The 47918-nt window shown below is 71.4% G+C and carries 40 protein-coding genes, 1 tRNA gene and 1 pseudogene; 15 read left to right on the forward strand and 27 right to left on the reverse strand.

Annotation, left to right across the window (positions count from 1 at the left end; genetic code table 11):
• The 3 genes and pseudogenes from ACFQU3_RS13510 to rpmE form a co-directional block, all read right to left on the reverse strand.
• Positions 1–393 (reverse strand): annotated as a pseudogene (locus ACFQU3_RS13510) (peptide chain release factor N(5)-glutamine methyltransferase); the annotation flags it as partial.
• Positions 390–1481, reverse strand: a complete 1092-nt coding sequence (prfA, locus tag ACFQU3_RS13515; RefSeq protein ID WP_385910579.1) for a peptide chain release factor 1 — start codon at positions 1479–1481, stop codon at positions 390–392. The gene prfA and the pseudogene ACFQU3_RS13510, both read right to left, overlap by 4 nt.
• A gap of 110 nt (positions 1482–1591) precedes the next feature.
• Positions 1592–1807 (reverse strand): 50S ribosomal protein L31, encoded by a 216-nt coding sequence (gene rpmE / locus ACFQU3_RS13520; RefSeq protein ID WP_385910649.1) that lies wholly within the window; start codon positions 1805–1807, stop codon positions 1592–1594.
• 238 nt (positions 1808–2045) lie between these two features.
• On the opposite strand from rpmE, the gene ACFQU3_RS13525 reads away from it, so the two are divergent.
• Positions 2046–3026 carry a hypothetical protein gene (locus ACFQU3_RS13525; RefSeq protein ID WP_385910580.1) on the forward strand — a complete coding sequence of 327 codons (981 nt, stop codon included), beginning with the start codon at positions 2046–2048 and terminating at the stop codon, positions 3024–3026.
• On the opposite strand, the gene ACFQU3_RS13530 is transcribed toward ACFQU3_RS13525, so the two are convergent.
• From ACFQU3_RS13530 to ACFQU3_RS13575, 10 genes are all read right to left on the reverse strand, one after another.
• Complete coding sequence (locus ACFQU3_RS13530; protein ID WP_385910582.1) at positions 3027–5108, reverse strand: sensor histidine kinase; 2082 nt, start codon at positions 5106–5108, stop codon at positions 3027–3029.
• Positions 5105–6553, reverse strand: a complete 1449-nt coding sequence (locus ACFQU3_RS13535) for a glycosyltransferase (protein WP_385910584.1) — start codon at positions 6551–6553, stop codon at positions 5105–5107. Before ACFQU3_RS13535 ends, ACFQU3_RS13530 begins: the two co-directional genes overlap by 4 nt.
• The gene (locus ACFQU3_RS13540) at positions 6550–7608 is read right to left on the reverse strand and encodes a HEAT repeat domain-containing protein (protein WP_385910586.1); all 1059 of its coding nucleotides are present in this window, start codon (positions 7606–7608) and stop codon (positions 6550–6552) included. The genes ACFQU3_RS13535 and ACFQU3_RS13540 overlap by 4 nt, the downstream gene beginning before the upstream one ends.
• 13 nt (positions 7609–7621) lie before the next feature.
• Positions 7622–8023, reverse strand: a complete 402-nt coding sequence (locus ACFQU3_RS13545; RefSeq protein WP_385910588.1) for a response regulator transcription factor — start codon at positions 8021–8023, stop codon at positions 7622–7624.
• Positions 8024–8140: 117 nt separating this feature from the next.
• Positions 8141–10192: a transcription termination factor Rho gene (rho, locus tag ACFQU3_RS13550; protein ID WP_385910651.1), complete on the reverse strand. Its 2052-nt coding sequence runs from the start codon at positions 10190–10192 to the stop codon at positions 8141–8143.
• Positions 10193–10465: 273 nt separating this feature from the next.
• Positions 10466–11437: a homoserine kinase gene (thrB, locus tag ACFQU3_RS13555; RefSeq protein ID WP_385910590.1), complete on the reverse strand. Its 972-nt coding sequence runs from the start codon at positions 11435–11437 to the stop codon at positions 10466–10468.
• Positions 11438–11441: 4 nt separating this feature from the next.
• A complete protein-coding gene (gene thrC / locus ACFQU3_RS13560; protein WP_385910592.1) occupies positions 11442–12536 on the reverse strand; it encodes a threonine synthase in 1095 nt (364 codons plus the stop codon).
• Positions 12536–13852, reverse strand: coding sequence for a homoserine dehydrogenase (locus ACFQU3_RS13565; RefSeq protein WP_385910594.1), 1317 nt, complete (start codon positions 13850–13852; stop codon positions 12536–12538). Before ACFQU3_RS13565 ends, thrC begins: the two co-directional genes overlap by 1 nt.
• A gap of 85 nt (positions 13853–13937) precedes the next feature.
• On the reverse strand, positions 13938–15356 hold the full coding sequence (lysA, locus tag ACFQU3_RS13570; RefSeq protein ID WP_385910596.1) for a diaminopimelate decarboxylase: 1419 nt from the start codon (positions 15354–15356) through the stop codon (positions 13938–13940).
• Positions 15357–15358: 2 nt separating this feature from the next.
• Positions 15359–16153: a DALR anticodon-binding domain-containing protein gene (locus tag ACFQU3_RS13575; RefSeq protein ID WP_385910598.1), complete on the reverse strand. Its 795-nt coding sequence runs from the start codon at positions 16151–16153 to the stop codon at positions 15359–15361.
• 115 nt (positions 16154–16268) lie between these two features.
• Between ACFQU3_RS13575 and ACFQU3_RS13580 the strand changes: the two genes are divergently transcribed.
• The 3 genes from ACFQU3_RS13580 to ACFQU3_RS13590 all read left to right on the forward strand — a co-directional run bounded on the left by ACFQU3_RS13580 (position 16269) and on the right by ACFQU3_RS13590 (position 17989).
• Positions 16269–16340, forward strand: a tRNA-Arg gene (locus ACFQU3_RS13580).
• A gap of 124 nt (positions 16341–16464) precedes the next feature.
• The gene (locus tag ACFQU3_RS13585) at positions 16465–17292 is read left to right on the forward strand and encodes a class I SAM-dependent methyltransferase (RefSeq protein ID WP_385910600.1); all 828 of its coding nucleotides are present in this window, start codon (positions 16465–16467) and stop codon (positions 17290–17292) included.
• A 46-nt stretch (positions 17293–17338) separates the two neighbouring features.
• Positions 17339–17989, forward strand: a complete 651-nt coding sequence (locus tag ACFQU3_RS13590) for an ASCH domain-containing protein (RefSeq protein WP_385910602.1) — start codon at positions 17339–17341, stop codon at positions 17987–17989.
• A gap of 12 nt (positions 17990–18001) precedes the next feature.
• Here the strand turns inward: ACFQU3_RS13590 and ACFQU3_RS13595 are convergent, their stop codons facing one another.
• Positions 18002–19039, reverse strand: a complete 1038-nt coding sequence (locus ACFQU3_RS13595) for a hemolysin family protein (RefSeq protein WP_385910604.1) — start codon at positions 19037–19039, stop codon at positions 18002–18004.
• Positions 19036–20436: a hemolysin family protein gene (locus ACFQU3_RS13600; RefSeq protein WP_385910606.1), complete on the reverse strand. Its 1401-nt coding sequence runs from the start codon at positions 20434–20436 to the stop codon at positions 19036–19038. The genes ACFQU3_RS13595 and ACFQU3_RS13600 overlap by 4 nt, the downstream gene beginning before the upstream one ends.
• Positions 20437–20653: 217 nt before the next feature.
• On the opposite strand from ACFQU3_RS13600, the gene ACFQU3_RS13605 reads away from it, so the two are divergent.
• The 5 genes from ACFQU3_RS13605 to ACFQU3_RS13625 all read left to right on the forward strand — a co-directional run bounded on the left by ACFQU3_RS13605 (position 20654) and on the right by ACFQU3_RS13625 (position 27775).
• Positions 20654–21721 carry an ABC transporter ATP-binding protein gene (locus ACFQU3_RS13605; RefSeq protein WP_385910608.1) on the forward strand — a complete coding sequence of 356 codons (1068 nt, stop codon included), beginning with the start codon at positions 20654–20656 and terminating at the stop codon, positions 21719–21721.
• Positions 21718–22521 (forward strand): ABC transporter permease, encoded by an 804-nt coding sequence (locus tag ACFQU3_RS13610; RefSeq protein WP_385910610.1) that lies wholly within the window; start codon positions 21718–21720, stop codon positions 22519–22521. The genes ACFQU3_RS13605 and ACFQU3_RS13610 overlap by 4 nt, the downstream gene beginning before the upstream one ends.
• A gap of 145 nt (positions 22522–22666) precedes the next feature.
• Complete coding sequence (locus ACFQU3_RS13615; protein ID WP_385910612.1) at positions 22667–26605, forward strand: multifunctional oxoglutarate decarboxylase/oxoglutarate dehydrogenase thiamine pyrophosphate-binding subunit/dihydrolipoyllysine-residue succinyltransferase subunit; 3939 nt, start codon at positions 22667–22669, stop codon at positions 26603–26605.
• Positions 26606–26772: 167 nt separating this feature from the next.
• A complete protein-coding gene (locus tag ACFQU3_RS13620; RefSeq protein WP_142184561.1) occupies positions 26773–26949 on the forward strand; it encodes a DUF6104 family protein in 177 nt (58 codons plus the stop codon).
• Between the two features lie 4 nt (positions 26950–26953).
• Positions 26954–27775, forward strand: a complete 822-nt coding sequence (locus tag ACFQU3_RS13625) for a GDSL-type esterase/lipase family protein (protein WP_385910614.1) — start codon at positions 26954–26956, stop codon at positions 27773–27775.
• On the opposite strand, the gene ACFQU3_RS13630 is transcribed toward ACFQU3_RS13625, so the two are convergent.
• Positions 27768–28184 carry a hypothetical protein gene (locus ACFQU3_RS13630; protein ID WP_385910616.1) on the reverse strand — a complete coding sequence of 139 codons (417 nt, stop codon included), beginning with the start codon at positions 28182–28184 and terminating at the stop codon, positions 27768–27770. The genes ACFQU3_RS13625 and ACFQU3_RS13630 overlap by 8 nt on opposite strands.
• A 347-nt stretch (positions 28185–28531) precedes the next feature.
• On the opposite strand from ACFQU3_RS13630, the gene ACFQU3_RS13635 reads away from it, so the two are divergent.
• Positions 28532–28780, forward strand: coding sequence for a WhiB family transcriptional regulator (locus tag ACFQU3_RS13635; protein WP_013493302.1), 249 nt, complete (start codon positions 28532–28534; stop codon positions 28778–28780).
• A 100-nt stretch (positions 28781–28880) separates the two neighbouring features.
• Here ACFQU3_RS13635 and ACFQU3_RS13640 read toward each other — a convergent pair whose 3' ends face one another.
• Together ACFQU3_RS13640 and ACFQU3_RS13645 are read right to left on the reverse strand one after the other, a co-directional pair.
• Complete coding sequence (locus ACFQU3_RS13640) at positions 28881–30368, reverse strand: sensor histidine kinase (protein WP_385910619.1); 1488 nt, start codon at positions 30366–30368, stop codon at positions 28881–28883.
• Between the two features lie 84 nt (positions 30369–30452).
• On the reverse strand, positions 30453–35786 hold the full coding sequence (locus ACFQU3_RS13645; RefSeq protein ID WP_385910621.1) for an NAD-glutamate dehydrogenase domain-containing protein: 5334 nt from the start codon (positions 35784–35786) through the stop codon (positions 30453–30455).
• Positions 35787–35941: 155 nt separating this feature from the next.
• On the opposite strand from ACFQU3_RS13645, the gene ACFQU3_RS13650 reads away from it, so the two are divergent.
• From ACFQU3_RS13650 to ACFQU3_RS13660, 3 genes are read left to right on the forward strand one after another with little or no spacing between them, the layout of a single operon-like run.
• Positions 35942–36265, forward strand: a complete 324-nt coding sequence (locus ACFQU3_RS13650) for a hypothetical protein (RefSeq protein WP_385910623.1) — start codon at positions 35942–35944, stop codon at positions 36263–36265.
• On the forward strand, positions 36262–36753 hold the full coding sequence (locus tag ACFQU3_RS13655; protein ID WP_385910625.1) for a hypothetical protein: 492 nt from the start codon (positions 36262–36264) through the stop codon (positions 36751–36753). Before ACFQU3_RS13650 ends, ACFQU3_RS13655 begins: the two co-directional genes overlap by 4 nt.
• Before the next feature lie 35 nt (positions 36754–36788).
• Positions 36789–37286: a DUF2505 domain-containing protein gene (locus ACFQU3_RS13660; protein WP_385910627.1), complete on the forward strand. Its 498-nt coding sequence runs from the start codon at positions 36789–36791 to the stop codon at positions 37284–37286.
• Positions 37287–37381: 95 nt separating this feature from the next.
• On the opposite strand, the gene pruA is transcribed toward ACFQU3_RS13660, so the two are convergent.
• The 8 genes from pruA to ACFQU3_RS13700 all read right to left on the reverse strand — a co-directional run bounded on the left by pruA (position 37382) and on the right by ACFQU3_RS13700 (position 44526).
• A complete protein-coding gene (pruA, locus tag ACFQU3_RS13665; protein ID WP_385910629.1) occupies positions 37382–39010 on the reverse strand; it encodes an L-glutamate gamma-semialdehyde dehydrogenase in 1629 nt (542 codons plus the stop codon).
• A gap of 104 nt (positions 39011–39114) precedes the next feature.
• Positions 39115–39513, reverse strand: a complete 399-nt coding sequence (locus tag ACFQU3_RS13670) for a DUF4870 domain-containing protein (protein ID WP_385910631.1) — start codon at positions 39511–39513, stop codon at positions 39115–39117.
• A 107-nt stretch (positions 39514–39620) separates the two neighbouring features.
• The gene (locus ACFQU3_RS13675) at positions 39621–40325 is read right to left on the reverse strand and encodes an SGNH/GDSL hydrolase family protein (RefSeq protein WP_385910633.1); all 705 of its coding nucleotides are present in this window, start codon (positions 40323–40325) and stop codon (positions 39621–39623) included.
• A gap of 60 nt (positions 40326–40385) precedes the next feature.
• On the reverse strand, positions 40386–41396 hold the full coding sequence (locus ACFQU3_RS13680; protein WP_385910635.1) for an alpha/beta hydrolase: 1011 nt from the start codon (positions 41394–41396) through the stop codon (positions 40386–40388).
• A gap of 77 nt (positions 41397–41473) precedes the next feature.
• The gene (locus ACFQU3_RS13685; protein WP_385910636.1) at positions 41474–42076 is read right to left on the reverse strand and encodes a TetR/AcrR family transcriptional regulator; all 603 of its coding nucleotides are present in this window, start codon (positions 42074–42076) and stop codon (positions 41474–41476) included.
• Positions 42077–42139: 63 nt separating this feature from the next.
• Positions 42140–42649, reverse strand: a complete 510-nt coding sequence (locus ACFQU3_RS13690) for an NUDIX domain-containing protein (RefSeq protein WP_385910638.1) — start codon at positions 42647–42649, stop codon at positions 42140–42142.
• A gap of 12 nt (positions 42650–42661) precedes the next feature.
• On the reverse strand, positions 42662–43105 hold the full coding sequence (locus ACFQU3_RS13695; RefSeq protein ID WP_385910639.1) for a DUF6912 family protein: 444 nt from the start codon (positions 43103–43105) through the stop codon (positions 42662–42664).
• Positions 43105–44526, reverse strand: a complete 1422-nt coding sequence (locus ACFQU3_RS13700; RefSeq protein ID WP_385910641.1) for a wax ester/triacylglycerol synthase family O-acyltransferase — start codon at positions 44524–44526, stop codon at positions 43105–43107. Before ACFQU3_RS13700 ends, ACFQU3_RS13695 begins: the two co-directional genes overlap by 1 nt.
• Positions 44527–44566: 40 nt before the next feature.
• Between ACFQU3_RS13700 and ACFQU3_RS13705 the strand changes: the two genes are divergently transcribed.
• Together ACFQU3_RS13705 and ACFQU3_RS13710 are read left to right on the forward strand one after the other, a co-directional pair.
• The gene (locus ACFQU3_RS13705) at positions 44567–44953 is read left to right on the forward strand and encodes a hypothetical protein (protein ID WP_385910643.1); all 387 of its coding nucleotides are present in this window, start codon (positions 44567–44569) and stop codon (positions 44951–44953) included.
• A gap of 1 nt (position 44954) precedes the next feature.
• On the forward strand, positions 44955–46280 hold the full coding sequence (locus ACFQU3_RS13710) for a hypothetical protein (protein WP_385910645.1): 1326 nt from the start codon (positions 44955–44957) through the stop codon (positions 46278–46280).
• A 47-nt stretch (positions 46281–46327) separates the two neighbouring features.
• Here the strand turns inward: ACFQU3_RS13710 and ACFQU3_RS13715 are convergent, their stop codons facing one another.
• Positions 46328–47782, reverse strand: coding sequence for a CpaE family protein (locus ACFQU3_RS13715; RefSeq protein WP_385910647.1), 1455 nt, complete (start codon positions 47780–47782; stop codon positions 46328–46330).
• Positions 47783–47918 lie beyond the last annotated feature (136 nt).

Genomic DNA, 47918 nt, shown 5'->3' on the forward strand with positions numbered 1-47918 from the left:
CGTGGTGGGCGCGGCGGGGGTGGCGGGGGTGGCGGGGGTGGTGGGGGTGGTGGGGGTGATGAGCCGGTCGACCTCGGCGAGGGCGAGGTCGACGAGGACCTCGGTCTCGGGCCGGGGCACGAAGACGCCGGGTCCGACGGCGAGGGTCAGGCGGCGGAAGTGGGCCCGGCCGGTGAGGTGCTGCAGCGGCACCCGGCGCGCCCTCTCCTCGACGAGGACGGCATACGTCTGCGGGAGGCTGTGGCCGCCGAGCACGGCGAGCCGGCGCACCTCGGACGTGTCGACGCCGAGCACGTGCGCGGCGAGCTCGACCGCGTCGACGTCGGCCGACGGGACGCCGCACTCGCGCAGCCGTGCGGTGGCCGCCCGTATGCCGTCGCGCAGGTCGGTCACGCGCCGGACCCGTCGCCCTCGGCGAGCGCCGCGAGCTTGGCCGCCTCGTCGGCGTCGAGCGCGGACTGGACGACCGGGTCGAGGTCGCCGTCGAGGACGGCGTCGAGGTTGTACGACTTGTAGCCGGTGCGGTGGTCGGAGATGCGGTTCTCCGGGAAGTTGTAGGTGCGGATGCGCTCCGAGCGGTCGACCGTGCGCACCTGCGAGCGGCGCGCCGCCGAGGCCTCGGCGTCCGCCTCGTCCTTGGCGATCTGGTGCAGTCGCGCCCTGAGGACGCGCATCGCGGCCTCCTTGTTCTGCAGCTGCGACTTCTCGTTCTGGCACGAGACGACGAGACCGGTCGGCACGTGCGTGATGCGCACGGCCGAGTCGGTCGTGTTGACGCTCTGGCCGCCGGGCCCGCTGCTCCGGTAGACGTCGATGCGCAGGTCGTTGGGGTCGATCGTCACCTCGACCTCCTCGGCCTCGGGCATCACGAGGACACCGGCCGCCGACGTGTGGATGCGGCCCTGGCTCTCGGTGACGGGGACGCGCTGCACGCGGTGGACGCCGCCCTCGTACTTGAGCCGGGCCCACGGCGCCTCGTCAGGACCCGGGCTCCCCTTGGCCTTGATGGAGACCCGGACGTCCTTGTAGCCGCCGAGGTCGCTCTCGGTAGCGTCCTCGATGGTGGTGCGCCAGCCGCGCTGCTCGGCGTAGCGCAGGTACATCCGCAGCAGGTCGCCGGCGAACAGGGCCGACTCGTCCCCGCCCTCGCCAGCCTTGACCTCGAGGATGACGTCGCGGTCGTCGTCGGGGTCCCGGGGCACGAGCAGGCGCCGCAGGTGCTCCTCCGCGTCGGCGAACCTGGCCTCGAGCGACGGCACCTCCTCGGCGAACGACTCGTCCTCCGTGGCGAGCTCACGCGCGGCGGTCAGGTCCTCACCGGCCGCCCTCCACTCCCGGGCGGCAGCGACGGTCGGGGCCAGGGCGGCATACCGCTTGTTCAGCGTGCGCACGAGGTCCTGGTCACCGTGCACCGCCGGGTCGGCGAGGCGCGACTCCAGGTCGGCGTACTCGTCGAGGATCGACTGGACGGAATCGAGCACGGAGAGGCCCTTCGGTCGTGGCGGCGGGGTGCACGGGGTGCACGGGGTGCACGGGTAAACGAACGCCGGCCCCCGACGACCGAAGTCGTGGGAGCCGGCGTGCGGGAGACCTACTTGGCGGCCTTCTTGCCGTAGCGCGCCTCGAACCGGGCCACGCGGCCACCGGTGTCGAGAATCTTCTGCTTGCCCGTGTAGAACGGGTGGCACTGCGAGCACACGTCGGCGGCGATCTTGCCGCTCGTCTCGGTGCTGCGGGTCGTGAACGTGTTGCCACAGGTACAGGTGACCGTGGTCTCCACGTAGTTGGGGTGAAGGTCCTTCTTCAACGTCGTCTCCTCGAGGTAGTCGGCCGGGTCGGTGTCATCGCTGCTCACGCTGGGGAGCCGCTCTCCCGTGAACCGGTCCAAAGGAAGAGTGTGCCAGAAAGGCGCACCTCCCCCAAAACGCGCGGAGGCCGCTTGGCATTCCCCGTGCCCCGGCAGTTCCGGGTCGTGACCTGCAACGATCCACAGCGCTCCGGGTGTCTTCCACCTGTCGGGACCGGACGGCGGTGAGGATGCGCTCATGAGGGACAGCGGACAGGCACGCAGGGGCCGCAGCCGGGCTGCCGCCGGAGTCGCCGCCCTCCTCGCGCTGGCGGCCTGCTCGGGCGGCGAGTGCTCGTTCGACCGGTGCCCCGAGGTCACGCCTGACCGCGCGGGCACGGTCACCGGGACGGACGCGTCGGGGCGGGTGCGATGGACGACGACCATCGCCGACCTCGTGGTCGCCTCCCCCTTCGTCAGCAACGAGCACGTCGTGCTCGAGGGCTGCCACGCCCCGCACGTGCTCGACGTCACCACCGGGTCCGTGTCGACTCCCTCTGGGCTCGAGCACGTGCTGGGCGTGGTCCAGGGGTATGCCGTGGGGATCCCGACGGAGGGCGACGCGATCGTCTCGGCGGACCGCCTCGACGGCACACGGGGCGGCCTGTCGTGGTCGCAGTCGCCCCAGGACTCGGAGGCCGACCGTGGCTACCGCATGTCGGCAGTGGTCACGGAGCGCGGCGTCGTCGGCGTCCACGATCGCCGGCTCGTCGCGTGGTCACGGAGCTCGGGAGTGTGGGCGATGGCAGAGGTGGAGCTGCCGGTCGGAGCCTGGAGAGGCCGTCAGCTGGTCGCCGCGGACGCCGACCACGTCGTGGTGCCCGGATCTGACGGCTCGGTGCTGGGCGTCGACCTCGGGTCGCACGCCGTGGCGTGGCGCTCACTGCCAACCCGTCCGGCACTGCCCGACGACCTCGAGATCCGGCTCGACGCCCGGGCAGTCACGGTGACCGCCTGGTACCGGGAGTCGAGGGCGGCGAGCACCATCGGCACCCCCGTCTGGACCAGTGAGCGCTGGTCGCTTGACGCCCGCACCGGGGAGCCGACCACGCCGCGCTCGACTGCGCGCGGCACTCACCAGAACCCCAGGGCTCAGGTGGCGGCGTCGGTCCACGACGACGCGACCGGCTGGACGGTCACGCAGCAGCTGGACGAGCCGCCGAAGGGCAGCTGCGGCTAGCTAGGCGGGGACGGTGGCCGGCTGCACGACGGGCAGGACGACCTGCATCGTCGTGCCCTCCCCCTCGACCGAGGCGATGACGAGCTCGCCGCCGTGGCCCTCGACGATGGCGCGCACGATCGCGAGCCCGAGCCCCGTGCCGGGGATCGCGGCCGCCGTGGCGTTGCCCGCGCGGAAGAAGCGCTCCGACAGGCGCGCGAGGTCGGCGGCCGGGATGCCGATGCCGGTGTCGTGGACGGAGATGACCGTCGATGCGCCGGAGCGCTCGGCCGAGAGCACGACCTCGCCGCCCTCCGGCGTGAACTTCACGGCGTTGGACCCGAGGTTGATGAGCGCGCGCTCGACCTGGCCGCGGTCGACCTTCACGCGCAGCTCCTCCGGCACGTCGGGGCAGATGAGGCGGACCCCACCGCCGGCCGCAACCGGCTCCATCGTCTCGGTGACGGTGCGGAGCAGGTCGCGCACGGCGACCTCCTCGGACACCGCCTGGAGGCCGCTGATCTCGATCTTGTTGAGCACGAGGAGGTCCTCGATGAGTCCGCGCAGACGGGTGGCGTTGCGCCCGATGATGTCGAGCGCCACGTGCTGCCCATCGGAGACCTCGCCGAAGTCGCCGTCGACGAGCAGCTCGAGGTAGCCGCTGATCGAGGTGAGCGGGGTGCGCAGCTCGTGGCTGACCGTGGCCATGAAGTCGGTCTTCTGACGGTCGAGCTCGGTGAGCCGCCGGACCTGCTCGTCCTGCATCTGGGACAGGCGCAACGACACGATCGACTGGGCGGCGATGGCCGAGCACTGCTGCGCGGCCTGGATCTCGTGCCGGTGCCAGCGTCGCGGCGCGTTGACCATGAGCACCGCGAGGATGCCCAGACCGCGGCCGCCGGTGCCGACCGGCAGCAGGAGCAGCGACCGGGCGCCGGTCGCACGGTGGAAGGCCCGGGCCCGCTCGTCGTCGTAGGCCTCGTGGGCGAGCAGGTCGCCGAGGTCGAAGAAGCCGGCGTCGTGGCGCAGCTGCTCGTTGACCACCCCAACCTGCTGGGCGAGCGACCGCGGCAGCGGCGGCAGGTCGGGCAGGTCGTCGACGTGCCACTGGTGGCGGTCGTCGATGGTCTGGGCGTCCTCGGCGAGGGTGTACAGCAGGACGCGGTCGGCGCCGAGGCCGGCGCCGAGCTTGGAGCAGACCCGCTGGAGCGCCTCTGGCACGTCGACGGCCGCGCGTGCGCCGCGGCCGACGTCGAGGACGAGCTCCTGCATCTCGAGGACGGCGGCCTGCTGGTCGACGAGGCGGGCGTTGGCGCGGGTCAGGTCGTTGAAGTCGCGGGCCAGCATCCGCACCTCGAGAGCGCCCTCCTCCTGGTGGGCCATGGCGATGACGTCGTTCTCGGCCTGCCGCCGCACGACCTCTCGCAGCCGCGCGAGGGGCCGGCCGACGGCATGCTGCATGCCGAAGCCCGCAGCGACGACGACGAGGACGACCAAGAGCGCCACGGCGATGATGACGTCCGAGGTGGTGCCCGTGGCATCGCGCGCCCCGACGCTCGCGGCGTTGCGCTGGGCCTGAATGGTGCGGCTGACCGTGTCGTTGGCCTCGACGAACGTCGCGTAGGCCGTCTCCGTCTGGGTGCGTTCCGCCTCGGGAAGCGGCGCGTTGGCGGGTCGGCCCTTCAGAGCTGCGCGGGCGGAACTGAACCAGGCGGCCACCGCATCGCTTTCCCGATCGAGCAGCACCGCGAACCGCGTGCGGTCGGCCTCGTTGAGCTCGCGACTCTGGGTGCCGGACGCCACGCGGGCGAGGTCGTCCCGGACAGTGCTCTCGAGGCTGAAGGGGTCTACGTGCGCGCGCCTGCCGGACGTCACCTCGTGCCAGGAGCTCTCGGCGCGGGTCATATCCAGCAGAACGGCGTTGTTGGCCTCGGTGGCGGGTCCGAGGGCGAGGGTCAGCGCGCGGACCGCTTTGCTCTGTGACTGGATCGTCGCGACCGAGATGATGGCTCCGATCGGCACCAGGATGACGAGGACGCCGATGAGGAGCCGGATCTGGCTGGCGACGGAGCCCCGCCAGACGGCCGGAAACCCGCCGTTCATGCCGGGTCCTCGTCGAAGCCGGTGCGGGTCATGACACCCCAGACGTGCTTCTTGCGGCGCAGGCTCGCCCACAACCCCTCGAGGCGCCACCACACGGTGGCCTGGCGGTAGCCGATGTTCTCGAGCACCGACGACGCGACGGTCTGCCAGATCGCACGCCACCGGTCGTGCTTGTGGAAGGCCCACTCGTCCACGACCATCGCGGCGAGGGTGACGAGTACGGCATACCCGTAGGCCAGGACGAGGAAGAGAACGGCGAAGGGAACGTTGACGACCCCGAGCAGCAGCCCGAGCGGCACGATGATGATGCCGAGGAGCTCGAGGAGCGGGGCGAGCAGCTCGAAGAGCCAGTAGTACGGCAGCGCGACCCAGCCGATGCGGCCGTACCTGCGGCGGAAGAGCATCGTGCGGTACGCCCAGAGCGTCTCCCAGAGGCCCCGGTGCCAGCGGCGACGCTGGTTGCGCAGCACCTTGGCGGTCACGGGGACCTCGGTCCACGAGACCGGCTCGGGGACGAACTCGATCCGGTAGTCGCGGCCTTCGTCGCGCAGGCGCTTGTGGATGCGCATGACGAGCTCGAAGTCCTCGCCGATGGTGCCCGGGTCGAGGCCTCCGACCTCGACGACGACGTCGCGCCGGAAGAGCCCGAAGGCGCCGCTGATGAGGATGAGGCCGCCGAGCCGCGACCAGCCGGTGCGCCCGAGGAGGAAGGCGCGGAGGTACTCGACGAGCTGGATCCGTGGGAGCCACGTCTGGGGCATCTCGACGCGGACGATGCGCCCGGAGAGGACGCGGCTGCCGTTCACCGGGCGGATGGCTCCCCCGGTGGCGACCATGCGGGTGGGGTCGTCGGCGAACGGGCGGGTCACGTGCAGGAGCCCGTCGGGCTCGAGGATCGAGTCGCCGTCGAGCATCGCGACGAGCGGCTCGCTCGCGGCGTTGATGCCCAGGTTGAGCGCTTCGGTCTTGCCGGAGTTCTCCTTGCGGACGACGACGAGGCGAGTGCGACCGTCTCGTGGCACGAAGACGCCCAGGACACGCGCCCTGACGGGGATCTCGCGCGGCAGCTCGCGCGGCACGGGCACGAGGTCGAAGGCCTCCTCGAGCCGCGCAAAGGTCTCGTCGGTGCTGCCGTCGTCGATGACGACGACCTCGTGCCGGGGGTAGCGGAGCGTGAGGAACGACTTGACCGCCGTGACGATGCCGGCTTCCTCGTTGTAGGCCGGCACGAGCAGGGACACCCCGGGGGCGAGCCCGGCGCCCTGCCACGACAAGGCCGTGGCGCGGCGCCGGTGCTGGGCCCGGAACTCGAGGTAGGCCAGCACGATGAGCGTCAGCAGCGAGGTGTTGATGAGCACGAAGTACACGAGGATCGGCACGCTCAAGACGTCCATGACCCACATGACGAAGGACCGAAGGCCCTCGATGAAGCCGTCCCGGCTCATGCAGCCGACTTCTGCAGGTCGGCGACGAGCCGAGCCGATCTCACCGCGGCGTCGTCCTCGTGGCCGGCGAGCGCGTCGCGGCCGTCGGAACCCATCACGATCAGGGCACTGGCCGCGAGCTCGGCGAGACGGGGATCCGGGTCGCCGAGCAACCCGGCCAGCGTGGGCACCGCCGTGGGCTCTGCGAGCTCTCCGATCGCCGTCACACAGGCCCGGCGCAGCGGCAGGGGCTCGGTGGCGCCGGTGTGACGCGCGAGGACGGCGGCGTCCTCAGCCCGGCCGAGTCGGCCGATGGCAACCGCACACGTCTCACGGACCGTGACGTCGGGGTCGTGCGCCAGCAGGTGCCGCAGCTCGGGCAGGCCTCGCGTGAAGCTGCGCTCGCCACTGAGATGGGCCGCGACCATGCGGGTGCGGGCGTTGGCGTCGTTGAGGCCCTCGCGCAGCACGTCGGCGATGCCGACGCCCATCGACTGGAGCGCCTCCGCGGCAGTGGCCGCCGGAAGTCCTCGGTCTGGCAGGCCGATGGCCGCGAGCACCGGGCCGGCCGCCGAGGCGTCGCCGATGAGGCCGAGGGCGTAGGCAGCACTGTTGCGGACCTCGACGGACTCGTCGCGCAGCGCCTCCACGAGCAGCGGGACGGTGTGGCCCGCACGGGCTAGACCGAGCAGCTGGGCCGCCCGGGCGCGCTTCACGGACGAACGGCTCGACAGGTCTCCCACCGCCGCATCGACGGCCCCGTGCACCTGGAGCACCTGGACGAGCTGCTCCGCGGGCCCCCCGCGGATCTTCGTCAGCATGTCGACGATGTAGCGGTCGAGCACGGTCCGCGACACACCGGTCGCCCACGTCAGCGCCTCCGCGGCGCTGCCGTCGTCGTCCTCGCCGGAGGCGACCGTGATGAGCGGCGGGCGAAGCGGTGCCAGGAGCATCTCGTCACGCTGTTTGCGGCTGTGCCGGCGCGCGCGGACGGCGACGACCCCGAGGATCAGCAGCAGGCAGGCACTGAGCACGGCGATCGTCGCGCCGAGGAGCAGAGCCGTGCCGACGATCACGGGACCACGTCGCTCATCGAGCTCGTGCGAGCATGCCGTTGACCCGGTGGAGCAGCTCGCGTGGGCTGAACGGCTTGATGACGTAGTCGTCGGCGCCGACCGCAAAACCGGTGTCGACGTCGGAGTCGCGGGACTTGGCGCTGAGGAGCAGGACGGGGACGCCGGCGAAGGCGCTCTCACGGATCTTGCGCAGGACGTCGATACCGGACAGGCCCGGCATCATGACGTCGAGGACCGCCAGCTGCGGCGGGTTGGCGGAGAACGCCTCCCAGGCGCTGACGCCGTCGGGGACGGCCTCGACGGCATACCCCGCCTGCGTCAGCTTGAACTCGACGAGGTCGCGGATGTCTGCGTCGTCATCGGCCACGAGGACACGGACGGGGCTGGCATCGGGGTCGCCGGCAGGCGCAGACATGGCTCTCCATCGTGACGTCGGGAGTGGATCTCCATTTTAGGAACAAATCACCCGAATAGCCCAGGAAACGCCGAAAGGGGGCGGTGCCGTGTGGCACCGTCCCCTCTCCGCGATCGGTCAGGACTCGTCGTCGAGCCTGGAGCTGCTCGTCTGCTGGACCTGCGTGAGGAACTCGTAGTTCGTCTTCGTCTTCTTGAGGCGGTCGATCAGCAGCTCGATCGCCTGCTGCGGGTCGAGCGCGGCGAGCACGCGGCGCAGCTTCCACATGATCTTCAGCTCCTCGCTCGCGAGGAGGATCTCCTCGCGGCGCGTGCCGGAGCTGTTGATGTCGACGGCCGGGAAGATCCGGCGGTTCGCGAGATCGCGGTTGAGGCGAAGCTCCATGTTGCCGGTGCCCTTGAACTCCTCGAAGATCACCTCGTCCATCTTCGAGCCGGTCTCGACCAGAGCCGTGGCGAGAATCGTGAGCGAGCCCCCGTTCTCGATGTTGCGCGCCGCGCCGAAGAACTTCTTCGGCGGGTAGAGCGCGGCCGAGTCGACACCTCCCGAGAGGATGCGTCCGCTCGCCGGGGCGGCGAGGTTGTACGCGCGACCGAGCTTGGTGATCGAGTCGAGGAGGACCACGACGTCGTGGCCGAGCTCGACGAGACGCTTGGCGCGCTCGATCGCGAGCTCCGCGACGGTCGTGTGGTCCTCAGCCGGCCGGTCGAAGGTCGAGGAGATGACCTCGCCCTTCACGGCGCGCTGCATGTCGGTGACCTCTTCGGGACGCTCGTCCACGAGGACGACCATGAGGTGGCACTCGGGGTTGTTCGTCGTGATGGCGTTGGCCAACGTCTGCATGATCATCGTCTTGCCGGCCTTGGCCGGGGCGACGATCAGGCCGCGCTGGCCCTTGCCGATCGGGGCGACGAGGTCGATGATCCGCGTCGTCAGGACGTTCGACTCGGTCTCGAGCCGCAGACGCTGCTGCGGGTAGAGCGGCGTCAGCTTGCCGAACTCGACGCGCTTGGCGGCCTCCTCCGGCGTCATGCCGTTGACCGTGTCGAGACGCACGAGGGCGTTGAACTTCTGGCGGCCGACGTTGCCCGACGGCTGCTCGCCCTCGCGCAGCGCCTTGACCGCACCGGTGACGGCGTCGCCCTTGCGCAGCCCGTTCTTCTTGACGATGCCGAGCGGCACGTAGACGTCGTTCGGGCCGGCGAGGTAGCCGGACGTACGGACGAACGCGTAGTTGTCGAGGACGTCGAGGATGCCGCCGACGGGCACGAGAACGTCGTCGTCACCGACCTGGACCTCGGACTCGTTCCAGTCCTGACCGCCCTCCCGACCGCGGCCGCGCTTGCGGTCCCGGCTGCGCTGGCGGTTGCGGCTGCGGCGGCTTCCACTACGGTCGTCGTCGTCGAAGCGCGACTGCTGCCCGCGGTTCTGGTCGCCGGCATCGCCCGCCTGACGGTCCAGCTGACGGTCCAGGCGGTCCAGCTGACGGTCCTGCTGACGGTCCTGCTGACGGTCCTGCTGACGGTCCTGCTGACCGCGGTCGTACTGGCGGTCGTTCTGGCGCTCACCCTGCTGGCGGCCGTCACGGGTGCCCTGCTGCTGACGATCCTGCTGACGGTCCTGCTGGGCACGCTCGGCCTGGCGGTCGCCCTGCTGACGGCGCTCGGAGCGGTCGGCCTGCCGGACGCGCTGGCGACCCTCGCGGTCGTCACCGCCCTCGGCACGGTCGTCGGAGCGCTCCTGCCGCTCCGTGCGCTCCGTGCGCTCCGTGCGCTCCGCGCGCTCCGTGGGCTCGGTGCGCTCGGTGCGCTCCGTGGGCTCGGTGCGCTCGACCCGCTCGGTGACGGGTCCGGCCGGCCGACCGTCGCCCTCGGCGCGGCGTGCACGCTCCCGCACGTCGACGGACGGCGTTTCGACGGCCGCCGCAGAGACCGGCACGGAGTCCGGCGTGGACGCCGGCGCCTCGGCCGGCGTCTCGGTCGCCGCGGCGGAGCCGGCCGGGCGGCTGGCTCGGCGTGACGCACGAGCGGGGGCCGCATCGGAGACGGGAGCGGACGAGCCGCCCGCCTGACGGGCCTTGATGGCCTCGACGAGGTCGCTCTTGCGCATCTTGGTCGTCCCGGTGATGCCCATCGACGACGCGACACCCTTGAGCTCGTCCAGCTTCATGGCGGACAGGCCAGAGAGCGGACGGGTGGTTGTTTCTGACACGAAGGATCCTTCCCCCTCGTTTGCGGCCCGGGAGATTCCTGCGGGCCGGACTTGGACCAGATGACCTGGCCGTGTGAGATCCACGTCGGCGCAGAACGCGCCCAGAGGCAGATGTCTGCGCCTCAGTGTGGGGGTGGGTGCGCCGGCCTGCGATGACGCGGCATGTGGCGCGCGCTCAGGATACCACCCGGCGGCTCGCGGACCTGCGTCGCACACCCCCGGTGTCGAGATTCAGCGGACCTGCACCGTGGCTCCGTGCGCCGGGACCCCGGGCACGAGGCGCTCCCAGTGTGCCGCAAGGTGCCCCGCCTGCACGTCGGCCTGGGCCGCACGCGTCGTGAGGACGAGGACGCTGGGACCGGCTCCGGAGACGACCGCGGCATGGCCCTGCGAGCGGAGGTGGTCGACGAGCGCCATCGTCTCCGGGTAGGACGGCCGGCGGGCCTCCTGGTGCAACCAGTCCCGCGTCGCGGCGTGCAGGTGGCTCGGGTCGGCGGTGAGGGCGTGGACGAGCAGTGCCGCGCGGCCGGCGCCGGCTGCCGCGGCGGCGAGCGGGACGGTCGCGGGCAGGACCGCGCGAGCCGTCCGCGTCGCGAGCTGGGTCTCGGGAACGAAGACGACGACGTCGACGTCGACGTGCGGGTCGATGCGCGCCGTGACGGTGCGTTCGCCGTGGTCGAGCCCGGTCCCGTCGGGCATCCAGCTCACCGTCAGGCCCCCGAGGACGCTGGCCGAGGCGTTGTCGGGATGCCCTTCCAGCTCACTCGCGACGTGGGTCGCCAGCCCGAGGTCGACCGGCACGTCCTCGCCGGGAGCCGGCCATCCGGCATTCGGCTCGATGGCGTGCGAGAGCGCTTGCGCGGCAACGACACCCGCCACGATGGCCGTCGCGGACGAGCCGAGGCCGCGGCTGTGCGGCACGCCGTTGGTGGCCGCGATCTGCAGTCCTGCCGGCGGGTCGACGCCGAGGCTGCGCCACGTGTGCTGGATCGTCGCGTGGACGAGGTGGCCCTCGTCGGTGGGCACGTCGGTGGCACCCTCGCCGGTCACCTCGATGAGCAGCCCCACGGTGTCCGACGTCGTCACGACGTAGTCGTCCCAGAGGCCGAGTGCCAGGCCGATCGAGTCGAAGCCGGGGCCGAGGTTCGCGCTGCTCGCCGGCACGCGCACGTGGACGGACCGGCCCGCGGGCACCCGGCTCACGCGCTCAGCCCTCGAGGCCGAGGGCCTGGGCGGCAGAGAAGGCGTCGACCGAGACGCGGGTCGGCACGACCTCTGATCCGTCGGCAGTGCGCAGCGCCCACTGGGGGTCCTTGAGCCCGTGACCCGTGACGGTGCAGACGATGCGCGCACCCGACGGCACGAGGCCTGCAGCGTGGCTCGCGAGCAGGCCGGCCACGGAGGCCGCCGAACCGGGCTCGACGAAGACGCCCTCCTCCGAGGAGAGGTAGCGGTGCGCGTCGAGGATCTGCTCGTCGGTGACGGCATCGATGCGGCCGCCGGACTCGTCGCGTGCCGCGATCGCCTGCTCCCAGGATGCGGGGTTGCCGATCCGGATGGCCGTGGCGATGGTCTCGGGGTGGTCGACGGGGTGGCCGAGCACGATCGGTGCGGCTCCGGCAGCCTGGAAGCCCCACATGACGGGCAGGTGCGTCGCCGGGCCCGGCAGGTCGCTGACCGAGGGGTCGGAGGAGTACTCGCGGTAGCCACGCCAGTACGCCGTGATGTTGCCGGCGTTGCCGACCGGGAGACAGTGGATGTCGGGCGCGTCGCCGAGGGCGTCGACGACCTCGAACGACGCGGTCTTCTGGCCCTCGATGCGGGCCGGGTTGACCGAGTTGACGAGCTCGACGGGATAGGCCTCGGCGAGCTTGCGCGCGAGCGTGAGGCAGTCGTCGAAGTTGCCGTCCACCTGGAGCAGGGTCGCCCCGTGCGCGATCGCCTGGCTCAGCTTGCCCATGGCGATCTTGCCGTCGGGCACGAGCACGCCGCAGGCCATGCCGGCCTTCGTGGCGTATGCCGCCGCCGACGCGGACGTGTTGCCCGTGCTCGCGCAGATGACGGCCTTGGCGCCCTTCTTGGCGGCGACGCTGATCGCGGTCGTCATGCCACGGTCCTTGAACGAACCAGTCGGGTTGAGGCCCTCGTACTTCAGATGGACCTCGGCGCCCACGCGCTCCGAGAGCTTCGCGGCGTGGATGAGAGGCGTGCCGCCCTCGTGGAGCGTGACGACCGGCGCACCCTCCAGCATCGGGAGGCGGTCGGCGTACTCGCGGATCACGCCGCGCCACTGGTGGGCCATCAGGAACCTTCCACGCGCATCACGGAGTTGACGCCACGGACGACGTCGAGCGTGCGCAGTCGCTCGACCGTGGACGAGAGGGCCGCATCGCTCGCGGTGTGCGTGACGATGATGAGGTTGGCCCGGGCGGTCTCGCCGTCCGCGGCGGCCACCAGATGCTGGCGCACCGTCTCGATCGACACGTCGTGGTCGGCGAAGGCCGCCGCGACCTGGGCGAGCACACCCGACCGGTCCTCGACGTCGAGGCTGATGTGGTACCGCGTCTGGGCGTCGCCCATGGTCAGGATCGGCAGGTCGGCATAGCTCGACTCCCCCGGCCCCAGGCCGCCGCCGACCCGGTGACGCGCGACGGCGACGAGGTCACCGAGCACGGCAGAGGCCGTCGGGTCGCCGCCCGCGCCCTTGCCGTAGAACATCAGCTGCCCGGCCGCATCAGCCTCGACGAAGACGGCGTTGAAGGCCTCGCGGACACCGGCGAGGGGATGGGACCTCGGGATCATCGCGGGGTGCACTCGAACGCTGACGCCCTTGTCGCCACGCTCGCAGATCGCGAGGAGCTTGACGACGGCATCCATCTCACGGGCGGCTGCGACATCGGCGGCCGTGACCTCCGTGATGCCCTCGCGGTAGACGTCGGTGCCCGAGACGCGCGTGTGGAACGCGAGCGAGGCGAGGATGGCCGCCTTCGCGGCGGCATCGAAACCCTCGACGTCGGCTGTCGGGTCGGCCTCGGCGTAGCCCAGTGCCTGGGCCTGCTCGACGGCGTCGTCGAAGCCGGCGCCGGTCGTGTCCATCTTGTCGAGGACGTAGTTCGTCGTGCCGTTGACGATGCCGAGCACCTTGCGCACCTCGTCGCCGGCGAGCGACTCGCGCAGCGGCCGCAGCAGCGGGATCGCGCCCGCGACCGCAGCCTCGTAGTAGAGGTCGACGCCGTACCCGGCGGCCGCGGCGTACAGGGCGGGGCCGTCCTCGGCGAGGAGCGCCTTGTTGGCCGTCACGACCGAAGCACCGTGCTCCATGGCCCGCAGGATCAGCGAACGGGCCGGTTCGATGCCGCCGATGACCTCGACGACGACGTCGGCCCTGGTCACGAGCTCGTCGGCGTCGGTGGTGAACAGGGCAGGGTCGACGCCGAGGTCGGACCGGTCGCGGCCCGAGCGCCGTACGGCGATGCCGGTGATCACGAGTGGCGCGCCGACTCGGGCGGCCATGTCGTCGGCGTGCTCGGTGAGCAGGCGAGCGACCGCTCCACCCACGACGCCGGCCCCGAGCAGGGCGACGCGCAACGGCTTGGGGTCACTCACGGCGCTGTCCACGGTGCGAATCCTGCCGTCTGTCCGGGTGCCGGACGGTCATTGTTTCGCGATCCGGACATGCCCGGCGCAGGAATTGCAGGACACATCAGACGTCGAGGGCGAGCAGGTCGTCGATGGTCTCGCGCCTGACGATGACCCGGGCACTGCCGTCACGCACGGCGACGACCGGCGGTCGCGGCGTGTGGTTGTACTGGCTCGACAGGGACCGGCAGTACGCGCCGGTGCCGGGCACCGCGAGGAGGTCGCCGGGAGCGACGTCGGCGGGCAGGAACTCGTCCTTGACGACGATGTCGCCGCTCTCGCAGTGCTTGCCGACGACGCGCGCGAGCACGGGGTCTGCGGTCGAGGCGCGGTTGGCGAGCGTGCACGAGTAGTTGGCGTCGTAGAGCGCGGTGCGGACGTTGTCGCTCATGCCACCGTCGACGGAGACGTAGACGCGCTGGGCGCCGCCGTCGAGGTCCACCGGCTTGACGGTGCCCACCTCATAGAGGGTGAAGGTGCTGGGTCCGGCGATCGCGCGACCCGGCTCGACGGAGATCCGAGGCACGGCGACACCGTCGGCCCGGCACTCGCGCTCGATGATCTCGGCCATGCCTGCGGCGAGGTTCTTCGGCGGCAGGGGGTCGTGCTCGGTCGTGTAGGCGATGCCGAAGCCACCGCCGAGGTCGAGCTCGGGCAGCTCGACGCCGAGCTCCCTGGCGACCTGCGTGTGCAGACCGAGGATTCGCCGGGCCGAGACCTCGAACCCCGAGGTGTCGAAGATCTGTGAGCCGATGTGGCTGTGCAGCCCGAGTAGCCGAAGCGACTCAGGCCGCGCGACGATGCGGCGGACCGCCTCGAACGCATGGCCGCCCGAGAGCGACAGGCCGAACTTCTGGTCCTCGTGCGCCGTCGCGATGAACTCGTGCGTGTGCGCCTCGACCCCGACGGTGACGCGGACCAGGACCGGCGCCACGACGCCCAGCTCGGTCGCGACGTCGGCGACGCGCTCGATCTCGTCGAAGGAGTCGATGACGATGCGGCTCACGCCGTACTCGAGCGCGGCGCGGATCTCGGCGACGCTCTTGTTGTTGCCGTGCATCCCGATCTTCTCGCCGGGCACTCCCGCGCGCACCGCCACCGCGAGCTCGCCCCCCGTGCACACGTCCAGGTGCAGGCCCTCGTCGTGGACCCAGCGTGCGACCTCGGTGCAGAGGAACGCCTTGCCGGCGTAGAACACATCGGCTGCACCGGACAGGCTGTCGAACACCTCGGCGTACGTCTGCTTGAAATCCCTTGCGCGAGAACGGAAGTCGTCCTCATCGATGACGTATGCCGGTGTGCCGAACTCCCTCGCCAGCTCCGTGACGCTCACGCCTCCGACCGTGAGGACGCCGCCGCTGCCGCGCCCGACGGACGTCGCCCACAGCGACGGGACCAGGGCGTTGACGTCGACGGGGGTCTGGAGCCACGCCGGGCCGCGGTAGCCCTCCGCGTGCAGCGCTCCGGCTTCGTGTGCGCGCATTGCTACATCCTCTCCGGGGCCGCGGCGCCGAGGCGCTCGAGTCCATTGCGCAAGACGATGCGGACGGCGTCGGCGAGGACGATCCGTGCCCCGTGGACGGACTGCACCTGCGCCCCCACCGTCGCGGGTCGCAGGGGGTGGTCCCAGGCGTCGGCGAGCGAGGCCAGGTCGGTGACGGCCCGGCGCTGCTGCACCGTGTCGCCGACATGGGTATCGAGCCGTTGGGGAAGGTCGGCGAGTGCGACGAGCAGGTGCCGCTCGGCCACGTGGGTCAGCTCAGCGAGCCGCGCCGGTGACCGCCGCTCCACCCCGGCGGCCTCCGCGTTGCGGATGAGCCGGCAGAGCCTCGCGTGCGAGCGCTGGGCCGCGTGCACCGGGTCGTCGGGGAGCCGGCTCCCGGGCAGCTCGGTGAGCTCGCAGTGGGAGCGGCCGGGTGCGAGGGCGTACGTCTCCTGCTCCTCGAGGACACGGCGGACGATGGCGGAGCGGGCGAGGTCCTCGAGGGTGATCGCGATGAGGCCGCTCGGCGCGACCTCGACGGCGGCGACGGGCTTCTGCTGGGTCAGGCCCCGGGCGAGAACGCGCGCCAGGTCACGGGGCCGCACGTCGATCTGCGGGGCCCAGCGCTGGGCGACCGGTGTGACCCAGTCGGCGACGACGCCGGCCGTGCGCGCGTCGGTCGGGCGGAACAGGGGCCCGGCGGGCGGGCCGGCCTCTGCCTCGTCGGGGAGCTCGCCGGTACGGGCTGCCTGGGCGGCAACGTCCTCGAGGAGGGCGCGCAGCTGCTCCGGCGTCATGGCGCGAGTCTACGAGGGGCGGCTCGGCCCGCTCGGCCGGCTCGACCCCGGGGGGCGCATTCAGCGATGCGCCGCCTCTGCTGCTAATCTCACCGGGCGCACGAAAGTGCGCGCCGCCCCCGTAGCTCAGGGGATAGAGCACCGCCCTCCGGAGGCGGGAGCGCAGGTTCGAATCCTGCCGGGGGCACCGCCGCACCACCAGTCACATCAGAGCGAGCCCCACGCACCAACGTGCACCGGCGCAGACAGGAGCCCTCGCAGACGCGACTCTCGCAAGCCCCGGGGAACGCGGCCCCTGCCACGATGGGCCCATGCCCACCCACGAGGAGATCGACTGGTCGGCGCCCGAGGTCGCTGCGCACTACGACGAGCTGCCGCTCTGGTCGGCGCCGTTCGGGCTCATGCTGCTCGACCGGGTCCCGTTGCGTCGGGGGCAGACGGTCGTGGACGTCGGCGCCGGCACCGGTTTCCTCACCGTCGAGCTGGCGCAGCGATGCGGCCCGGAGTCACGAATCGTCGCCGTCGACCCGTGGGAGGCGTCGATGGACCGGCTCGCCTCGAAGGTGGCCTTTCTCGGGCTCACGAACGTCGAGCTCGTCGTCGCGCCGGCTGACGCGCTGGACCTGCCCGACGCGTCGGTCGACGTCGTCGTGTCGAACCTGGGCGTCAACAACTTCGACGACCCGGCGACGGTCCTGGGTGAGTGCGCCCGCGTGCTGCGCCCCGGTGGCCGGCTCGTGACGACGACGAACCTCGTGGGCCACATGGAGCAGCTGTACGCCGCCTACCGCGATGTGCTCACGGAGCTCGGTCTCGCTGAGCACCAGGGGGCGCTGGAGGCGCAGGAGCTGCACCGCTCGACGGTGGAGTCCGCCACGGAGCAGCTGAGGCGGGCAGGTCTGACGGTCGTCGACGTCGCGAGGGACTCGTTCAGGATGCGGTTCGCGGACGGCCGCGCGCTGCTCCGTCACTGGTTCGTACGCCTCGCGTTCGTCCGGGGCTGGCGGGCGGTCGTGCCGAGCCGGGATGCCGACCGCGTCCTCGGGGCTCTCGAGGAGCACCTCGACGCCCTCGCGTCCCGGCGCGGCGCGCTCGAGCTGACCGTCCCGATGGCGTGCCTGACCGCCGAACGCCGGTAGCCGCCCGCTGAGGGTCGCCTGCCTCTGTGCGTGCAACGATGGCTCGGTGCTGATCTCGAAGCCCGTCGCCGAGGCCATCCGCGCGGGCACCGTCACCCAGGCCTTCCGGCGCTGGGACGCCCCACGGGTCAAGGTCGGCGGTCTCCAGCTGACATCGGCCGGGCTCGTACGCTTCGACGCGGTGAGCAGGGTCCGTGACCCGTCGAGACTCACCGAGCGCGACGCGAGGAAGGCGGGCGTCAAGGACCTCGCCACCCTCCAGAGGTTCCTGTCGCCGAAGGACCGCAAACCGTCTCCGCGCGGGGGCCGCGGCGGCGACACGGTCTATCGCGTCAAGCTCAGCTGGGCGGGCGAGGACCCGCGAGTCGCACTGCGCGACAGCGTTCCCGGCGACGACGACCTTCGCCAGATCGCGACACGACTCGCCCGGCTCGATGCACGGCCGGCGGGTCCGTGGACGCGCGACATCCTGACGTGGATCCGCGACAACCCACGGGTGGTCTCGAAGGAGCTGGCCGCTCTCCGCGGCTGCGAGCTGCTGCCGATGAAGGTCGACATCCGCAAGCTCAAGGCCCTCGGGCTGACGATCAGCCACGAGGTCGGCTACGAGCTGTCACCGCGCGGCACGGCATACCTCGACTACCTCGAGCGCAGCGGGCCCAGCGCGCGAACCGACGCGGACGCGCCGCCCGGGTAGCTCCCTGACGGGTCAGCGCTGGGTCGTGTCGGTGACCTCGCCGACGAGCTCCTCGAGGACGTCCTCGAGGAACACCACACCCGTGACCTCGCCGGCGTCGTCGATGACCCGGGCGAGGTGCGCGCCCGTCAGCTGCATCGTCGCGAGCACGTCCTCGATCTCGTCCCCCTCGCGCACCGTCGCGAGGCGCCGGACCCGCTTGGGCGGGATGGGCTGCTCGTGGCGCTCGTCGTCGGCGTAGAGGACGTCCTTGAGGTGGATGTAGCCGGCGATCTCCCCCGCGGCGTCCCGCACCGGGTAGCGCGAGAAGCCGTGCTTGGCGACGAGCCGCTCGATGTCCGCCGGCGTCGCTCCCAGCTCGACCGTCGTCAGCGACCCCGTGTCGACGGCGACATCGCTTGCGAGCTTGTCGGAGAACTCGAGCGTCTTGGCGACGAGGCCGTGCCGTTCCTCCTCGATGAGGCCCTCCCGCCGGGACTCGCCGACGATGTGGGCCACCTCCTCGGCCGTGAACGCCGAGGCGATCTCGTCCTTGGGCTCGACGCGGAAGAGCCGGACGAGCGCCTTCGCCACCGTCTCCATGGCGAGGATGACGGGACGCAGCATCCTCGAGATCCAGAAGAGCGGCGGCACGAGGACGAGCGCCGCACGGTCTGGTCCGGCGATGGCGAGGTTCTTCGGGATCATCTCGCCGACGACGACGTGCAGGTAGCTGATGATGAGCAGCGCGAGGGCCAGGGCGACGCCACTCGCCCACGCGTCGGGCAGTCCCCACGCGTGGAAGACCGGCTCGAGCAGATGGTGCAGGGCGGCCTCTGCGAGCGCCCCGAGACCGACCGAGCAGACGGTGATGCCGAGCTGGGCGGTCGCCAGCATCGACCCGAGCCGCTCGAGCGCGAGCAGGCAGGACGCCGCGCGCATGCTGCCGGCGTCGGCGAGTGGCTCGAGCGTCGAGCGGCGCACGGCCATCGCGGCGAACTCGGCACCGACGAAGAAGGCGTTGCCGAGCAGCAGGAGCAGCGACACGACGTAGACCCAGGTCCCGCTCACGACGCCTCCCCCGCCCCGCGAGCCGGCCGGTGCGGCGCCTCCTGCGAGTTCCGCGGGTTCGGTCCGGCCGATCCCTTGTCGGCGTCGGTGGGCGGCAGCGACGACGGGTCCGGCACGAACCGGAGCCGGTCGACCCGGCGTCCCTCCATGCCGACGACGTTGATCCGCCACCCCGGCACCCGGACGACGTCACCGACCACCGGCACGCGGCCGAGACGCGTCATGACGAAGCCGCCCATCGTCTCGTAGGTGTAGCCGTCGGGGACGTCGGCGTCGAACGCGTCGCGCACCTCGTCGGGTCGCCACAGCCCGGGCACGGTCCAGGAGCCGTCGATGAGCTCGCGCCCACCCTGGCGGCTGCGGTCGTGCTCGTCGGAGACCTCGCCGACGATCTCCTCGACGACGTCCTCGAGCGTCACGATGCCCGACGTGCCGCCGTACTCGTCGACGACGACGGCCATCTGGAACCCGCCCTCGCGCAGGTCACGCAGCAACGGGTCGAGGCGGATGGTCTCCGGCACGACGAGGCGCTCGGACATGAGCGCGGAGACGGGCACGTCCTTGCGTCGTTCGTGCGGCACCGCCATCGCCTTCTTGACGTGCACGACGCCGTCGATGTCGTCCCAGTCGTCGCCGAGGACGGGAAAGCGGGAGTGGCCGGTTCGTCGCGACAGGCGGAGGACGTCGTCTGCGGACTCGTCGCGGTGGATGCCGGTGCACCGCACACGCGGCGTCATGACGTCGTCGGCCGTGCGCTCCCCGAAGCCCAGGGAGCGCGTCAACATCCTGGCCGTCGTGACGTCGAGCGTGCCGGCCTCGGCGGAGCGCTGGACCAGGCTCGCCAGCTCCTGCGGCGTACGCGCGCCGGAGAGCTCCTCCTGCGGCTGGATCCCGATGGAGCGCAGGAAGGCGTTCGCCGACCCGTTGAGCACGACGATCAGCGGCCGCGCGACGACAGCGAAGACGCGGACCGGGAGGGCGACCACCTTGGCCGTCGCCAGCGGCGCCGAGATGCCGAGGAACTGGGGCAACAGCTCGCCGAAGACCATCGAGAAGATCGTGGCCAGGACGAGGGCGAGGGTGCTGGAGACCGCCTCGACCGCCCCGGAGCCAAGGCCGAGAGCGCCGAGCGGCCCGGAGACGAGCACACCGATCGAGGGCTGGGCGAGGTAGCCGACGACGAGTGTCGTGATGGTGATGCCGACCTGAGCCGCAGAGAGCTGCGTCGAGAGCTGCTTGAGGGACTGGAGCACGACACGGGCGCGCGCGTCACCTTCGTCGATCGCACGCTGCACGGTGGGCCGGTCGAGCGCGACGAGCGAGAACTCGGCGGCGACGAAGATCGCGGTACCCGCAGTGAGCAGGACGGCACCGAGGACCAGCAGCCACTCGGTCACCGGCGAGCCACCCGTCGGGCAGGGGCGTTCGGGAGCCCCGGGAGACCCGGGACCTGGTCGCGGAGGCAGGTCATGGTGGGGCCCACTATAAGGAGCACCCGGCGTTCCTGGAGGTCCGCGGGCCCCGCCGCGGCCTGCGTGTGGAGGGCGTATGCCGTGTGGTTGAGTTGGGCCCATCACGGCGGGACCCGGCCGGGCCGAGAGAAGGAGCACGGTGGTGAGCGGACAACCGGACTTCGCCGGGCACATCGAGGTGCGCGGCCTGACGAAGCGTTTCGGCTCCTTCACCGCCGTCGACCACCTCGACTTCGACGTCGCGCCCGGCCGCGTCACGGGCTTCCTCGGCCCCAACGGCAGCGGCAAGACGACGACCCTGCGCATGCTCCTCGGTCTCGTCCGTGCGACCCACGGCACGGCCACGATCGACGGCCACCGCTACGCCGACATCCGCAACCCGCTCACCGTCGTCGGGTCGGCCCTCGAGGCGACGAACTTCCACCCGGGCCGCACGGGCCGCAACCACCTGCGGGTCCAGGCCGCCGTCGCCGGCGTGCCCGACCGGCGCGTCGACGAGCTGCTCGAGCTCGTGGGCATCCCCGCCGCAGCGCGCAAGCGGGCCGGCGGCTACTCGATGGGTATGCGCCAGCGCCTCGGGCTGGCGGCCGCCCTGCTGGGCGACCCGCGCGTCATCATCCTCGACGAGCCCGCCAACGGCCTCGACCCGGAGGGCATCCGCTGGCTGCGCGGCTTCCTGCGCCAGCTCGCCGACGAGGGACGCACGCTGCTCATCTCGAGCCACATGCTCTCCGAGGTCGAGCAGACGGTCGACGACGTCGTCATCATCGCCAACGGTCGCCGGGTGGCCCAGGGCACGGTGGCCGAGCTGCGCGGCAACCCCACGGCCTTCGTCCGCACCTCCGACCCGGACCGCCTGGCCGACGCCCTGCGCCTGCGCGGCCTCACCGTCACGCCCAAGGGGCGGGGGCTGCAGGTGACGACCGAGGACCTCGCCGTGGTCGGCGACGTCGCGCACGCCAACGACGTCGCGATCCACGAGCTGCGCGGGGAGCAGACCCACCTCGAGGAGCTCTTCTTCCACCTCACCGAGAGCCAGGAGCACCGCAACCGCAACCTCGGACTCGACGCGCCGCCTGGCGGAGCGCTCGTCGACCTGCCGCCGCCCACGGGGACGCCGCTCGACCCCGCACTGCTCGCCGACCCGGTGCCCGCCGACCCGGTGCCCGCCGTCCGGCACGCCGGCGACTCCGCGGAGGGCGCGCGATGACCGCGGCGGTGCGGGCCGAGCTCCGCAAGATCTTCACGACACGCCTGTGGTGGGGCATGGCCATCGCCGTCCTCCTCAGCGGGGCGGCGTTCGCGGTCCTCTTCGCGTTCGTGCTCACGAGCGACGCCGTGCAGGGTCCACAGGGGGCGGCCGTCCCGAGCACCGACGTGGCTCTCGCGAAGGCCGTGTTCACCGGCGGCCTGCAGGTCGGCTACCTGCTCACCCTGGCCATCGGTGTCCTCACGATCGGCTCCGAGTACCGCCACCAGACGATCACCGGCACGTTCCTCGCGATCCCGCGCCGGGGCCGGGTCATGGCGGCGAAGGTCATCGCCCTCCTCGCCATCGGCGCGTTCTACGGCGTGCTGTCGCTGGCCGGCGCAGTCGGTGCCGGCACGCTGGTGCTCACCTCCAAGGGGCACCAGCCGTTCGCCGACCCCTCCATCTGGCGCACCCTGGCGCTGTCGCTGCTCGTCCTCGGCATGTGGGCGCTCATCGGCCTCGGTGCCGGCATCCTCATCCCCAACCAGGTGGCCGCGCTGCTCATCTCGGTGGCCGTCGCGTGGATCGTCGAGCCGGTCCTCGGCCTCGTGCTCGCCGTCACCGACTGGGGCAAGAGCATCTCCCCGTACCTCCCGAGCCGCGCCACGAGCGCGATGCTCGACACCACCGGTGGCGGCTTCGACGGCCAGCCCATCGACCAGCTGTCCTGGTGGGCGGGCGCGCTCGTCCTCATGGCGTATGCCGCCGTCATGGCTGGTCTCGGCACGTGGCGGACCCTGCGCGCCGACATCAGCTGAGGGCCGCCTCTCGACGTGACGAACGCCTCGTCGACAGGCCGGCTCGACATCCGAGCCGCCGTCCGGTATCGGGGCGTTCGGGGCTAGGCTTGACCCCTGTATACGCACCGTCGCAACCAAGCCAAATGAAAGAGGCGCATTCGCCGTGTCCGATCAGTCCACGTCCGGTGACCCGATTGCTGCATTCGGTCCGAACGAATGGCTCGTCGACGAGCTCTACCAGCAGTTCCTGACCGACAAGTCGTCGGTCGACAAGGCCTGGTGGGGGTTCTTCGAGGACTACCGGCCGAGTGAGGCCGAGACGAGCGGAGGCGCGAGCCGGGCGGCGACCGCGACCGCGCCGAAGACGACGACCGGCACGGCCTCCGCGGCCCCGGCCACACCGGCTGCCCCTGCTGCCCCTGCTGCCCCTGCTGCCCCTGCAGCCCCTGACGCCCAGGCGTCCAACGGCTCGGCGAACGGCGCACCCGCTCCTGCGGCACCGCCCGCTGCTGCACCGAAGGCCCAGCCGACGGCCGAGCCCAAGACCGAGGCCACGCTCCCGGCCGCCACCGAGGCCAAGAGCGCGCCCGCGCCGGAGCCCAAGCCCGAGGCGAAGACCGAGCCCAAGACCGAGCCCGTCGCCGAGGCGCCCAAGCCGCGCGACATCCCCGCCGTCAAGGGCACCGGCCCGGTCAACGAGGACGCCGTGACCCCGCTGCGCGGTGCGTCCTCGCGCGTCGTGGCCAACATGGAGGTCTCGCTCACCGTCCCGACGGCGACGAGCGTTCGCGCCGTCCCCGCCAAGCTGCTCATCGACAACCGTGTCGTCATCAACAACCACCTCGCCCGATCGCGCGGCGGCAAGGTCAGCTTCACGCACATCATCGGCTACGCGATGGTCAAGGCCCTGGCGATCATGCCGGAGATGAACAACGGCTTCACCGACAAGGACGGCAAGCCCGCCCTCGTCCAGCCGGCCCACGTGAACTTCGGCCTCGCCATCGACCTGCAGAAGGACGACGGCAGCCGGACCCTGGTCGTGCCGTCGATCAAGTCGGCCGAGGAGATGGACTTCGTCCACTTCTGGACCGCCTACGAGGACATCGTCCGCAAGGCCCGGTCCAACAAGCTGACGGTCGAGGACTTCCAGGGCACGACGATCTCGCTCACCAACCCCGGCGGCATCGGCACCGTCCACTCGGTGCCGCGTCTCATGAAGGGCCAGGGCGCCATCATCGGCGTCGGCGCGCTCGACTACCCCGCCGAGTGGCAGGGCGCCAGCACCGAGACGCTCAACCGCAACGCCGTGAGCAAGATCCTCACGATCACCTCGACGTACGACCACCGCATCATCCAGGGGGCCCAGAGCGGCGACTTCCTGCGGATCATCCACCAGCTGCTCCTCGGCGACAACCGCTTCTACGACGAGATCTTCGAGTCGCTGCGCATCCCGTACGAGCCGATCCGCTGGACGCAGGACGTCGACTCCTCGCACGACGACGACATCAACAAGGTCTCCCGCGTCCAGGAGCTCATCCACGCCTACCGCGTCCGCGGCCACCTCATGGCCGACACCGACCCGCTGGAGTACAAGCAGCGTCGGCACCACGACCTCGACGTCACGACGCACGGCCTGTCGCTGTGGGACCTCGACCGCACCTTCGCGACCGGCGGCTTCGGCGGCTACCCGTTCCTCAAGCTGCGCAAGATCCTCGGCATCCTGCGTGACTCGTACTGCCGCACCGTCGGCATCGAGTACATGCACATCCAGGACCCCGAGCAGCGCAAGTGGATCCAGAACAAGGTCGAACGGCCCTACGAGAAGGCGAGCCGCGACGAGCAGAAGCGCATCATGCGCCGCCTCAACGCCGCCGAGGCCTTCGAGACGTTCCTGCAGACGAAGTTCGTCGGCCAGAAGCGCTTCTCCCTCGAGGGCGGCGAGTCCGTCATCGCGCTCCTCGACCGCATCCTGTGCCGCGCCGCGAGCGAGAAGCTCGACGAGGTCTGCATCGGCATGCCGCACCGCGGCCGCCTCAACGTGCTCGCCAACATCGCGGGCAAGTCCTACGGCCAGATCTTCCGCGAGTTCGAGGGCACCCAGGACCCCAAGTCGGTCCAGGGCTCGGGCGACGTGAAGTACCACCTCGGCACCGAGGGCGAGTTCGTCTCCGAGGACGGCAGCAAGACGAAGGTCTACCTCGCGGCCAACCCGTCGCACCTCGAGGCCGTCAACCCGGTGCTCGAGGGCATCGTCCGCGCGAAGCAGGACCGCCTCAACCTCGCCGGCGAGTCGTTCACCGTGCTGCCCGTGCTCCTGCACGGCGACGCGGCGTTCGCGGGCCAGGGCGTCGTGGCCGAGACGCTCAACCTCTCCCAGCTGCGCGGCTACCGCACCGGCGGCACGATCCACGTCGTCATCAACAACCAGGTCGGCTTCACGACGTCGCCCAGCAGCTCGCGCTCGTCGGTGTACTCGACCGACGTCGCGCGCATGATCCAGGCGCCGATCTTCCACGTGAACGGCGACGACCCCGAGGCGTGCGTGCGGGTGGCCGAGCTGGCCTACGAGTTCCGTCAGGAGTTCAACAAGGACGTCGTCGTCGACATGGTGTGCTACCGCCGCCGCGGTCACAACGAGGGCGACGACCCGTCGATGACGCAGCCGCTCATGTACAACCTCATCGAGGCCAAGCGCTCGGTCCGCAAGCTCTACACCGAGTCGCTCATCGGCCGCGGAGACATCAGCGTCGAGGACGCCGAGGCCGCGCTGCGCGACTACCAGCAGCAGCTCGAGCGGGTCTTCGTCGAGACGCGTGAGGCGAAGAAGGCGTCGGCGCCGGTGCCGCGCGCCAGCGAGTCCGACGCCCCCGACAACGCCGGACTCGAGCGCCCGACGGCCCAGGTCCAGGACGACGAGGCCCCGGTCCGCTCGGCCACCGAGACGGGCGTCCCGGCCGGCGAGATCGTCCACATCGGCGAGACCTTCGCCAACCCGCCGCAGGGCTTCACGATCCACCCGAAGCTCAAGCAGCTCATGGACAAGCGCGCCCAGATGGTCCGTGAGGGCGGCATCGACTGGCCCATGGCCGAGCTGCTCGCGTTCGGCACGCTCCTCAAGGAGGGGACGCCGATCCGCCTCGCCGGTCAGGACAGCCGCCGCGGCACGTTCGTGCAACGCCACGCCGTGCTCATCGACAAGAACAACGCGGAGGAGTGGACGCCGCTGCTCTACCTCGGCGAGGGGCAGGCCCGTTTCTGGGTCTACGACTCGCTCCTGTCGGAGTACGCCGCGATGGGCTTCGAGTACGGCTACTCGGTCGAGCGACCCGACGCGCTGGTGCTGTGGGAGGCGCAGTTCGGCGACTTCGCGAACGGCGCGCAGACCATCGTCGACGAGTTCATCTCCAGCTCCGAGCAGAAGTGGGGCCAGCGCAGCTCGGTCGTGCTCCTGCTCCCCCACGGCTACGAGGGCCAGGGCCCCGACCACAGCTCGGCGCGCATCGAGCGTTACCTGCAGCTGTGCGCCGAGAACAACATGACCGTCGCCTACCCGTCGACGGCAGCGAGCTACTTCCACCTGCTGCGCCGTCAGGCCTACGCCCGTCCGCGCACGCCGCTCATCGTCTTCACGCCGAAGTCGATGCTCCGCAGCAAGGCTGCGGCCAGCGCTGTCGAGGCGTTCACCCAGGGCGGCTTCCAGCCGGTCCTCAGCGACCACGAGGGCGTGACGAAGGACGTGACGCGCGTCCTGTTCGCATCGGGCAAGATCGTTCACGAGCTCGACGCCGAGCGCGAGAAGCGCGGCGACACGTCCACGGCGATCGTCCGTGTCGAGCAGCTGTACCCGATCCCCGAGAAGGAGATCAAGCAGGCGGCGGCCAGCTACCCCGGGGCCGAGCTCCTCTGGGTGCAGGACGAGCCCCGCAACCAGGGCGCCTGGCCCCTCATGGCGCAGTGGTTGCACGAGGACCTCTGCGAGATGGGCGAGACCCGTCCGTGGCGCGTCGTGGCTCGCAAGGCCGCGGCGTCACCGGCCACCGGCTCGTCGAAGAAGCACGCGCTCGAGCAGGCCGAGATCATGGACCGCGCGTTCGGTCGCTGAGCCCGGGTCTCGAGCCGCTCCCGGTGCACGCGAGGGACCCCGCCACGACGGCGGGGTCCCTCGCTGCCTGCGGCGGCTCACGGCATACGTCGGCGCCAGAGGGCTGCTCGTGCTGTTCCGCGGCCCGCCTTCGCAAACGCCGCCCCGGCACGCGATAGCCTCGCCACGTGTACTTCACCGACAGGGGCATCGAGGAGCTGGCGGCCCGGCGCGGCGAGGAGGAGGTCACCTTCGAGTGGCTCGCCGAGCAGCTGCGCACGTTCGTCGACCTCAACCCCGAGTTCGAGGTGCCGGTCGAGCGGCTCGCGACGTGGCTCGCCCGGCTGGACGACGACGAGGACTGAGCACGTGAGCGACCGCAGCGACAACGCCGGCACCCAGGCCGAGGCCCCGAGGGCGCCCTACGGCGTGGGCCCCGCGTACCCCTCGTCCCACACGCAGTTCACCGACGAGGCACCCGGGAGGTATGCCGCCGCGCCGGCTACCGAGCCGGCCCAGGCCCCCGCTCCTGCTGCGCCCGCGGCACCACCCCCCGAGCCGTACTACGCGCCGAGTGCCGAGTTCGCGGTCGCCGAGGGTGTCCGCGACGTCGGGATGGTCTTCGTCGGCGCCTCGATGACGGCCGGCTACGGCGATCCCAAGGGTCTCGGCTGGGTCGGCCGCGTCGTCGCCCGCACCCAGCACCCCGACCTCGACCTCACCGCCTACAACCTCGGCGTCCGCGGCAACACCTCGGGGGACGTCGTGGCCCGCTGGGGCGCCGAGTGCCACCCGCGGTGGGCGGGGCGCAGCGAGCGCCGTCTCGTGCTGTCCGTGGGCACCAACGACCTCCTGTCCGGCATGACGATGGCCCGGTCGCGGCTCAACCTGGCCAACGTGCTCGACGAGGCGACCAACGCCGGCATTGGCGTCTTCGTCGTCGGCCTCACGCCCACCCTCGACGCCGACCTGAACCGCCGCATCGAGGCCCTCGCCGAGGCGCAGGCCGACGTGTGCGCGCGTCGGGGCATCACCTACGTCGACTGCTACCGCCCGCTCGCGACCCACGACCAGTGGATGGCCGACCTCGCCGCGAGCCCCGACCGGGCGCACCCCGGCCAGGCGGGCTACGGCCTCATCGCCTGGCTCGTGTTGCACAACGGCTGGAACGACTGGCTCTCGCTCAGCTGACGACGTCACCGTCGGGGTCGGCCTCGTCGCGCCGCCCCGGTGCCGAGAGGGCCGCGACGATGCTCGCCGCCGCGACTGCGGCCACGGCAAGCGCGATGGTCGTGCGTCCGGACTCCTGGAGCGACCACGCGACGGGCAGCAGGAGGGCGTTCCAGAGCAGCGTCGGCGTGCGCGGCCAGTCCGCCGCCCGGGCCCAGCCGCGCGCGAGCGCCAGCAGCCCGATCCCGAAGACGAGGATGAGGGCGCCGGAGGTCGCCGCGACCGTCAGGTGTTCTGTGGCACCCGTCACCATCTCGTAGGCGTAGAAGACGGCGAAGCCGAGCAGCACGAGCGCTTCCAGGAGCGTGAGAAGTCCTGCGGCGCGGTGGGATCCGCGTATCTCACGGCTCCGAGAGGTCGGTTCGGTCACTCCCGCAGCCTAGCGACGGTGGCTGGGCGGCCCCTCCACGAGGTCGAAGGTGTCCGCGGACGGGACGAGGTCTGGAACTGGGAGCCGTCTGCGATAGACTCAATCCTTGGTGTGATCTGCGCCCAGGGCGTTGAACACGGACGTGGATGTCGATCACACTGGATCATGGCCCGCGACGCGTACGGAACCATTTCGTACGCGTTTCCGTTGGTCAGGGGGTCATCCTCCGTGACCGCGCGATACCCATGACCAGGCTCCGACAACGACGCTGGCGCCCGAGTACATGCACCGTGACCGACACCCGGACGCTGGTGCCGAACCGACATACATGAAGGAGCACGATCCACATGGATTGGCGCGACCGCGCTGCCTGCCTGGATGCCGACCCGGAGCTGTTCTTCCCCATCGGGAACACCGGACCGGCCATCCTGCAGATCGAAGAGGCGAAGGCCGTGTGCCGGACCTGTCCGGTGATCGACACGTGCCTCAAGTGGGCCCTCGAGACCGGCCAGGACGCCGGAGTGTGGGGTGGCCTCTCCGAGGACGAGCGTCGAGCCCTGAAGCGTCGCAACGCGCGGGCCCGCCGCGCTGGCTGACCCGCACCACCCGACCGCGAGCCCGGTGACCAGCACGGTCGCCGGGCTTTTGGCTGCTCTGCCCTGCGGGGCACCGCGGGCCGGATGCCGTGTGCCCGTCTCAGGTGATCGGGCGCAGGCTCGCGGTGAACCGGGCGCGCGTCCCGTGCGGCACCACCGGCTCCCACGTGATGCGGCCCTGGAGGTCGCCCACGAGCGACTGGACGATCTGGGTGCCCAGGCCGGAGCCGGGGCGCCGGGCCGGGTCGATGCCCTTGCCGTCGTCCTCGACGGAGACGACCACCATGGGCTGACCCCGCTCGTCGGCGAGGCGCTCGATGTCGATGCGGACCTCTCCCCCGGCGTCGCCGAGGCCGTGCTCGATGGCGTTCTGCACGAGCTCGCTCATGATCATCGCCAGTGACGTCGCGTCCTCGGCCCGCAGCCGGCCGAACGAGCCGCTCGTGACGGTGTGGACCGGTGCGCCGTTGGCCGACACCTCCACCACGGCGCCCAGCCCACGCTGCGCGATCGCGTCGAAGTCGACGGTCTCGTCGAAGCCCTGGCTCAGCTGGTCGTGGACCATGGCGATCGTCCCGACCCGTCGCTCGGCCTCGGCGAGCGCCACCCGGGCCTCCCCCTCGGGAACGCGCCGGGCCTGGAGCCGCAGCAGCGCCGCGACGGACTGGAGGTTGTTCTTGACGCGGTGGTGGATCTCCCGGATCGTCGCGTCCTTCGTCATGAGCTCGCGCTCGCGTCGGCGCAGCTCGCCGACGTCGCGCATGAGCACGATCGCGCCGAACCGCTGACCGGCCTCGGTCAGGGGGATCGCTCGCATCGAGACCGTGGTGCCGCCCGCAACGACCTCCGTACGCCAGGGCTGCCGGCCCGTGACGACGAGCGGCAGGCCCTCGTCGACCGGGTAGGACTCACGCACGTTCTCGGTGACGATCTGCGCCAGGCTCGCCCCGACCACCTCGCCGAGGTGCCCGAGGCGGTGCAGGGCCGACACGGCATTCGGGCTCGCGTACGTGACGATGCCGTCGACGTCGAGGCGGATGACGCCGTCACCGACCCGCGGAGCGCCACGCCGGAGGCCCGTCGGCGCGCTGCTGTGTGGGAACTCCCCGCCCGTGACCATCCGGCACAGGGCGTCGGCGGTCGCGAGGTAGGTCAGCTCCAGACGGCTCGGCGTGCGGGTGGTCCAGAGGTTCGTGTGGCGGGTCATCACAGCGACCACGTGACCGCCGCGCACGACGGGGATGTACTCCTCGCGCACGGACTGGTCGGGCCCGTGCTCATGGGGCACGACGACCTGGCGCACGCGCAGGATGCGCTGCTCGGCCGACGCCTCGTCGAGCAGGTCGCAGGTGCGCCCGGGGTCGGCCACCCGACCGACCTGGTCCTCGACGAAGACGAGCTGGCCGGTGGTCGGCCGTACGTGGGCGACGGCCTCCCACCGGTCGCTGGTCGAGCGGACCCACAGCACGAGGTCGGCGAACGAGAGGTCAGCGACGAGCTGCCAGTCGCCGACGAGCAGTTGCAGCCACTCGACGTCGTGGTCGGGCAGGTTGGTCCGCCCGCGCAGGAGCTCGCTCAGGGTTGCCACGGTACGAGCCTATTGCGCGAACTGCCCCGCTCCCGGACGGTGTCCGGGAGCGAGGCGGTGGCCCTCGTCGTGTCGGTGAGCCGGTCAGCTGTCGGGAGCCGCAGCCGCTCTCGCGGTTGCGGTACCGGTCGACTTCCTCGCGGCAACGGCGGCGGCGCGCCGCGCGGTCGCCTTCTTGGCCGGAGCCTTCTTCGCGGCGACCTTGCCCGCGGGGGCCGACGCCGCCTTGGTCGTCTTTCTTGCTGACGCCTTCGTCGTGGACGCCTTGGTCGCGGCTGCCTTGGTCGCGGCTGTCTTGCTCGAGGCTCCCTTGGCGGGCGCCGTCCTGCCTGTCGCCTTCCTGGCGGCTGCTTTCGACCTCGACTCCTTCGGGGCCGCCGGCCCCGAGGCGGCCTTCTTCGCGGCCGCGGTCCTGCCCGGTGCCTTCGAGGCGAGCACCTGCTCGCCCTCGGCCGGCGTGCCCGCGCCGGTGGGGACCTCGACCGGGGCCGGCGCTCCCGACGCGGCGGGCTTCGTGACCGTGCGCAGCGTGCGCAGCGCGACGGACAGCGCCGCGATGCCCGCGTGGCTCATCCTCTCGATACCGCCCAGCGCGGCCTTGGCGCGGCCGAGCGCGTCGGCGTTGAGCTCGGACCACTCCGCGAGGCGGGTGGCCGCATCGTGTCTGGAACTGCTCACCTCGAGGACCGACCGGGAGAGGCTCTCAAGGACGGTGTACAGGTCGTCGCGCAGGGCGCCACGGGCGAGAGCGTCCCAGCGGTCGTCACGTGGCAGCATCGTCACGCGCGTCAGCATCGCGTCGATCGAGAACGTCTCGGACGTCAGGAAGTAGACCCCGACGACGTCGTCGAGCTTCTCCCCGGTGTCCTCGGCGATCTCGATGCAGTCGAGCAGCGAGTACGCGTCGAGCAGCGACGCGGCGGCCAGGGCGAGCTCCTCCGGCACGCCCTTGCCCTCGAGCTCGCGGGCTCGACGCAGCATGCGGTTGCGCTCGCTGCCCTGGAGCAGCTCGGCGATGCGCCCGCCATACGTCTGGATGCCCGGTCGGAACCGCGCGACCTCGGCGGCGATGTCGAGCGCCGCTGGGCGCGAGGTGAGGAACCATCGCACGGAGCGGTCGATGAGGCGACGGAACTCGAGGTAGAGCGCGGTCTGGGCAGCCGTGCTGACCACGTTGTCGGTGGCTTCGACGCGGCGCACGAAACCTGCGAGGTCGAACACCTCACGGCACACGACGTACGCGCGGGCGACCTGCTCGGGCGTGGCACCGGTCTCCTCCACGGCCCGGTACGCGAACGTGATGCCGCCGCGGTTGACCATGGAGTTCGCGACGGAGTTCGTGATGATCTCGCGGCGCAGGGGGTGCGCGGCGATCTGCTCGGCGTACTTGGCGCGCAACGGCTTCGGGAAGTACTCGGCGAGAGTCGTCCTGAACCAGGGGTCGTCGGGCAGCGACGTCGCGATGAGCTGGTTCTTGAGGTAGAGCTTCGCGTAGGCGACGAGCACCGAGAACTCCGGCGACGACAGGCCGAGCCCGTCCTTGTTGCGCCGCCCGATCTCGGCGTCGCTCGGCAGGAACTCGAGGCCCCGGTCGAGGTCACCGTGCTCCTCGAGGAACTGGATGAGGCGCTCGTGCACCGTGAGCATCGCGTGCTGCTGAGCGCGGGCGTTGCCGAGCAGCACGTTCTGCTCGTAGTTGTCGCGCAGCACCTGCTGGGCCACCTCGTCGGTCATCGAGGCGAGCAGGGTGTTGCGCCGCTTCATCGTCAGCTCGCCCGAGCGGGTCAGCTCGGTGAGCAGGATCTTGATGTTGACCTCGTGGTCGGACGTGTCGACGCCCGCGCTGTTGTCGATGGCGTCGGTGTTGATCCGGACACCGGCGAGGGCCGCCTCGATGCGGCCGAGCTGGCTGGCGCCGAGGTTGCCGCCCTCGCCGACCACCTTGCACCGCAGGTCGCTGCCGTTGACGCGGATCGCATCGTTGGCTCGGTCGCCGATCTCGGAGTTCGTCTCGCCGGTGGCCTTGACGTACGTGCCGATGCCGCCGTTCCAGAGCAGGTCGACCGGGGCGACCAGGATCGCCTTCATCAGCTCGGCCGGGGTCATGCTCTTGGTGTTGGCGCGCAGGCCGAGAGCCGCGACCATCTGCGGCGAGACCGGCACCGACTTCGCCGACCGGTCGAAGACGCCGCCTCCCCTGCTGATCAGCGTGGCGTCGTAGTCGGCCCACGACGAACCCGGCAGGTCGAACATGCGCTGGCGCTCGGCGTACGAGGTGGCGGCGTCGGGGTCGGGGTCGACGAAGATGTGCCGGTGGTCGAACGCGGCCACGAGCCGGATGTGCTCCGACAGCAGCATGCCGTTGCCGAAGACGTCGCCGCTCATGTCGCCGACACCGACGACCGTGAACTCCTCGGACTGCGTGTCGACACCGAGCTCTCGGAAGTGGCGCTTGACCGACTCCCACGCGCCACGGGCGGTGATGCCCATGACCTTGTGGTCGTAGCCGGCCGAGCCACCCGAAGCGAACGCGTCGTCGAGCCAGAAGCCGTAGTCGGACGACAGTCCGTTGGCGATGTCGGAGAACTTCGCCGTGCCCTTGTCGGCGGCCACGACGAGATAGGTGTCGTCCTCGTCGTGGCGCACGACGCGGTGCGGAGGCACCGCCGCCCCCGAGACGAGGTTGTCGGTGACGTCGAGCAGGCCGGAGATGAAGAGCTTGTAGGACGCGATGCCCTCGTCGAGCCAGGCCGCGCGGTCGACGGCCGGGTCGGGCAGCTGCTTGGCGTAGAAACCGCCCTTGCTGCCGGTCGGGACGATGACGGCGTTCTTGACCATCTGGGCCTTGACGAGACCGAGGATCTCGGTGCGGAAGTCCTCGCGTCGGTCCGACCAGCGCAGCCCACCCCGGGCGACCTTGCCGAAGCGCAGGTGCACGCCCTCGACGCGGGGGCTGTAGACCCAGATCTCGAACATCGGGCGCGGCGCCGGCAGGTCCGGCACCTTCTTGGGGTTGAGCTTGAGCGAGACGTACGACTTGTCGTGGCCGTGCTCGTCGGGCTGGTAGAAGTTCGTGCGCAGGCTCGCCTGGATGACGCCGAGCAGGGCTCGCACGATGCGGTCGTGGTCGAGGCTCGCCACGTCGTCGAGCGCCTCTCGGATGCGGGAGACGAGCTGCTTCTCCTTCGCCGCGCGCCTGTCGTGCCCGGCCCCGGTGTCAGGGAAGGCATCCGGGTCGAACCGCGCCTCGAAGAGCTCGACCAGGCTGCGCGCGATGCCGGTGTTGGCGACGAGCGCCGACTCGACGTAGTCCTGCGAGAAGGTCGAGCCGGTCTGACGGAGGTACTTCGCGACGGTGCGCAGGATGACCACCTGGCGCCACGTGAGCCCAGCCGCGAGGACGAGGGCGTTGAAGCCGTCGGACTCGGCACGGCCGTCCCAGACCGCCCGGAAGACCTCCTCGAACCGCTCGCGGACGTCGTCGGCGAGGGCCCCGTCGCCCGAACCCCAGATCCGGGCGTCGGCGCGCAGCCCGAAGTCGAAGATGTGCAGGGTGCGCCCGTCGGGCCCGGGCACCTCGTAGGGCCTCTCGTCCGTGACCTCGACGCCGAGGTGCGTGAAGAGCGGGAGCACCTGGGTCAACGAGAGGTCGGCTCGGCGGTAGAGCTTGAAGCGGCGCTCGCGCGGGTCGTCCGAGGCTGGGTCGGCGTAGAGGTGCAGCCCGGTGGTGCGGTCGCCGTCGCCGAGGGCGTCGATGCGGTCGAGGTCCTCCACGGCCGTCTCGACGCCGAAGTCCTCCTTGTACGCCTCGGGCAGCGCCTTGGCGTAGGCCGCCATCGTCCGCGCTGCCCCTTCGAGCCCGCGTGCCTGGCTGAGCGCCTCGGAGAGGTCCTCGTCCCAGGTGCGGGTCGCGTCGATGACGCGCTGCTCCAGGGCCGCCTCGTCGACGTCGGGGATGTCGGTGCCGGTCGGCATACGAACGACGAAGTGCAGGCGGGCGAGCGTCGACTCGCTGACGCGCGTCGTGTTGTCGATGTTGTCGCCACCGAAGGCCGCGAGCAGGATCGCCTCGATGCGCAGGCGGACCGTGGTGTTGTAACGGTCGCGCGGGAGGTAGACGAGGCACGAGACGAAGCGGCCGAACTCGTCACGGCGGAGGAAGAGCTTGGTCTTGCGGCGCTCCTGCAGGTGCAGCACGCTCGTCGCGATGTCGGCCAGCTGGGCCGGGCTCGTCTGGAAGAGCTCGTCGCGCGGGTAGGTCTCGAGGATCTGCAGGATGTCCTTGCCCGAGTGGCTGTCAGCGCTCAGGCCGGTGAGCCGGAGCACCTCTTGGGCGCGCACGTCGAGCAGCGGGATGTCGTGGATCGTGTCGTTGTAGGCAGCCGACGCGTAGAGGCCGAGGAAGCGCTGCTCCCCCACGCACTCGCCGCGCGCGTTGAAGCGCTTGATCGAGATGTAGTCGAGGTAGACGTCGCGGTGGACCGTCGCCCGCGAGTTGGCCTTCGTGATGATGAGGATGTTGGAGTCGCGAGCGACCCGGCTGGCGGCCGGCGTCAGCACGAGTCCCTTTGCGGCAGAAGGACGGTCGTAGCGGAGCAGACCAAGACCGGTGCCCGGGACCTGACGCGAGACGTCCTTGCCGTTCTCGTGGGTCAGGGAGTACTCGCGGTAGCCGAGGAAGGTGAAGTTGTTGTGCGCGAGCCACTCGAGGAAGCGGCTCGCCTCGCGTGCGTGGTGCGGGTCGGTGCCGGGCGGCGTCGCCGAGCGGAGCTCGCTCGCGATCGTGAGCGCGTGGGCGCGCATCTTCGGCCAGTCCTCGACCGAGTCGCGGACGTTCTCGAGCACGTGGCGCAGACGGGCCTCGACGTCGGGCAGGGCATCGCTCGGGAGACGGTCGATCTCGAGGTGCATCCACGACTCACGCGCGAGGCCGACGGAGCTCGACTGGACGGTGGTCGAGCCGTCCGTGACGACGGTCTTCAGCTCGCCGGTGACGGTGCGCGACACCGTCATCTGCGGGTGCACGATGATGTGCACGCCGCGGTCGAACCCACCGAGGGCCGCCACGACGGAGTCGACGAGGAAGGGCATGTCGTCGACGACGATCTGCACGACAGTGTGGTTCGTCGACCATCCCTCGTCGTCGGCCGTCGGGTTGAACGCACGCACGTTGAACGTGCCGACGGGGCGGTCCTGCGCGAAGTCACGGTGTGCCAGGGCGATCGTCGAGAGCTCGCGCGCCGGACGCGCCAGCAGGTCCTCGGTGGCGACGAGTCGGTAGTAGGCGAGGAGGAAGTCCTCGAGGTCACGGGGTTCAGCGCCGCTGGATCGTCCTCGACCCCGCCGAGGGGGAGGTGCCACTGCAGCGGCAGCGGCTTTCAGGACGTCGATTCGAGACTGTTCGAGTGACGCAGACATGCGCTTGTCGGTTTCCTCACCGTGCGGCCCGTGTCGCGACACGTCGTTGTGCCGCGCATTCACGATGCGAGCCTATCGCCGTCCGGGCCCCGGCCCGAACCGCCCCCGGTGGAGAAGTCGGGTGACGCTCGCCGGGTGGTGCCTAGAGTGGTGCCATGACCGAGGGGAGCCGGGTTCCGGGAGCTGCAGATCCCGCGACGACTCGGGTCCTCATCGCTGCCAGGTCGACAGCGCGCGAGCTGTCCGACGTGCTGCTGACCCATCTGCCAGACCTCGGGGACCTGCCCACGCAGCGGGCTTTGGACGCATGGGTGGAGCAGGCGGCCGACACCCTGCGCGCCCTCTCCGAGGCCCTCGAGGAGCGGCTGCTCGACCTCGGGACCGGGCCCGCCTCCGGGCACGCGAGTGCGACGAGGCCCACGCCCGCCGGGGCCGCTGGGACGTCCGTCAACCCCATGACACAGGGCGATTCCCGATGAGCATCTCCCCCGGCGATCCCGGATCGACGTCGGCCCTCGGCGGCGCCCTGCGCAGGCAGGCCGGGCGACTCGCCGACCTCGTCGTCGACCTCGAGGACGCGGCATCCCGTGCAGCCCGTGGCGGCCACACGGACCCGACGCCGCGCGAGCGCGACCTGCTGACCCGCGCCGCGACGCAGCTCGACCGGGTCGGCGGCCTGCTCCAGTCGTGGACGACGACGGTCGTCGAGTCGGCGGCGCGGCTGCGCACCCTCGAACCAGCCCTGGCGCGCTGCGACCTCGTCGTCGAGGGCCACCTCGTCGTCGAGCGGTCCGGTCCGAGTCGGGTCGAGCCGGGCGAGCGCCTGGCCGAGCGAGAGCGCCTGCAGGAGCTGCTCAACCGTGTCACGGCGGTCCGGTCGCGCGAGCTGGCCGGGCTGCGCCGCGAGCTCGAGCAGTCGGGCGCGACCCTGGCGGCGCTCTCGGACCGGGCGCGGTCCAGCACCTGACTCCGCGCCGGCAGGCGTGCAATAGCGTGTCCGCCATGAGGATCACCGAGACGATCACGTATGCCGCCCCACCCGAGACCGTCTACGCCATGGTCACCGACGAGGCCTTCCAGCAGCGCAAGTGCATCGACGCCGGGGCGCAGCGCCACGAGGCCGCAGTCAGCACGGTCGGCGACGGCGCTCGCGTCGTGACGAAGCGCGACCTCCCGGCCGACGACCTCCCCGACTTCGCCAGGTCCATCGTCGGCTCGACGCTCTCGGTCACCGAGACCTACGAGTGGGGTGCCGCCGCAGGTGACGGGTCACGCAGGGGCACCCTCACGGTCGAGGTCGCGGGAGCGCCCGTCGCGATGCGGTCCACGGTCCGGCTCACGGCCTCCGGCGGCGGCAGCGAGATCTCGATCGACGGCGACCTCAAGGCCTCGATCCCGCTCTTCGGCGGCAAGGTGGAGAAGGCGGCCGCGCCGGCGGTCCTCGACGCGATCCGCAGTGAGCAGCGCACGGGTCAGGCCTGGCTCGCCGAGCGCATCTGACCGACGCCGTCAGCACACGGGGCCGCCGGGCCCGCCTCCCTCGGGAAGCGAGCCCGGCGGCATACGCCCTCGGGTGTGCTTGGGCGGCTCGGCCGTCAGCCCATGTGCGGGTAGGTGTGGTCGGTCGGCGGGACGAACGTCTCCTTGATCGAGCGCACGCTCGTCCAGCGCAGCAGGTTCTGTGCGGCGCCGGCCTTGTCGTTGGTGCCCGAGGCCCGACCACCGCCGAACGGCTGCTGGCCGACGACCGCGCCGGTCGGCTTGTCGTTGATGTAGAAGTTGCCGGCGGCGAACCGCAGGCGCTTCGTGGCGTCGGCGATGGCGCCGCGGTCCTGGGCGATGATCGAACCGGTCAGGCCGTACGGCGCGAACCGCTCCATCTGGTCGAGGACCGCGTCGTACTGCGAGTCCGGGAAGACGTGCACCGACAGGATCGGACCGAAGTACTCGGTGCGGAACGACTCGTCGCGGGCGTCCTTGATCTCGAGGACGGTCGGGCGCACGAAGTAGCCCTCGGAGTCGTCATAGGTGCCGCCGGCGACGATGTCGATGCCGGGCGCCTCGTGCGCGCGATCGATGGCGTCCCGGTGCTTGGCGAACGCGCGGTCGTCGATGACGGCGCCCATGAAGTTGGACAGGTCCGTGACGTCGCCCTGCGTCAGGCCGTTCGTGATGTCGACGAGGTCGTCCTTGATCTGCATCCACACCGACGCGGGCACGTAGGCGCGCGATGCCGCCGAGCACTTCTGGCCCTGGAACTCGAAGGCGCCGCGGATCATGGCGGTGCGCAGCACGGCCGGGTCGGCGCTCGGGTGGGCGAGGATGAAGTCCTTGCCGCCGGTCTCGCCGACGAGGCGCGGGTAGGTGCGGTAGCGGTCGAGGTTCGTGCCGACCTCGTGCCACAGGTGCTTGAAGGTCGGCGTCGAGCCGGTGAAGTGGATGCCGGCGAGGTCCTCGTCGGCGAGGGCTGCCTTGCTCACCTCGATGCCGTCGCCCGTCACCATGTTGATGACCCCGGGGGGCATTCCCGCCTCCTCGAGCAGCTCCATCGTCAGCTGGGCCGCGAGCTGCTGGGTCGGGCTCGGCTTCCAGACGACGGTGTTGCCCATGAGCGCCGGTGCGGTGGGAAGGTTGCCGGCTATCGCCGTGAAGTTGAACGGTGTGATCGCGTAGACGAAGCCCTCGAGCGACCGGTAGTCGGAGCGGTTCCAGATGCCCTTGGCGTTGAGCGGCGGCTGCTGCTCGAGGATCTGCCGCGCGAAGTGGACGTTGATCCGCCAGAAGTCGATGAGCTCACAGGCCGCGTCGATCTCGGCCTGGTAGGCCGTCTTGCTCTGGCCGAGCATGGTCGCGGCGTTGAGGCGGGCGCGCCACGGACCGGAGAGCAGCTCGGCGGCCTTGAGCAGGATGGCGGCGCGGTCGTCGAAGGCGAGCTCGCGCCACATCGGCGCGGCGGCCTTGGCTGCATCGACGGCGGCCTGCCCCTCCTCGACGGTCGCGTTGCGGAGCGTGCCGAGCACCTTTCGGTGTGCATGCGGCTGACGGACGGCGAGCTCGCGACCGGTCCCCGTGACCCGTTGGCCGTTGATCGTGTGGGGCAGCTCGGTCTGGGTACCGCCCAGCTCGGCGAGGGCGACCTCCAGCGCGGCTCGCTCGGGCGAGCCCGGCGCGTAGTCGAGCACCGGCTCGTTCGCCGGTGCGGGCACGTGGGTCACGGCGTCCATCAAGTTCTCCTGCTGGGTCGGCACGGTGTGCGCCCGGCACGGGCGCTGGGGTGGCCGCCTCGTGGGCGGGCCACCCCATCGTTCCATGTCCGCAGGAGTGCCTGTCAGTGCAGGACGGTGATGCTCCACGGGTAGCGGTAGGACTCGCCGCGGTTGGCCGCCATGGCCGCGCGGACGTGGAACCACAGTGCCGCGACGATGGCGACGATCCACACGATGATCGCGACCGGGATGAGGATGACCGTGAAGAACATGAGCCAGCCGACGATGATCGCGGCCCACACGGCGAGGTTGAAGTTGAAGGACCCTGCGGCCGCCTGACGGACGAACACGCTGCGGTCCTTGTAGATGGCCCAGATGACGAGCGGGCCGACGACGCTGAGCCAGCCGACGGAGATGATCGCGGCGATGATGGCGGCGAGGTGCCCGAGGATGGCCCAGGTGCGCTCGTCGCTCGTCGGCGTCAGGGAGTGACCGGACGGGTGCGGGATGGGTTGTGTCATGGGTCCATCGTCGCGCCTGACGGGCCGTGAGCGCTGCTGGGGACGGCCCTGATCGGACCCTGACAGACCCTGACTCTGCCCTGACCCCGGCCGGCAGGGGCCGACCCTCAGGCGTTGGCGCCGACGCCGTCCTCGATGACGAGCGAACACACCGCGCTCGAGCCGTCCGCGATGCCCAGTGTCGAGAGCAGGGTGAGGGTGAGCTCGTGGTGACCCCGGGATCCGGGGTGGAAGCTGTCGTCGAGCCAGCCTTCGGGAGCGACCTCTCCGTCGGCAGCCTCGCGCCACGCTGCGGAATGGTCGACGACGAGAACCCCGAGGTCGCGGGCGACCTCACGCACGGCCTCGGCATAGAGCGCGAGGACGCGCGGGGTGCGGCCGTCGCCCTCGAGCACGGGTGGGGGTGTCTGCAGCACGACGGTGGCGCCGACGTCGCGGGAGCGCTGGACGATCTGGTCGATGCGGTAGCGGAAGCCACGCACGCCGTCGTCACCGGCGAGGATGTCGTTGGTGCCGAACATCACGAAGACCACGTCTGGCGCGAACCGCCCTGCACGCCAGTGGAACTCCGACAACAGGTCCTCTGCAGTCGCACCGGACACCCCGCTGTTGACGACGGTGTCGCCACGGCGTCCCAGCTCACCGCGGACGCGCTCGGCGAAGTGCTCGACGTAGCTGCGGTGACCGTGCGTGTGGGCGACACCCTGGGTGATGCTGTCGCCGAGGAAGACCCACGTCACGGGCGGACCGGACAGGATCTCTCGGAGTCGGTCGGCGTCGCGGCGGGCGTACTCGTCGGCGGTGAAGTCCATTACCGAAACGTAACAAGCGATCGTGCGGGCGCGACTCCCCCGGACCAGCCAGTGGGACGCTCAGGCCGCGCCGGCCCGGGCGGATGAGGCCACCGTCTCCCGGCGGCCGGACCCGAGCACGGTGCCGGGAGCGAGTGGCTGGGGGCGGTCCTCGCCGTGCAGCGTGGGCTCGATCGGCAGCCGGTCGACGAAGCGGGCGACCGCTCCCCCGACCGCCGCGTCGGCCAGGACCCTCCGGTGGCCGAGCCCGGTCGTCGAGAGCAGCTGCGCCCCTGGCCAGGAGCGCACGAGCCGTCTCGACGGCTCGTGCGCGGCCTCACGGTCCAGCAGGTCGTGCACGACGAGGAGCTCGGGTCGCTCGGCGGGCGACAGCGCGGCCGCGATCCTGACGAGGTCGAGCGCCTCGACGTCGTAGCCGGTGCGACGACGTGCGCGCTCGCTGAGCCGTCGGGTCGAGCGCTCGCCCAGGGCGAGCTCGGCACGCAACCGCTCGAGCAGGTCCGGTATGCCGGACGGCGGGGCCACCGCGACGAGCCGCTCCGTTGCGAGCCATCCGTCGCGCACGGCGAGGAGCGACGCCAGCGCGCCCATGGAGTGGGCCACCACGCCACGGGCGGGACCGAACCGGGCCGCGACGGCGTCGAGTGCCCGTCCCAGCTCGACTGCGTCGCTCGAGCGGGCCCCGTGCCGGCCAGGGTCGGAGTGGCCGTGGCTGAGGCCGTCGAAGGCCACGACGCACAGGCCTCGCTCGAGCAGGGGCGACACGAGGGGTGTCATCTGCTCGAGCGTGCCACCCCAGCCGTGGACGAGGTAGACGACCGGACCGTCCCCCCAGGACCAGCCACGGACCACGCGTCCGCGCAGCTGCACCTCGAAGGGCGCCCCGAGCAGCTCGCGCATCCGGAGGGCGCCATCGACCGACGCGACGCCGACACGTGTCGGGAGTCGGTCGGGGAGCCGGAACCAGAGGCGCTCGGCGAGCCGTGCCGCTGCGTGGGGCGCGAACGGCTCGAGGCTGCGGAAACCCGGGCGAATAATAGACCGAGCGATCGTGCTTTTCTGTAGGGCCATCAAGGTCATGCGATGCTCCTGAACGGTGAGTGGTCGAGGGTGGGGACGAGATGCTGAGCCGGTCGGTCCGGCTCGCTTCAGCCGGACCGACCGGCGGGTCGACAGCTGTCGAGGAGACGCTCGAACGCCCTCCTCGCGCGGCTCTCCGCCGCGTCGTCGCGCATGAGCCGCCGGGCGTGGTGGTGGGCGAGGACGATGCCCTCGAGCTCGTACGCGAACTGCTCGGGGTCCACGTCGTCTCGGAAGTGTCCCTCGCTCACGGCGGTGCCGACGATGAGGATGACGGACTCGAGCTTGTCGCGCTCCGCGCGGACCAGCTCATCCCGGACCGCACCCTCCTGGTCGTCGAACTCGCTCGCGGCGTCGACGAAGATGCAGCCTCCGCCGAACCCGGTCGACTGCCAGGTGAGCCACCGGTCGAAGAACCGCCGAAGCCGCGGCTCGCCGCGCGGCATGGCAAGGGTCGGACGCATGACGACGTCGGTGAAGCGGTCGCGGGCGTGCTGGAGAACCTCGACCTGGAGCGCCTCCTTGGACGCGAAGTGGGCGTAGAGTCCGCTCTTGCTCAGCTTGGTCGCGGCCGCGAGAGTCCCGATCGTCAGGCCACCGAGGCCGACGAGCGACGCGAGCTCGGTCGCCTCGTCGAGGACGGCGGTCTTCGTGTTCTCACCCTTGCCCATGGCTCTATAAAAGCACGACCGTTCGGCTGCGGCAAGGGATCTGGGTCCATGCATTCCATGCCATCAACCCGCCGCCCACGCGCGCACGATCGCCGACCAGACGGCCACGCTGTCCGGGACGAAGCTCTCGGGCTCGTCGTCGATCCGCGCGACGAGGTCCTCGACGGTCACCCACTCACCCCACGCCACCTCCTCCGGTTGCCATCGGACTTCGCCGTCCCACACGACGACGTACCGGAAGGCCCGATAGGACGTGGCGTCGTCGGCGTAGTCGGCCACACCGAGGCGCTCGGGGGCGACGCCGGAGACGCCGAGCTCCTCCTCGGCCTCGCGCACCGCACCGACGTCGGGGTCCTCCCCCGCGAGCACCACGCCACCCGCCGCGAAGTCGAGGAGTCCCGGATAGACGTCCTTGGTCGTCGTGCGCCGGTGGAGGTAGATCCGGCCGGTCGGGTCTCGCACGACGACGGAGGATGCGGCGTGACGCAGGTTGCGAGCGCGCATGACCGAGCGGGGCGCCGACCCGGACACCCGACCCGTCTCGTCGTAGAGGGCGACCTCCTCGTCGGCCACGGTCGCCGCGGCTCAGGTCCGGAGGAAGCCGCGGACGTCGTCGAGCTCGGTGACGTCGTACCAGAGCAGCTCGTCGGCGTCCTCGTCGACCCCTCCAGCGAGGTCGTCGTCGACGTGGAACGACGCGACCCGCGACAGCGGGATCGGCGCCGTCACAAGCACTTCGGACACGGGCGATCCCTCGCGCGGCGCCACCCAGGCGGGGTCGGCATCGGCCGACGCGACGACCCGCCGGTCCATCGGTGCCGCCCGCAGCGCGCCCGCGGCAGCGACAGCGTCGCTGAAGGCGGCGTACTCGAGGTCCTCGACGTCGAGCCCCGGCGCCGCGCGCTCGAGGCCCGGGGTGACGGCATACGCCTGGCGCGGCGTGCCCGGACCGGCGGCGAGGGAGCCTGCGGCAGCGAGCTGTTCGAGGTCCTCGCGCCCCAGCGGCACGTACACGCGCACGACGGGCATCAGGACTCCCTGCCGCTCGTCAGCTCGGCGAGCGACTCGACGATCGACTGACCGAGCACGTCGACGTCGGGCATCGCCTCGCGGTCGGCATTGAGCCCGAAGTACACGCCGCCGGCGTACGAGGTGATCCCGATCGAGAGAGCTTGCCCCTTCGCGAGCGGCGTCACGGGGTAGGTCGAGAGCATCTTGGCGTCACCGGCGTACAGCGACGTCTGGGGCCCGGGGACGTTGGTGATCATGACGTTGTAGAGGCGGCGCGACATCGCCGATCCGAGCCGGGCCCCGAGAGCATGCAGCGTCGGCGGCGCGAATCCGGCGAGGTTGGCGAGCGAGGTGGCCCCGACCGCCTGGCCGCCCTCCATCTGCTGACGCATGGCGAACGCGATCTGGTGCAGCCGCATCGAGGCCCCCGGCTCGCCGACCGGGAGGTTCACGACACACGCCATCACCTGGTTGGCGTACATGCCGGTCGGGTCGTCGCCGTAGATGCTGACCGGCACCATGGCGCGCACCACCGTGTGCGAGCTGACGGCCTCCCCTCGACCGAGCAGCCACGAGCGGAAGCCGCCGGCGATCGTCGCGAGCACGACGTCGTTGATCGTGACGTCCTCGGCGTACGCCCCGCGGGCGAGCCGTTTGCGCACGAGGCGGTAGTCGTCGAGATCGGTCGCGATCATCACCCAGCGGCGAGCCGAGCCGATCTCGGCGTTGAGCGGCGAGTCGGGGGCGGGCCGCGCCGCGGTGCGCGCCACGGTCGAGAGCACCTGACCGGCCGACTCGACGGCGCGAAGCCCCACGTTGAGGGCGTCGTTGACCCCGCCGCGCACGAGGTCGACCACCTGGGTCGGGCGGCGGACCGCATCGACCACGGCACCGGTCACCAGCTCGATCGACGACGGCCCACGGCTCGGCTCCCACGGTGGCGGGTCGTCGTCGAGGTCCTCGCCCTTGACGGCGTCGACGATGACGTGCGCGATGTCGAGGGCGTTGACGCCGTCGATGAGGGCGTGGTGCGTCTTGGTGACGATCGCGAAGCGCCCGTCCTGCAGGCCCTCGACGAGGTAGACCTCCCACAGCGGGCGCGTGCGGTCGAGCTTGCGGGGCTGGACCCGGGCGACGAAGTCCTGCAGCTGGCGGTCGCTCCCCGGGCGTGGCAGACCAGCGCGCCGCACGTGGTAGCCCAGGTCGAACGCCTCGTCGTCGACCCAGACCGGGTTGGCGATGCGGCCCGGGACGTCACGGACCTTCTGCCGGAAGCGCGGGATCGCGCCGATGCGGCTCTCGATGATCCGCACGAGCTGGTCGTAGTCGAAGCCCTCGCTCGGCGGCTCGAAGACCATGACCGACCCGACGTGCATCGACGTGGTGGCCTCCTCGAGGTAGAGGAACGACGCGTCGAGCGAGGTCAGGCGGTCGGACATGGTCACACTCTGCCAGACGCCCCTGCCTAGGATCGTGGCCATGCGTGCGTTTCGTGCCCTTCCGTATGCCGTCTGCGTCCTGGCGCTCACGGGCCTGACCGCGTGCTCCTCGGGGAGCCCGGCCGGCGGGTCCGGCGCGCCCACGGGCGCGGTGTCGACGGGCACCGTCAAGCGCCTCGAGGTCACCGTCACCGGGACCACCGTGACTCCGGCCCCGGCCCAGGTCGAGCTGCCCGTCGGCTCGACCCTCGAGCTCGTCGTGACCAGCGACCACGACGACGAGCTGCACGCCCACGGCTTCGACGTCGAGGCCCCACTCCAGGCGGGGATGCCGGCGACCCTGCGCCTGACGGCCAAGGAACCCGGCGTCTACGAGGTCGAGACGCACGAGCCGGCCCTGACCCTGCTCTCCGTCGCCGTGCGCTGACGTGGTCGTCGCACTTGCGCCGGCGCACGGCGTCGGCAGCCGCGGCGACCTGCCGCTACCGTTCGCGGCACTCGTCGTCGGCGCCCTCGCGGCGCTGCTCATCTCCTTCGTCGCCATCGGGACCCTCTGGCGGGAACCCCGGCTGCGGGACACCGACGGCCTGCTGCTGCCCCGGCCGGTCGCTGCCATGCTCGACTCGGGCTGGCTCCGGGTCGTGGCTCGCGTCCTCGCTGCCGTCGTCACCGTCTGGACCCTCGCGGCGCTCGTCCTCGGCCCCGACTCCGCGCGCAACCCGGTGCCACACGTCGTCTACGTCTGGCTCTGGGTCGGGCTGGCGTTCGCCTCGATGCTCCTCGGCCCGGTGTGGCGCCTCATCAACCCGTTGCGGGCGCTGCACGCCGGCCTGCTGAGGGTCGCCCGTGTGTCGCCCGACCTCGCGGCGCTGCCCTACCGCTGGGGCCTGTGGCCCGCCGCCGTCGGTCTCGCAACCTTCACGTGGGTCGAGCTCGTCGCCGAGGAGAACACCTCGTTGGGCTTCCTGCGCCTGCTCGTCGCCGGCTTCGTCGCGGTCTCCCTGCTCGGCGCAGCCGTCTTCGGTCGGGTGTGGTTCGACCGGGCGGACCCGTTCGAGGCATGGTCCCGACTGCTGGGGTTGCTGTCCCCGCTCGGTCGCCGCGCCGACGGGCGGTGGGTCCTGCGCACGCCTCTGCACGGCGTCAACAGCCTGCGCGGCCAGCGCGGCCTGGTGCCCACCGTCGCCGTCATGCTCGGCGGCACGGCATACGACGGCTTCTCGGCCAACCTGTCGTGGGCCACGTTCGTGCAGACCTCACAGGTACCCTCGTCGGTGCTCAAGACGGTCACGATGCTCGCGTTCTTCGGGCTCGTCGCCCTGACGCTCTGGATCGCCTCGGTGGTCTCGGTGCGCCTCGCGGGCGAGCCCGTGCGCCAGTCGTTCGCGCTCGTCAGCGACATCGCGCCGTCCCTGCTGCCCATCGCAGGCGGGTACGTCGTCGCGCACTACTGGTCGCTCTGGGTCTACCAGGGGCAGTACGCCTGGCGGCTGCTGACCGACCCCCTCGGCACGGGGGCTGACCTGCTCGGCACGGCCGACCTCACGCCCGACGACGCGCTCATCCAGCCGACCCTCGTGGCGACGATCCAGGCGGTCAGCATCGTCGTCGGCCACCTGCTCGGCGTGCTCGCCGCGCACGAGCGCGCCGTCACCGTGCTCGACCGGAGAGCGGCGGTCATCGGCCAGGTGCCGCTCATGGTCGTCATGATCGTCTACACGCTCGGTGGCCTGAGCATCCTCTTCGCCCCCTGAGGTCGCCGTGCCCATCGGCGGGTGCCCGGTGCCGTATGCCGTGTCGCTCATGCGCCGGCGGCCACCGATGCCCGCCGGGTCGTCCGGCGGCTCCGGCGCTCGCGACGCCGGTCTGCGGGCGCGGACCACGGGACGAGGGCGGTGGCCAGGTCGGCGACGGCATGGCGCACCGGCGACTCGGGAGCGTGCTCGACGAGCGAGCGCCCCGCGAGCAGCGCGCCGTCCAGCGCGGCCGCGTCCTCGGGCACGAACCGCACCGACGTCAGGCCGGCGAAGCGCAGCAGGGAGTCGGCGATGCGCGACTCGGGTCGCGAGCCAACGGCCGCGGCGCGCACCCGGTTGACGACCGGCACCGGCTGGCCCGACGGCACGGTGCCGAGCTCCTGCAGTCCGCGGACGAGACGCTGCAGCGCGATCGGGTCGGCTCCGCCGACGGCGACGACGAGGTCCGAGGCCGCCAGGGAGGTGAGCGTGGCCTCGTTGCGGCGTGGGGCCACCGTGTCGTAGCTCAGCTCCTCGTCGTCCTCGAGGCAGAACCCGCAGTCGACGAGGACCACCTGGACCAGGGACCGGCTCAGCTCGAGCACCCGCTCGAGCGCCGCGGCGCGCACCTCCGGCCAGCGCTCGGCCTTGGGCAGCCCGGTCAACACCCGCAGCCCGGACACCACCTCGGGGGCGATCCGCGACAGGGCGGGCAGGTCGAGCAGGCCCTGCTCCGCGGCCCGGCAGGCGGCCGCGATGCCGGGGGCCTCGTCGAGGAGCCCGAGCGCCTGTGCGACGCACCCACCGTAGGTGTCGGCGTCGACGAGCAGGACCTCGGTTCCCCGACCCGCGAGCTCGGCGGCGAGGGTCGTGGCGATGGTCGTGCGGCCGGGCGCACCGGTCGGGCCCCAGACCGCGATGACGGGCGCCCGGGACGGCCCACGCGTGCCCCGCCCGCTGGGCCCGCGATCGTTGAGGTCGTCGGCGTCGGACGGACCGTCGACGCCGCAAGGTGCGGCCACGTCGCGAGGGTCGGAGCTGTCGATGTCGAGGTCGCCGACCGTCGCCGCTCCTGACCGCGCCGCTCCGGCCGGACGCCAGGACGCGGCCTCCTCGTGAGAGGAGGCGTCGGCCGACACGGGCGGGACGGCATACGCGTCGGTCGGAGGACCGGCATGGGCTGAGGGCTCCGGAGCGTCCGGGCCGGCGAGCGCCGCCTCGAGCTCGTCCGCGGATGCGCCGGTGGTGTCAGCAAGGCACTCGGCCCAGCGATCGGCCCCCGCGTCGGCGGGCAGCGTGGCGGTGACGGTGAGCTGCCGCAGCCGGCGCTCGGCGCCCTCGTCGTCCGGCGGGTGCACCCCGATGACTCGGATCCTGTTGCTGCGCAGCCGGTTCACCACAGTGAGGTCGAGCCCGCGGAGGTCGGAGGAGACGACGGCCGTGTCGCCGACTCCGGCATCGGCGACCGACAGGAGCTCGGCGACGTCGGCGCAGCGGCGGCCCACCGTCACGTCGGGCACACGCTCTAGGTGTACCCGGCCACGACGTTGGTAGCAGCGAGCCTGCTTGAACAAACGAGAACCTCCGAATGGGATGTGGCTTGTCTAAGGCCCACTCCAACCCGGAGGTTCTCGTGTCCCACGGTAGTGCCCGGCT

This window comes from Terrabacter sp. GCM10028922 (assembly GCF_042666095.1).
Classification (GTDB): domain Bacteria; phylum Actinomycetota; class Actinomycetes; order Actinomycetales; family Dermatophilaceae; genus Terrabacter.

Bases quoted from the DNA above. Each gene is read 5' to 3' on its own strand.
- pruA (WP_385910629.1), bottom strand. From the start codon at position 39,010: ATGGACGCCGTGACCCACGTGCCCGCACCGGCGAACGAGCCGGTGCTC.
- ACFQU3_RS13670 (WP_385910631.1), bottom strand. From the start codon at position 39,513: ATGACACAACCCATCCCGCACCCGTCCGGTCACTCCCTGACGCCGACG.
- ACFQU3_RS13675 (WP_385910633.1), bottom strand. From the start codon at position 40,325: ATGGACTTCACCGCCGACGAGTACGCCCGCCGCGACGCCGACCGACTC.
- ACFQU3_RS13705 (WP_385910643.1), top strand. From the start codon at position 44,567: ATGCGTGCGTTTCGTGCCCTTCCGTATGCCGTCTGCGTCCTGGCGCTC.
- ACFQU3_RS13635 (WP_013493302.1), top strand. From the start codon at position 28,532: ATGGATTGGCGCGACCGCGCTGCCTGCCTGGATGCCGACCCGGAGCTG.
- ACFQU3_RS13695 (WP_385910639.1), bottom strand. From the start codon at position 43,105: ATGCCCGTCGTGCGCGTGTACGTGCCGCTGGGGCGCGAGGACCTCGAA.
- ACFQU3_RS13585 (WP_385910600.1), top strand. From the start codon at position 16,465: ATGCCCACCCACGAGGAGATCGACTGGTCGGCGCCCGAGGTCGCTGCG.
- ACFQU3_RS13650 (WP_385910623.1), top strand. From the start codon at position 35,942: ATGACCGAGGGGAGCCGGGTTCCGGGAGCTGCAGATCCCGCGACGACT.
- lysA (WP_385910596.1), bottom strand. From the start codon at position 15,356: ATGCGCGCACACGAAGCCGGAGCGCTGCACGCGGAGGGCTACCGCGGC.
- ACFQU3_RS13660 (WP_385910627.1), top strand. From the start codon at position 36,789: ATGAGGATCACCGAGACGATCACGTATGCCGCCCCACCCGAGACCGTC.
- ACFQU3_RS13700 (WP_385910641.1), bottom strand. From the start codon at position 44,526: ATGTCCGACCGCCTGACCTCGCTCGACGCGTCGTTCCTCTACCTCGAG.
- ACFQU3_RS13545 (WP_385910588.1), bottom strand. From the start codon at position 8,023: ATGTCTGCGCCTGCCGGCGACCCCGATGCCAGCCCCGTCCGTGTCCTC.
- ACFQU3_RS13610 (WP_385910610.1), top strand. From the start codon at position 21,718: ATGACCGCGGCGGTGCGGGCCGAGCTCCGCAAGATCTTCACGACACGC.
- ACFQU3_RS13655 (WP_385910625.1), top strand. From the start codon at position 36,262: ATGAGCATCTCCCCCGGCGATCCCGGATCGACGTCGGCCCTCGGCGGC.
- rho (WP_385910651.1), bottom strand. From the start codon at position 10,192: ATGAAGCTGGACGAGCTCAAGGGTGTCGCGTCGTCGATGGGCATCACC.
- ACFQU3_RS13680 (WP_385910635.1), bottom strand. From the start codon at position 41,396: ATGGCCCTACAGAAAAGCACGATCGCTCGGTCTATTATTCGCCCGGGT.
- thrC (WP_385910592.1), bottom strand. From the start codon at position 12,536: ATGGCCCACCAGTGGCGCGGCGTGATCCGCGAGTACGCCGACCGCCTC.
- ACFQU3_RS13645 (WP_385910621.1), bottom strand. From the start codon at position 35,786: ATGTCTGCGTCACTCGAACAGTCTCGAATCGACGTCCTGAAAGCCGCT.
- ACFQU3_RS13575 (WP_385910598.1), bottom strand. From the start codon at position 16,153: ATGACGCCGGAGCAGCTGCGCGCCCTCCTCGAGGACGTTGCCGCCCAG.
- ACFQU3_RS13525 (WP_385910580.1), top strand. From the start codon at position 2,046: ATGAGGGACAGCGGACAGGCACGCAGGGGCCGCAGCCGGGCTGCCGCC.
- ACFQU3_RS13685 (WP_385910636.1), bottom strand. From the start codon at position 42,076: ATGGGCAAGGGTGAGAACACGAAGACCGCCGTCCTCGACGAGGCGACC.
- ACFQU3_RS13535 (WP_385910584.1), bottom strand. From the start codon at position 6,553: ATGAGCCGGGACGGCTTCATCGAGGGCCTTCGGTCCTTCGTCATGTGG.
- ACFQU3_RS13530 (WP_385910582.1), bottom strand. From the start codon at position 5,108: ATGAACGGCGGGTTTCCGGCCGTCTGGCGGGGCTCCGTCGCCAGCCAG.